The organism is Hymenobacter sp. BT559 (genome assembly GCF_017571525.1).
Taxonomy (GTDB): Bacteria; Bacteroidota; Bacteroidia; order Cytophagales; family Hymenobacteraceae; genus Hymenobacter; species Hymenobacter ginsengisoli.
Genome location: NZ_JAGETY010000016.1, coordinates 57,672 through 115,342 on the forward strand (window position 1 = coordinate 57,672; position 57,671 = coordinate 115,342).

Below are 57,671 nucleotides of genomic sequence, written 5' to 3' on the forward strand. Positions count from 1 at the left end.
GCTGGGCTAGGGAGCGGGAGAAAAGAAATGGCATGCGGTTGAATCGCTAAAGCGACAGAAAATGAGAGGCGTAGCAACTCAGTACGCGCAGCTGACCCAGCGGGTTTGTTTACCCTGAGTGCAACCAGGCCTCGGGGGTATCTTCAAGGCAAGCCATACGAACCCCCATGACGTTCCCAGGCGGGGTGAGCCGTTTCCCGTCCAGCGCCAGGCTCAGGCCGAGCCGGCCCCGAGCACCATCAGGTCAAAATCAGGAGCAGCTTCCGACATCAGTAGAAAATGTATTAGTGAAACAATGCTACCAGCCCACAAGCACTGAGCGATGTGGTAAGGGCGCCGGACCGCTACAGAAAAGAGCAAGAAGCTACTTAAAGTGAACTAATAGGTGGGAGCGACTGGCAACCATACATTGCGCAACAGCTGTTGTTTAGAATTTTCTAAACAAGCTTGGTGCCAGGCAAAAAGAAGCGCTACCTTTGCACTTAATTGGAATCCTTCCAAATAACATATGGTTCGTCTTCATCTTATAAGTTCGCTGCGTGTCAGCGGTTTTATCTTCCTGCTGCCTTTGCAAACGCTGGCCCAACAAGTAGCTGCACCCAGTAAGCTGCTGGAGGAAGTGCAGGTGGTGGGCCTGAAATCTAAAAATGGCCTGGGTACTTTAGGCGAAGTAAGTGGCGCAGTCCTCTACGCCGGCAAGAAGACGGAGGTGCTGGTCCTCGACTCCCTCGATGCCAACACGGCCCAGAACAACCCCCGCCAGATTCTGGGCCGCATTCCGGGCATGAACTTCTCCGAAACCGAAGGGTCCGGCTTTCCCGCGAATGGCGTGGGCCTGCGGGGCCTGAATCCGGTGCAGAGCGTGGAAATGAACGTGCGCCAGAATGGCTACAACATCACGGCCGACCTCTACGGCTACCCCGAAACCTACTACCTGCCCGCTATGGAAGCCGTGGAGCGCGTGGAGGTCACGCGCGGGGCGGCCTCGCTGCAATTCGGTCCGCAGTTCGGTGGGGTCATTAACTACGTCATGCGCCGTGGCCCGCAGGACAAGCCGCTGGAAGTCAACCTACGGCAAACCGTGGGGTCATTTGGCCTGACTAACTCCTTTGCCTCGGCGGGCGGACAGGTGGGCAAAGTCAACTATTACGCCTATGGGCAATACCGTAGCGTGAACGGCTGGCGACCCCACTCCGACCTGCGCCAGGGCACGGCCTTCGCCCGCGTGGAGTACCGGGCCAGTGATAAGCTGTTGCTGGCGGCCGACTACTCGCTGCTGCGCAACCGCCTGCACATGCCCGGCGGGCTGACCGATGCCCAGTTTGCGGCCGACTCGCGCCAGAGTACGCGCGCCCGCAACTGGCTCGAAAGCCCTTGGAACGTGGCTACGCTCACGGCCGAGTACCACCTCACGCCCCGCACGCTGCTGAGTCTGAAAACAGCGGGCAACCTGAGTAGCCGCTCGCTGGTGTGGCGCAACGAGGACGGCGGCGCGGCGGCCGTCGATTCCATCGACCGGGCTACCAGCCAGTACGTGGGCCGCGAGGTGCAGCGCGAGCACTTTCGCTCCCTCACCAACGAGCTGCGCCTGCGCCACGACTACCGCTTGCTGGGGCGTGACAATACCTTGGCGGCGGGCGTACGCTACTTCACCGGGACTATGCACCGGCAGGGCGGCGGGCCGGGCTCGACGGGGGCGGACTTCGACCTGAACCTGTACGGTGGCCCCTACGAATATGACTTACAATTCACGACCCAGAACGTGGCCCCGTTTGCCGAAACCGTGCTGCGCGTATCCGATAAGTTTGCGGTGACGCCCGGTTTTCGGCTGGAATACCTGCGCTCGACGGCTCACGGCTACCAGGAAGTTGACGGTACTACCCTAGTGGCCGGCGAAGCCCGTACCCGCACGTTTGCCCTGGCCGGTCTGGGGCTGCTCTACCGGCCTACGGCCAGCACCAGCCTGTATGCCAACTGGTCACAGGCCTACCGCCCCATCGACTACTCGGTCCTAACGCCGTTCGGAGTGACCTCTAAAATCGACCCGAACCTCCGGGACTCGAACGGCTATAACGCGGACCTGGGTTATCGCGGCACGGTGGGCGACTGGCTGAGCTTCGACGTGGGCGGCTTCTGGCTGCGCTACAACCAGCATATCGGGCTAATAACCCTGCCGGATGCGACGACCGGCGCACCCTACAGCCTGCGCACCAATGTGGCCGACAGCCGCCACCGCGGTTTGGAAAGCTACGTCGAGCTATTGCCCCTCAAACTGCTAGCCCTGTCCACCCGCCACCGCCTAAGCACCTTCAACTCGCTGGCCTATGTGAACGCCGAATACGTGAGCGGGGAGTTTGCCGGCAAGCAGGTCGAGTACGCTCCGCCCGTCATCGAGCGCGTGGGTGTAACCTACGGCCTCGGCCCGCTCAGCCTCACCGGACAGTTCAGCTACACGGCCCGCTCCTTTGGCGACGCGAATAATTCAGTAGCCCAGCCGGCCTTCACCCCCGAGCAGGCCAATGAATACGCCGTAGTGGGCGAGGTGCCCGCGTACCACGTGTGGGATATCGCCGCGAGCTATAACTGGCGGACTTTTGCCCTAAAAGCCGGGATTAACAACCTCACCGATAGTCGGTATTTTACCCGCCGCACGGATGAGTATCCCGGTCCCGGCATCCTGCCCGCAATCGGCCGGGCGTTTTACACCACCCTGGCTGCCAAATTCTAAGTACCCAGCTGTTGACCAGGCGCAGAAACGCCAAGAAGCGGTTTTTTTGGCAGCCGAGGAAAGTTACCGTAGCTACTATCGGTCGGAGCAGTCTACCAGAAGTGCTACTAGGCAAAGAACTGTAAATAGAGCAACAGGATGGCCGCCGCGCTCATGAGCACCAGGGTGATACCCCCGAGCAGATTGGAGGTGCGACCATTGGCGTAATCACCCATAACTGCTTTGTTATTGGCCAGGTGCAGCACCAGGGCAATCATGACCGGGGCCGTCAGGCCGTAGAGGATGGCCGTGTAAATCAGCGCCTGGATGGGGCTTACGCCGAGCGTGTCGAGTAAGACACCGGCCACCAGGGAAACGAAAATGGTGGTGTAAAACCCGGGGGCCTGTCCGAACTTGCGGTCCAGCCCGCCGCGCCAGTGAAACGTCTCGGCCATGGCGTAAGCCAGCGAGCCCGCCAGCACGGGGATAGCCAGCAGACCGGTCCCGAGTACGCCCACAGCGAACAGCAGATACGCCGATTCGCCCGCCAGAGGCTTCAGGGCGCTGGCCGCTTGCTCCACCGTATCAATCTGATGAATGCCGGCGGCATAGAGCACCACGCCCGTCGTGAGGATGATGAAAAACATGATGAGGTTCGAGCAGAACATGCCCACGTTCACGTCGGCCTGCATGGTGCGCAGCAGGCGTTTGTTGACCACCACGCGCCGGCCGTGGCCTTCCACGATGCTGCGGTGCTGCATGTCTTCGGCTTCCATGTTGGCCTGCCAGAAAAACAGGTAGGGTGAAATCGTCGTGCCGAGAATCGCCACCAGCATGCCCATAAAGTCTTTGGTGAAGTGCACTTCCGGAATAAGCGTGTGCCGGGCTACACTAGTCCAGTCCTGCTTCACGAGGAACGGGACGACCAGGTACACGAGCAGCACGGCGCAGAGCCACTTGAGCATAGCCGCCAGCTGCTGATAGGGGTAGTAGACAATGGCCAGCAGCAAGAGCCCGGTAAACAAGACGCTGAAGGCGAAGGTCGGGACTTGTGGTACCAGTAGGTGGGCCACGGCCCCCATGCCCTCCAGGTCGGCTCCAATGTTGAGCACGATGGCCGGAAAGGTGAGGGTAAGCAGCCCGTAGAGCACCCAGCGGGGGTAATGCTGGCGCAGCGTGCCGGCCAGGCCGCGCTGGGTGACTAGGCCAATGCGGGCGCACATCTCCTGCATGGCCGCCATGAGCGGAAACGTGAGCAGGGCGGTCCAAAGTGTGGCCAAGCCAAAGGCGGCACCGGCCTGCGAATACGTGGCGATGCCGGAGGGGTCATCGTCACTGGCCCCGGTGATGAGGCCGGGTCCCAGGTTTTGGAAGGTGCGGTGTTGCCAGAAGCGCCGGCCAGCGCGCCTGCGGGGAGTGGGGGAGGGTGAAGTCAACAGAGACTGGGGAAGCATAAGTAGAAAAGAATAGTTACTAAAAGCCCCGGCTTCCAGGGGTGGGAGTCGGGACTTTTGGTAAGCGGGAAGCGGGCGACTTATTTCGTGCCGTGCTCCTGGGCGTGGCTCTTGCGGGCGTTAATGCCGTGCTCTTGGGCATGGACTATATGGGCGGCCGCCGTATGGGCATGGTGGGTGAGTGGCCTTTTCATGGTTGCCCCCTTTCGTGGTGCTTGGCCGCTTCGGTATGGTGCTTGGCGGTTTCGGTGTGATGCTGCGCCGCGTGCTTGTGGCTCTCTGCTGCTTTCTTGGACATGGGTGGGAATAAGTAACGTGCACCAGGAGTAGTGCCGGTGGTCGGCTAGGACTCTCAGCGAGTACTGTTGAGATGGGAGCTAGTAAGAAAGCACGTAAACGTGCCAGTGTATGCTGCTAACCAAAATGGGACCAATAACAGCTGGTTAGGGTGACGGCGTAGAGCCGGCGCTGTGAGTCGCCCCCTTCGGATGCCTCCTCCCCTGCCCCAACCTACCTTGTAAATCGTGGCACTATCTTCGCTTTGTACAATTTGCGCCGCCTCCCGCACCCCGCGGGAAGCATCTTTCCCTCCTCCGTCAACCCCATGAAAATTCGTACTCCCTTTGCTTCTCTGCTCTTCACCAGCGCGCTCGCCTTTGCCGCCAGCGGCTGTAGCAAGAAATGCAGCGACGACAACCCGATGGCCCGCATCACCAACAATGGCACCCAACCGGCCGGGGTGCAGATCCAAACCTCCGGCGGAAACACGGTTAATATCAATAATGTGGCCGCCGGCACCTCGTCCGACTACGCCAGTTACGCGGCGGGCACCACCAAGTTTACCCTGCGGGTCAACAACATTGATTATGTCAAAACCATGGACGTGAGCAAATGCCATCAGTATACCATTGCCATTGACCGCACCAACGTCATCACGGTCACGGACACCGACCGCAACAACTAGCGCCCCCTGCCCCAGGGGCCGCGTCGTGCGCCGGAGTTCTGTCCACCGCAGCGGCGGCCTTGCTGTTACGTTCAACGCGTCCGCTTAGGCGTCTGCCCAAACCCTGCCGCTGAAAAGTAGGCTGCTCGCGGCTACCGCCACCCTGTTCTCCTGTGTGGCCGCTACCCTGCCGGCCTCGGCCAGCCGCACCAGGGGAGCGGGGGCAGCTATCTTCCCACCGACTAGCTGCCCGCCCGGCTCGGCGATAGTCCTGCCCAGGAGCTTTCAACAGCGAGTAGGGGCGGCGTGGTAATCGGGTGGGGTTCGCACCACAACGGTGGCTCCAGCCCCGGCGGAACACTTTCGGCCCCTGGGGAGGCTTCCTTCCTGCCTTTCGCAGACGGCGCTCACGTAGTCAACCCACGTCACCGCGGGCCCATGGGCATTTCGTTCCATATAGGCGAGCCCGGGCGGCGTCAGGGTCCCCACCTGCTTTGGCTCAAGTTCCCAAACCTGGTGCAACGGTACCGTTAGGAAATACGCGCCAGCCGCCGGGAAGCTATGCCCCTCGACAACGTCCCCGGGCCGCAGCTTGATGGTGGGCTGGCACCCGGGGGCAGTTGTCAGCACGACCCCCCTGCATACGTCATCTTCCACCTGCGTTACCACAAACAGGGCGCACTGCTGCGTGAGCTGGTCTTCGCAACTTTTGAGCGGGCGGGCCCAGTCCGGATATAGCGGCCGATGCCGAAAGGGGTAGATCCCTCCCCGTACGTACACGGGAGCATTCAGATTACTACACATGGCGCCGGGAATAATTTTCGCGCCCGTAAAGGTACGGCACCTGGGGAAGCAATTCGTACTAGGAGGGGTGTTGTCAAACAAATAGGGGAAAACCTCCGAGTCCGTAGCCAACTGGCGTGGTTACTCGTGATAAGGGGCAAAAGCGGCGTAAGAGCCTCGAAAACCCGATGGTCTTACACGCTCCTTAACGCCATTGAAAGAGGATAGCGAAAACGAACGTTAAGGCTATCGTATTGGTCACATGCCAGGTGAAATATTGTCAAACAGAGCGCTAAGGGGTCGCACAATAGTAGGAACGGAAAACAACGTTAGGGAAATTCGGCGAGCTGTTCCTGCCAGTTGGCGGGGTCGCGGAGTGGCCGGAGTTCGCCGGCGGCCACGTATTCAGGTAGGGTAAAGTCGTAGCGGCCCAGCATGTTGACGTGTTCGTGCAGCAGCGGCGAGAGGCGGGCCACATCGCTCAGTTCCGGGGCTCCTTCCTTAACCTGATGCTCTTCCAGGGCCTGTTGCAAATAGCGCGTGTTCCACAGAACCAGAGCATTGACGACCAGGCCGAGCGCCCCCAGTTGGTCTTCCATGCCCTCGCGGTAGCGTTGGCGCAGCTCGCCTTTCTTGCCGTGGAAGATGGCCCGGGCCACGGCGTGCCGGCCCTCGCCCCGGTTGAGTTGCACCAGGATGCGTCGGCGGTAAGCCTCGTCCTGCACGTAGGCCAGCAGGTATAGCGTTTTCTCGACTCGCCCCAGTTCGGCCACCGCCCGCCCCAGGCCCGAGAGCGCGCCCGCCCGCTGCAGGGTGCGCATGACGGCCGTGGCCTTGACCTTGCCCAGTTTAAGCGAGCCGGCCAGCCGCAGTAGGTCGTCCCAGTGGTCGTAAATCAGGCGGGCATTGACTACGTGGCGACCTAACTCGTTGAGGGGGCCGTAGTCATCCTCTTTTTCCAAGCGCCAGAAGCGCTGGTCCGCTAAGTCGGCCAGGCGGGGGCTGAAGCGGTAGCCCAGCAGCGAAAACAAGCCGAATACAACTTCACTGAAGCCGTGCGTGTCGGTCATGATTTCGCGCGGGTCCAGGCGGGTTTGCTGTTCCAAGAGCCCGGCCAGCACAAACAGCGAGTCGCGCAGGGTGCCGGGAATGACGATGCCGTGGAAGCCCGAGAACTGGTCGCTGATGAAATTGTAGTACGTAATGCCGCGCTCGGCCGCGTAGTATTTGCGGTTCCAGCCCGCGTGCAGCGTGCGCACGGGCACTACGAAGCGCATCCCGTCGGCCGAGGCTACCTCCCCACCGCCCCAAACCTGGGCCAGCGGCAGGCCGGCCTGCCCGTCGACGAGCCGGGCATTGGCGGCGGTGAGCGTTTCCACCCGCAGGTAGTTTTGCTGCACCCACGAGAGGCGCGCCAGCGTCAGGGCCGGCACCTCGGCCCGGGCGACGCTTTTCAGGCCGATGTTGCAGGCCTGGGCTAGTAGGACCGCGCAGAGACTGAGCGGCAGGTCAGCGGCGGGCTAGCCGTCCGAGAGGTGCGTAAAGGCCCCGGTAAAATCAGTAAACGCATCCACCTCCCGCAGCAGGGCCGCCAGCTCGACGGGGGGCAGGCGGACGCTCAGCAGCTGGCGTAGGCGCGTCAGGTCGGCCGATTCGGCTTGTGCGGCTAGCGGAGTGAGCACGATAGTGGCCTGCCCATCTTCTTGGAGTACCTGCAAGGCGGTGTTGTCGGCCAGGTTATCGCCCACCTGCTGATACGCGGTACGCAGCTGCTGGCGGAGGCGGTCCAGCTCCACGGCGGGGTCGGTCGAGCGGTCCAGCGCGCGGGCCACGGCCTCGCGGGAGGTCTCCCAGGCTTCGCCGCGTAGTAATTCGGCCCGCGGGTCGCCATAGCGTTCACCACCAGGCGCGAACACTTCCCGGCGGCGCAGGGCCTGGTGCAGCCGGTCGAGCACGCACAGCGTATAGGCCTGCGGATTTACTTCGCCTTTAACTGGAAACACCCGCCGCGCCCAGCTTTTGGGTACCACCGGGCGCGGGGCCGCGGCCCACTTGGGCCGGCCCCGGCCGCCGGCTTCCTGGGCTTTGAGAAAGCGCCAGGCCTCGAGCAGCGGCTTGGCTGAGGGCGTCCCCTCCAGCGAAATGCCGGCCAGCAGCGCGGGCAGAAAGCGCCGAACTGAGGCATAGCTGCCGCTGAGCACTTGCAAGGCGGGGTCGTCGTCGCGGGCCAGGTTTTGCACGACCTCGGCGGCGGCCCGCAACTGGGTTTCGCCTACCCTGTCAAGCACCTGCTGGCGCAGTGTGGCCGCAGGTACCGCCTCGTCCAGCAGGATGCACACGGCTTGGTGCAGCACCAGTGCCGCCTCGTCCAGGTCCTTGAGCGTGCGCAGTCGCTCGCGCCGACGACGGGTTTCCCCGCGCAGGGCCAGCGTGGTCAGCAGGTTGTCAAACAGGTCGAGCACGTCGTCGGTGGCCGTGCGCTCCAGGGTTTGCACGAACACGAGCAGGGTGGCGTGGCGGCGCTCCTCGCCCAGACGACTCAGCGGCTGGGCCCAGGCCAGCTGGGCGTGGCGGGCCAGCCGCGTCAACCGCGCTTCCGGTAAATCCTGCACGGGCACTGCGCTCACGCCCACCGCCCGAATCTGGTCCAGCCGCCGCAGGGCGGCCACCAGGGCCGGGCCCGACACGCGGGTGGGCGGGGTGCGCAACAGCTCCAACGGGGTCAGTCGCTCGCCAGGTGCGGCGACCAGCAACGCATCCAACAGGTCCCGCTGCACACCGCTGAGCCGCGCCTGCACCTGCCGATAAAGCGCCCGGCCGGTGCGCTCGCGCACCCGCGCAAGCAGGCGGGCCAGCAGCGAGACACCCGGCAATACCACGCGTTGGGCCACCAGATGCGCCGTGGCTAAATCGAAGAGTATACTCGGTCGCACAGTGCTCGTGCTCACCTGGGCGTAGAGCCAGCGGGTCAATCGAAAAGCCTGCCGGCCCTCGAAGACCCGGTAGTCCAGGTAGGCCACCAGCTGGGCCTGGTGGTCGTAAATCGTGTTGGGCCGGGTGTAGCGGAGGTGCCAGTCGTCGCTGGACACCTGCAACTGCTCTGCCAGGGTGCGTACCACCATGGCCGGCGCCTGCGTGGGCGCGGGCAGAAAGGTGCCCAGAAACCGCAGAGTGCAGAGCTGCACGGCGCAGCCGAGCCGGGTATGCGGCAGACGGTAGGTGGCCAGAAACGCGACATCCGCGGGACTCAGGTAAAAGAAGCGGGCGAGCTGCTCCGGGCTGGGGTCGGCGTGGTAGCGTCCGTAGCGGGCGGCTTGCTCGTCGCTGAGAAATTCGACCGGCATGAACGAGAGAAGGTTTTTTGGGATGTTCCTGCCTATATAATGAGGGCCCTTACTGGCCTCCTACCCGCCGCTTTTCCTCCTCCGCGCCATCCGCACGGCGGCTGGCAGCCAGTTGGTTGCTTCCCAAACGGTAGCTGAACGAAAGCGTCGCTACCCGCGAGTCCCGACTCTGGGTGAAATTATCCACGTAGTTATCATACGTCGAGGCAGCAATGTTCCGGTTGGTGTACAGCACATCAGTCACGTTAAACTTGAGGGTTCCCTGACCCTTTAGCAGGCTTTTTTGGGCCCCGATGGTCAAATCGCCGTTGGCACGGGACGTAATAAAGCCGTAGATTTCAGGCGACTGGTAGGTGGCACTCAGGTCAACGCTCCAGCCCTGGCCCAATGCCAGGGTGTGCGTACTGCTCAGGTTAATCGAGGGCTTAGCCCGGTTGAGGGTGGTACCAGCCAGGTCGCCCGTAAAACGACTGTAGTAGAAGACGGCGCTGTTGTATATCGACCACGCTTTACTAGGCGTGAGTGGCACCGTGAGCGTGAGGGCGGCGTAGTGCTGGGCCCCCAGATTGACGGGACGGGCCAATACAAAGCGGCTCGTGGCGGTGGCGGGCTGCACCACAATTAGGATGGGGTGTTGCGTGTTGCTGTAGCTGAGGCCAACGGTATATTTTTGCAGATAAGTGTGCGTCACTTCCGCGTTGTAGCTGGTTTGGGGAAGCAACGCTGAGTTGCCCGAGCGGTAGGTGGTCGCGTTGAGGTAGATGCGGAAGGGGTTAAGCTGGTCGTAGCCCGGACGGTCGAGGCGGCGGCTCAGGGCCACCGTCAGCTCGTGCCGGGGCGAAAACGTGTATTTGAGTGAGGCGCTGGGAAACAACTGAACATACTGGCGGTCAAAGCGCTGATTGCCCACTTCCTGCACCCCCTGGGCGCTTGTCTGCTCGGCCCGCAAGCCCGCCTGCCAGGTAGCCCGCGCCCCGGTTTGCTGCCAGTTCAGGTAAGCTGCCCGAATGTTCTCCGTGTAGCGAAACTGATTGGTTTGGGCCGTGTCCAAGGTCGTGAGACCATTGCTGGTCTGCTGAAATACGGCATCGTTAACGGACTGGACCTGGCTGATTTTCAATCCCCCGGACAGGCGCTGCTGGTGAGCCAGCGGTTGCACGTAGTCGAGCTGAGCAGTGAGCAGGCGGAGGTTGCCCGATTGGTCACTGCTCAGCAGGGTGGGAGCCACGCTGCCCGCATCGAGCAACGCCGCCAACCCTTGCTGCCGGCCGAGTCGGTACGTGGCATAGTTGGCGTCCGCGGTTAGGACCCGGCTATTACTCGAATCCGCGAAGGCGTGGCGTAAGTTCAAATTAGCAGTAAGATTGGGGGTGCTGGCGTTGCGGTAGGACGGGGAGGTCAAGGCGCGGCTGAGGCTGCCGCTGGCATCGAGCAGCGTCACAGCGTTGGTCCCCGCTCCATTGCTTTGGGCAAGTTGACCTGTGAGCGCGGCCCCCAGCGTGGTCCGGCGCGTGAAGGCGTAGTCTACCCCAGCCTTCCAGTTGTGGGCCTGGGTGCGGGTGGCGGTAAAATCCTCCTGGTCGCTACCACCGGTAGGCTGGCCTTGGTCGTAAAACACCCGATGGCTGGTCAGGCGTAGGTACGTGCTGCGGGCGGCGTAGGTGTAAGCCCCGTAGGCATTAATTTTTCCCCGTCGGTAATTGCCAGTGGCCCCAGTGGTAAACCGGCCGTACACCCCGCGCCCATAGCCCAGGTTCAAGCTGCTATTCGCCCCCTGGCGCTGGTCTTTTTTGAGATTGATGGCGATAACGCCGGCCGTACCCTGCGCGTCGTAGCTGGCCGGCGGGTTGGTAATCAGTTCGATGGTGGCCAGCTGCTCGGCCGGCAGCGTGCGCAGATAGTCGGCCAGTTCAGTACCCGTCATGGGTTGACGCTTGCCATCAATGATAACAAGCAGGCCCTGTCTGCCGCGCAGCGCCAGGTTGTCGCTGCCGTCCACGGTTACGCCCGGTGCCCGCGTAAGCACGTCGAGCGCCGTATTGCCCGCCGCCAGCGGGGAGTTTTCTACGTTCACGATGGTACGGTCGGCCTGATGCTCAAACAGTGGTTTTTGGCCCACTACTTTCACTTCTTGGAGTGCCGTAGCGGCACTGGTGCGCAGGCCCACCACGGGCAGAACCAGCCCCGTTGGGGGCAGCTCAAACGGGGCGCTCCAGTAACGCTCGTAGCCGACCTGTGCCACCGATACCAGGTAGCGACCCCCGGCGGGGGCACCCAACAAAAAGGTCCCTTTCGCGTCGCTAAACTCCGACTTGGTCACAGTAGAATCCGTGACCCGGTGCAGGGTGATGGTCGCAAACTCGACGGGTAGCCCGGCGGGGTCACGTACCGTGCCGGTGACGAGCGCCGTGCCCTGACCGAAGGCGGACAACGTGCCGCCCACCGCCCAGCTTAGCAGGAGGAAGCAGGCCATCCGTCGCCACTGGCGGCAGCGCCGGATAAGCGGAGGAGTAGCGGAGCAAGGGCTGAAAAGGGGGAGAGCAAGGCAACGGCGCACGGTGGGTTCTGGGCTGGTAAAACGATGCCGCAAAACTCCCGCTAGTTCTCTACCCCCATGCCCCAGTACATACAGTGGCCTGCCCCAATCTATGATTTGGGGCGGGTCAGTTCGCTGGGGGCCTGCCCCACCACCTTCTTAAATACCCGGTTAAACGTTGAGCGTGAGTTAAATCCGCTTTCCAACGCCACCCCTACCAGCGAGTAGTGCGCAAAGCGGGGGTCGGCGAGTAAGCGTTGCGCTTCCCGCACCCGGTAGGCATTCACGAAGTCGTTGAAGTTCTGCCCGCAGCCGGAATTGATGACCTTGGAAAGCAGGCCAGGCGTGATGCGCAGCCGCTTGGCCACTTCCGTCAGGGTCAGTTCGGGTTCCAGCCAAGGCTGCTGCTCGGCCATCAGCGTTAGCAGTTTGTCCCGCCAGGCCAGCAGTTCCGGGGTCAGTGCTACCGCTAGTAATTCGGCCTCGGGCGATGCTTGGCTGGCCGAGACGTCTGCCAGCGGGGCCGGGTTTGGTTCGGCGGCCGGCTCGGGAGAGGCGGGTAAGTCGGGCGCAGCGTCGAAGCGTAGCGGGGTGGTAGCCGCGGCGTAATTGGCTTGCAGCCCGACGGCAATCAGCCAGTAAACGAGCAGCCCGCGCAGGAAGAAGTAATTCCAGGAAGCCGCATCACTCAGGCCAACCTTCCAGTTCACCAGTGTAAAGAGTTGGCTCAGTACTAACGCCAGCACCTGCACCAATACCAGTTGCCGCAACCCGGCAAAGCGTAGGCGCTCGATATCCGAAAAGTTATCGTGGAGGTACCGGGTGTAGCGTCGGTAGTCGGCTAGCACCCGCCAGCAGTAAGCCGGCAGTAGCACGTACTGGGCATAGCCGAGGTAGTGGGCAACGGCTTCCGCCGCTACTAAGGCCGGCCCTTTGGTACCCGCCTGCACCGGGTGGAGCAGGCCCCGTATGCCCGGGAGCCACAGCAAGTCGTAGCCCAGCGCCCCGGCGAGCAGCCCGAATTGCAGCAGACCCGGCAGCAAATGCAGCCAGACCCGTGGCAATAGCCGGAATTCCTGGCTGGTCAGGCTCCGAAAATAGAGGTAGTAGGCGGGCCCCAGTAGCAGATTGAGTTGCCAGGGTATGTAAAACAGGACCGTCGTGTACCCGTCGTGGCTGTCGTACCAGCCGGCGTAGGCCAGCATCTGCTGCGCGATGCTCAGCGTCGGTACGGCCAACAGCACGGCCAGCAGCGCATCGGTCAGGGTACTGCGCCGCAGTGCGCGCAGCAACAACCAGCCCGTGGCAATGCTACCCGTTACCGCCGCCGGCAGCAACAACGAGCTATGAGCTCCAAAATTAAATAACATAGACACCTTATGTGACGGAATAAACTTACCTCCTACCCAAAGCCTTAAGTAGCCCCGGCGCTGCCACCGGTGGGGACACCCAGATGCGCGAGGTAGCGGTAAATGGTGGCGCGGCCGACGCCGAGTAGCTGGCCAATTTCGGCCACCGTCTTATCCTGCTGTAGGTACAGCGTCTTGGCGGCCTGGGCCTTGGACAGGGCTTCTTTCGACAAGCCTTTGGGCCGGCCGCCCTGCCGGCCCCGCGCCCGCGCGGCCGTGAGCCCGGCTTTCGTGCGCTCGCGGATGATGTCGCGCTCAAACTCGGCCAGCGAGGCAAACAGGTTAAACATGAGCCGGCCCTGGGCCGTGGTCGTATCCAAGTGGTCGTGCAGGCTTACGAAGTGGATGCCTTTCTCCTGGAAGCCCGTCACCAGCATTACCAGGTCTTTGAGCGAGCGGCCCAGCCGGTCGAGTTTCCAGACTACGAGCGTATCGCCAGCGCGTAGCCGGCTCAGCAGCAGTTGCAGCTGCGGCCGGTCCTTGGAGGAGGAGGCTTTCTCCTGGATGAGGTCCGTGCAGCCGGCCGCCTGCAGGGCGTCGACTTGTAAATGCAACTGCTGGTCCTGGGTGCTGACGCGGGCGTAACCGACTTTCATGGGCTTTTGTCTTATGAAGTCACGGCGACGAAGATACGCGAACGTAGTTTCGTGAGACCAGCGAATAAGACATTTTCCTGGGCCATTTCTCCAGCCTTCTTACTGGGGCCTGGCGTCGCGTGGAAACGGTCGTTTTTTAAGACGTCTCGCCCGCTGGTCTCGTCCGGAAATAAGTTGACCGTTTGACGATAGTCCGAGCCTGGGCTGACCAGTTCGGTGGTAGTCCTAAAAGTACTTCATTCTGGCGGTTCGGTAACCGGCGGTTTATAGTAGTTTTTCCCAGTGCCGTTCCAGTGGTCCCCAACTGCGGTGCGCCTCGTTCGGGCTTTGCATCGCGCAGCTTAGGTGGGGGCGTTTGTAGTTGTAGAGAAACACCGCTCGTTCGAGGTGTTGAGCGGCCTCATCGAGCGAGCGTACGGGATAATGACTCAAGTATTCTTGCTTCAAGATGCCGTTCACCCGTTCGGCCACCGGATTTTCCAATGGGTCGGAGTTTTCAGTCATGCTCACCTGCACGTGCCACGCTGCGAGGGGGGCCAGGTATTCCTGACTGCAATACTGGATGCCGCGGTCACTGTGGTGAATCAAATGGCGACCTGCTTTCTTGGTGAGTTGTTTTAGAGCCATTTCTAACGCCCGGCGGCAGTGGACGGTGGCCAGCGTCTCGGCCACGGCGAAGCCCATAATGCGGTGCGAGTAGGCATCGGTGAGCAGCGAGACGTACAGGCAACCGGCTTCGGTAAACCAGTACGTGATATCGGCCACCCAGACCTGATTGGGCCGCAGCGGGGTTAGGTTCTTAATCAGATTCGGGTACTTGCGGAACTGATGCCGGGAGAACGTGGTGATAGTCTTGCGCTTGCGTCGGCGAATGAGTAAGTTGTTGGCAGCTAGTATATCAAATAGCGCATCGCGGCCCAGCTTGATACCCTGGCTGACCAATGGTTCTTTCAGCAGATAGTAGAGCTTTTTGCCGCCCATACGGGGGTGGTCTTCCCGTACCTGGGCCACCAAGTCCAGCACGCGCTGGTCGCGCTCTTCGCTGGTGAGCTGCCGATGTTCGTGTTGGTAGTACGCCTGCCGGCTGAACCCAAATAGCCCGCTCATCCGCCGCAGGCAAAACCGCGGATGGCTTACTCGCAGGAGTTGGACTACTTGGTACCGGACTTTTTTTCGAGACTCACCCCGAGTTCCTGCTCGGCCACGCGGATAACGGTCTTGTAGTAAAGCACCTGCAGTTCGGCCTGTTCCAGCTCTTTTTCAAGCTGTTTGACGCGACCGGCCAGCGTGTCGGCCGTCTGGGCCACGCGCTCGACGAGCGTCGCTGCTGGTTTGGGGGCAGACTCTTCCATGGCCTGTGTACGGACCAACTCTTCCTGCTGCACACGTTCCAGCCACTGGGTGACTGTCTTGCGCGTCAGCACCTGATACTTGGCCATGGCCGACTCGATGGTGTGGCGGCCGAGGGTGATTTCCTCGACCATCTGGCGCATTTTCAACTCATGCACTTGGCTGCGAAATAAAAATAAGTGCTCCATCTGTAGGGGGTTGATGGTCAACTCATTTTAGGACAAGACAGCTATAAATTCAGGTGGACCCAAACCCGGCCGACCAGCTCTCCCTACCGTTGTTTTCAGTTCCTACTATTGTGCGACCCCGCTAACTATAAAATTCAGCTGACTGTGCACCCGAGTCGGAGGTTTTGCCCTATTTGTTTAACAACACCCAAAGTACACGAATAGCCGAAGCCCCGGTGGGGGCAGCAGTTTCGTTGGCGAAGACACTCCTGTTCCGCCAGTGGTTATTTTTGCAGGCAGTTTCCTTGTGCCCGTGCCGCTACGTTTCTTGCTGCGTCTGCTCATCCTGTTGCTAGGTATTTTTTACCTCGACACGGTGTGCCAAACCGATGCGGAAGATGCGCGTGCTTACTACGCCCGGGGGATTCAGGAATACGTAGCCGCCCCGGAGGCCGTCGCGGTGGTAGCTCCAACCGTCCGTCCTACGGCGCGGGCACGCGTCTGGGGTGGGGTCGAAATGTCCCGGCGCCGCACTCGTTGGCAGCGCCAGCGCGTCGCCCTGGCTACCCCCTGCCCGCGTCCGGCGCTGCCCCCCATTCAGCGCTGGCTGCGGTGGGGTGTGCTGCAAGTCTGAGCAAGCTCGGTTGCCCGAAAACCGGCGCGCGGAAGCCCCCGCCGGCCAGTGCCCCCACTTGTATAGCTACTCGGACGCCCCGCGTCCCACTCCCCCCATGAAATTTTTGGTTTTCCTGGCGCTGCTGCTTAGCAGCGCCGGCGCCGCCGTGGCCCAAAGCCAGCTGCGCGTATTGGTGCGCGATGCGCTCACGCATACCCCCCTGCCCGGCGTGACCGTGGCCATTCCGACACTCCACACCGGGGCCGCGACGGATGCTAGCGGCCTGGCGACTTTGCCCAGCGTGCCCAACGGCTCCCAGCAGGTCGTATTCTCCAGCCTGGGCTATGCCCCGCGTACCCTGTCGCTTACGCTACCTCAATTCACGACTGGACCCCTGCTGGTGGAGCTGACGGCCAGCGCGGCGGCCATCGAAGAGGTGGTGGTAACCGCCACCCGCACCAACTCCCGCCTTGAGGACCAGCCCGAGCGCATCGAGGTGTTGGGCGAGGAGGAGATGCGCGAGGAAGGCGGCATCAAGCCCGGCAACATCGCCTCGCTGCTCAACGACATTGCCGGTACCCAGGTGCAGCCCACTTCGCCCACCACCGGCAACGCGGACTTGCGCATCCAGGGCCTGCAAGGCCAGTATTCCCAGATTCTGCGCGATGGACTACCGCTCTACGGCGGCTTTGCCGGCAGTTTCGGCCTGCTGGCCGTACCCCCGCTGGACCTGCGCCAGGTGGAGTTGCTGAAGGGCTCGAACTCGACCCTGTATGGGGGCGGGGCCATTGCGGGCCTGGTGAATTTAGTGAGCAAAACTCCCACGCTCGGCACGCCGCAGTTCACGGCCACCCTTAACCAGACCACGCTGCGGGAAACCAACCTTAATGGCTTTGCGGCCCAGCGCGGGCAGCAATGGGGCTACTCCTTTTTCGGGGGTCTCACCCGCCAGCAGGACGTGGACGTGGACGGTGACGGCTTCGTGGACGTGCCCCGCGTGCACAGCCTCACGGTGCACCCGCGGCTGTTTTATTACCCAAATGCGCACAGCCAACTCGCCGTGGGCTACACCGGCACGTTTGACGAGCGGCGCGGCGGCGACCAGACCGTGCTGCGCGAAGGCCCCGACGCGGCCGGCGGGCACGTCTACTTCGTGACCAACACCAGCCAGCGCCACACCGTCGATGCCGTGTATACCAACGATAGCGTCGCGGCCGGCCGCTTAACCCTGAAAGGCGTTGTAACCCGGTTCAGCCGGGCCGTGCAGACCAACACGGTGGACTTTGGGGCCGACCAGACTACCTACTACACCGAGGCGAGCTACCTGCGCCCGCTCGGTCCGCAGCATACACTGGTTGTCGGTGGCAATGTCAACGGTGAGCGCCTAATCACCCCGGCGAGCAGCGCTACGCCTTTGTTGAGCCCTTATACCTACGGCACCGTGGGGGGATTCGTCCAGGATGACTGGCACCCCACTGCCCGGTTTAATGTGCAGGCCGGCTTTCGACTGGACCACCACAACCAGTACGGCACCTTCCCGCTGCCGCGCCTGGCGGTGCGCTACCAGCTAAGCGAGGCCTTCACGGCCCGCCTCAACGGCGGCCTGGGCTACCGCGTGCCGGTGCCCTACGTCAACAGCCTCGACGAGCGCGAGTACCCGCAGATTCAGCCCCTGCAAGGGCTGCGGGCCGAAACGTCGCAAGGGCTGAACGGCGACCTCAACTACCAGCACGTTATCCCCCACTTCGATGATGACGGAGCGCCGCTCATCCTGAGTCTGAACCAGTCCTTTTTCTATACCCGGCTGCAAGACCCCTTGGTGCTGCCTGACGGCACGGCCGGCAATGGCCTCTACCAGCCCGGCAGCGGCCCGCTGAGCTGGCAAAACGCCGCAGCCCCCGTCGTGACCAAAGGCCTGGAAACCTACCTGCGGGTGCGCGTAGACGAAACGGAGCTGTATCTGGGCTACGTGTACACCGACGCCCGCCGGCAGTACGACCCGGTAAATCCGCATGTCGAGCTAGCCGCCCGCCACAAGTTCGCGGCCGTGGGCACGGTGGAGGTCAGCGACAATTTTGGGGCGGGGCTCGAAGCCGCCTATACTGGCCAGCAGTACCGCTCGGACGGCACTACGACACCTGGCTACCCCATCTTCGCGGCCCTGCTGCGCTACCGGCTGGGGCCCTGGACGCTGGTGCTCAACGGGGAAAATCTGCTCGACTACCGCCAGACCCGGCACGAGCGCGTGGTACTGCCTCCTTACGGCAACCCCGTTTTTCGGGAATTGTGGGCTCCGGTCGAAGGCCGGGCTATTAACCTGTCGCTGAATTGGCGCTTCGGCGCCACGGGCTTTTAAGCGCCGCGTCGGGGACAAGTTGACGGTTCCGCCTCGTTTTCGTAGTAGCCTTTCTTTGCGGAATCTATGCAGCGCTTTGCCTACCTCACCCGCGCCGTCTGGCTGCTCTCGCTCATCAGCCTGTTTACCGACCTGGCCAGTGAGATGCTCTACCCGGTCATGCCGCTGTATTTGCAATCCATTGGCTTTTCGGTATTCTTCATCGGCCTGCTCGAAGGCGTGGCCGAAGCCGTGGCCGGCCTGAGCAAGGGGTATTTTGGCCAATGGTCCGACCGTCTCGGCCAGCGGGCACCCTTCGTGCAGGGGGGCTATGGGCTGAGCGCGCTGAGTAAGCCCCTGCTCGCCGTGCTGGCCACGCCCGCCTGGGTGTTGCTGGCCCGAACCCTTGACCGCCTGGGCAAAGGCCTGCGCACCGGGGCCCGGGACGCGTTGCTGGCCGACGAAACCACGCCCGCCGACCGGGGTAAGGTATTTGGCTTCCATCGGTCTATGGATACGCTCGGGGCCGTGTTTGGCCCGCTGGCCGCGCTGGCCTGGCTGGCGGCCCACCCGGGCCAGTTCCGGCCCCTGTTCCTGTGGGCATTTGTGCCCGGGGTGTTGGCCGTGGGCCTCACCTTCGCCCTGCGCGAGCGGCAAGCGATGCCTTCGGGCCGGCCGGTCATGCCGTTCTGGGCCTCGTTTGGCTACTGGCGGGTGGCCTCCCCGGCGTACCGGCGCGTGGTGGGCGCGCTGCTGGTATTCGCCCTCTTCAACTCCTCCGACGCCTTTCTGCTGCTGCTGGCCCGGCAGCGGGGCCTCTCGGCCACGGCCGTCATCGGCTGCTACATTCTCTACAACCTGACCTACGTGCTCAGCGCCTGGCCCCTGGGCCACCTAGCTGACCGACTGGGCCCGCGTCGCTTACTGGTGGCGGGCTTTCTGGCGTTCGCAGGCGTGTACGGGGGCCTGGCGCTGACCACCAACGCGTGGGCCATTGGTGGGCTGTTTGCCGTTTACGGGCTCTATGCCGCCGCCACCGAAGGCGTCGGCAAGTCATGGGTGAGCACCCTCTGCGCCAAAGCCGATGCGGGGGCGGCCCTGGGTACCCTCGGGGGCCTGAGCAGTTTAGCTGCCTTGGGTGCCAGTGCCGTCGCGGGTCTGCTGTGGCAGTGGCAGGGGTCAGTCCTGCCCTTTGGCTTGGCGGCTATTGTAGCCATTGGCACTGCCCTCTACCTGGCCCAACTTCGTTTAAGCACTTCCATCCCTGGTTAACCCATGTCCTCCCCCGAAGCTGCCCCCACCAATCGCGAGCGCGCCGAGCGCGGCCAGACCTCCACTTTGCTCGGCATCGGGGCCAATGTGGCCCTGGTACTCGGCAAGGGCACGGCTGGCGTGCTCGGCCATTCCTACGCCCTCATTGCCGAAGCCATCGAGTCAGGTACCGACATTTTCAGCTCCCTCATCGTGTGGCTGGGCCTGCGCACCGCTGCCCGCGAGCCCGACGAAAATCATCCCTACGGCCACGGCAAAGCGGAGCCCCTGGCCGCCATCATGGTAGCCGTGGCCTTGCTGGGGGCCGCAGCCTATATCGCTACTGAGGGTGTCATCCATATCATCACACCCCATCAGCTGCCCGCCCCCTTCACCCTGGCGGTGCTGGCCGTAGTCATTGCCATTAAGGAAACCCTCTACCGCCGGGTGAATAAAGTCGGCGAAGAAGTAGACAGCAATGCCGTGAAAGCCGACGCCTGGCACCACCGCGCCGACGTCATCACTTCCTGTACCGCCTTTGTAGGAATCAGCATTGCCCTTATTGGGGGCAAGGGGTGGGAGGCGGCCGACGACTGGGCCGCGCTGGTGGCCTGCTGTTTTATTGTCTACAATGCCTACCACATTTTCCGCCCGGCCTTCGGCGAAATTATGGACGAGGCCCCGGCCGGTACCTGGGCCGAAGACGTGCGCGCCCTGGCCGAAGCCGTGCCCGGGGTGGTGGCCACCGAAAAGTGCTTTGTGCGCAAGATGGGCTTCGAGTACTTCGCCGACCTGCATGTGATAGTAGACGGCCGCATCAGCGTGCGCGAAGGCCATGACATTGCCGGGGCCGTCAAAGCCGCCATCAAGCAGGCCAAGCCCGCCGTTTACAACGTGCTGGTCCACATCGAGCCTTCCGAGCAAGACCACTACTAGCAGGCGGTGCAAAGCCAGCGCGCCGCCGTGGAGCACCTTAAAAAGGGCGAACACGAGAAAGTCGCTCTTCACGGCTATACCGCCTACGGCTGTGCATCCCCCACCAAGAAGCATGTTAAGGAAGCCGCTCTGCACTGCTCGCAAGAGCACGGAGACCACGAGTGGCTGCACGCCCATGAGCGAGGCGGGGACCAATAGCTCCTTCTACCAAACCAAAAAGTCCGTCTATTGCATAATAGACGGGCTTTTTGGTTAATTCTTAACCTATGCCGGAGGCTATTTAGTAGCGGGATTGGAGTCTCAACGCCTCTAGCCAGGCTCTTTTTAGCTTTTTTCTCGTCAGAGCCAGTGGCAAATAATAGCTGCTGTACCTGCTTGCGGGCTTGCCGGCCCTCCGCACGTGTTGCCAAGATAGCCTGCTTGGCCTGCCGCACAAAAACAGCGTTGCAGTACTTGACCTTTCTAATAGTCTTGAGGAGCGTGTAAAAGCATCCTTTCTCTCTACTCTTACTACGCGTTTATGCCTTATAGAGCGATTTCTAGGTCAGGGTACAGGTTTTGTTCTGGCGTTCGCCTCACCCCCCGGCCCCCTCTCCAAAAAGGAGAGGGAGCCAGTCTGGCAAAAAGTCTACACTGACTAGGAATCCGCTCTAGGTAGCATTCAAGGCGCTTGGCTGCCAAGTCGGAGGTTTCGCGCAATTTGTTTAACAACACTCATAATTCAGAAACAAGGATTAGCGAAAGTGATACCGCAGCCCAATGCTGGCCAGAAGGGGCCAGTGGTCGATAAGCGGATTGTTGAACAGGTAGCCTTTCGTGCCCGTGGCAACCCACGAGAGGCGGTTGCCCAAGAAGAAATCGGCTTCGAGGCCGGCCTGTGGGCCATAAGTGAAGCGTTGGGGTTCGGCCGAGCCGGTAGCCAGCTCTCCGGTGTTTTTCTGGTTGGTCGACTCGTAGCCTGCACCTGCACCCACCAGCAGATGCACGTAGACTGCCTCCCCGAGGTGGAACAGTTGAGGTGAAAGAAGCACGCGGCCCAGGTAAACCGAGTATTCTCCGCGAGTAGTCAGGGTGCCGTGTTCGTACCCGCCGCTCAGGCGCAGGGCCAGGCGGTCGGTGAGCATGGGCGTATAGCTCAGCTCGTAATAGTTGCCGGTTTCCGAACGGCCGATGTGCGCGCCCCAGGATGCAATGTGTTTAACATGGCGCTGGGCCGAGGCCGGCATGATGCCGGCCTCGGCCAGTAGAAGCATTAGCAAAAGAAGCTTTTTCATACTAGCTAGCGCGGCCGGTTACGGTCCATTTTAATGAGCGCGTTGCGGCTGAGCGTCGAAGCATACACCGCTTCGGCGGCCTGGTGGGCCGGCCCAGCCTGCGAGGCCTCCATGAACAGGCGGTCGCCCTGCTCGCGCAACTGCATGGCCTTAATCATGTTGTCGTTCGAGGAATTTAGCGCGGCAATCCGCTCCCCCTCCGTCATGGCATAGCGTCCCGGGTTTTTCAAGGTGGCCTGCATCTCCACGCTCTGCGCGGTCATCTCATCGGCAATCTTGTAGTAGTTCACGGCCATCGCCAGCTTGCGCTTTGCCATCATCTCCTCAGCCGCAAACAGGGAAACCGTCGACTCCTCGCGCTTGGCCTGGTACTGGTCGCTGGTCATGTTGCCATTGGGGTCGGACGAGCTGGCCCCAAAGCGGGAGAACACGTCGTACATGGTGTTCACGTCCTGCACGGGGTTGGTCAGCTGCAGGGCCTGCCGCAGGCGTTGCGCTTTGGCATAGACGGGCATCATCTGGTTGGTTTGGGTGCGGCCGGACATGGAGAGGGCCCGCGCAAACAGCTCCTGCGGGTTGGAGAGACGCAAGTCCTGAATGTTTTGCACCTTGCGCAGGTCCGCCTGAATCTGACGCTGCAAGTCCAGGCCCTGCGACGTCAGGTCTTTTACCTGGCCGGTAATGTCTTTCGTGACGCCGGCAATTTGCCGGGCGTCCTTGACCACCTGGTAGTTTTTTACGGTTTCGGCCCACTCCCCCAGCTGCTTGGCAAACTGGCCTATGTGGACGCCCATGTGCAGCGGGTCATTGACCACCATCTGTGCCCGGGCTTTGCCGGCCGGGGCCAGCAGCAACGCGCCGGCCATCATGGCCGGAAAAAGAGTCTTTTTCATTGTCGTAGAATGGGTGAAAGGAAAGCATTAGCGTCCCGACGCCGTGGCCGGCCCCAACTGGCCGGCGGCCGCCGTGGTAATCAGCAGGGGGTAGCCATCGGGCAGCAGCACGTCCCGCAGCTTGGTGCGGCTTTTCGGGCGGCTGAGCACGCCCAGGGCCACGCGCCCACCCACGCCCACCACCGAGTTCGCCGCCGAGGCCGAGCGGTCGATGGCGGTGCTGATTTCCTGAGTGGACTGCTGCTGCAGGTCCTGGCCGGCCAGGCTGGCATCCTTGGCCACCCGCTTGACGGGGTCAATCATGATACCGGGCAGGTAGTTGTAGTCGTAGATGCTGGCTGCGACCCGGGTGGGCCCGAGGCGGTTTACTTCAAGCATGACGTGGTTGGTGCCCACGCTGGCAATGCCAGCGAAGACCGAGTTCTTAGGGAAGGTCACGCCCGACACCACGGCATCTTCCTGCAGCCGCAGCAGCACGACGGAACCCGTGCGCACCTTTTGCTCGCCGTTGATGACGCACTTGAAAAACACGTCGGGTGCCAGCTCGGCCTGGCTGCCCTGGGCCATCATCCGGGTGGAGCCAGCCACCTTGACGGTGTTAAAGCCGTCCATCCCCGGCGCGCTGGCGTGATTGGCCAGCGTCTGCGCGGCCGCTTTGGGGTCGCGAAAGCGCTTGCCCGTCATGCGCTCGTACACGGCCCGGGTTTCGGGCGGCGAACTGCCCAGCATGGCCAGTACGTCCGGGTCCGTCTCAAACGGTGTTCCGTCCGTGTCGGTCGCCGGCAGCAGGCCCGCCCGAAGGCCCCGCTCCGCCCGGGAGCTGGCCCGGCGGGCCGAGCTGCCCACCACCTGGCCGGGGCGCCGCCGGGGCACCACCAGCGTTTCCGAGCGATAGGAGCCCGTGGTTGGGTCCTGCAAGGTTGTTTCAATCGTGTCCACGTCGGCCGCGGCCAGCCGGGCTTCCTCCTGCCGGCGACGGGCAGCGAGGGTCGCCGCCGCGGCCCGCCGCTTCCGGCGCATGGCCTGGCCCATGGTATCGGCCACAAAGGCTTCCACTACCTCGTCGGTGTTGGGCCGGGCCAGGGCGTTCTGCGTCTCCTGCTCCTGCCGCCGCTGCTGCTCGATTCGCGCGGAGGGGGAAACCGCTTCGGCCGGCGCGGTGGGCGCGGCCTTGATTTCGGGCTCGATGTTTTCCGAAGCCGCCGCCACGACTTCCTTATGCTGCTGCGCGGCTTGGGTAGCCGAGCGCAACCAGAGAAAAAGCCCGCCGCCGACCAGCAGGACCAGCAGGCCGGTCAGGAGTATCCAGTTGTTGCGCAGTACCTCCAGCGGAGTTGCTTTGGGCTTGTCAGCAGCGGACCGCTCCGGCTTAAACCGCTCGTGCTCGTCGTGCTCGGACGAGGCCGTAGATGGGGGTTGTGCGTGTGGGTTGGCAGGTTCCATAGGGAGAACAGCGTTAGATGGTAGAAGCGCGATTGATGACCCGCGAAGGCACCGGCAGTACCAGCACCCGCGCCCCGTTAAGCTCGCGCAGCGTCACCTCCAGGTAGCCCCGGTCGGTGGCCGCGAAGAGCGGAATCGCATAGGTCAGGTAGCCGGTGGTGCGGCCCGAAACAACCTGGTTCGCCGCGCCGCCCGAGGGGGCCAGCGGACGGCGCGCCTCGTTCTTTTTCTTGGCCAGAAACTTCTTTTGGGCATTTTCGACCAACTGGAAGTCGGTGAAATCGACGTTATAATCAATTGCCGAGTGGTTGATGACTTTAAAGCGCAGGTAGGTAAAATCCTTGTCGTTGCGCACGTTGGCCAGCGAGAGCACCAGGTCGTTATCGACCACGGCCACCGCTTGGTGCTCCTCCCGGGACTTGCGGAGCGTGTTAAGCTTGCCCTCGACGGCGGCCTTCTTTTCCCGCTCCTTGTCCAGGGCCAGCTCATTTTCCGGGGCCGCCCCCGCGACTGCGCCGGTGCCGCTGCTCATACCCAGGGCGCCGTCTTTTTGAAAGTCGTAGAGCTGCAGCACGGGCCGGTTCACGTACACGAGCCGGCCCATCCAGTACTTGCTGCCAAAGCGGATGAGCAGGGGCGTCGGCGGCGCGGACTTGCGGCGGGCGCGCACAAACACGGCGTTGGCTTCAATCTTGACCAGGTAGTTGTTGGCCATGCCCACGTCGACCAGCGACACGGGGCCGCTAAAGACGAGATAGGTGGTGGAGCTATCCGATACGGCCACGTCAAGCAGCGTCGGCGTGGCATGGACTGCCGAGGAGGCCGGCTGCAACATGGCTGACGTGGGTTGAGCTAGTGTGGCCGAAGCCAGCAGCACCGGTAGGCTCAGGGTCAGCAGCAGTTTAGAAAACATAAGAATAGACGTTAGGAAGGGAGGGATTAAACCTATTTGCCCCGAGCCGGAGCCGCGGGCAGGGCTTGGTTGGGGGCCGATGAGGAAAGCGGCGTATCGCCCGCCGCGGGGGCCACGGGCCCGGTACTGCGCTGCGCATCCAGCAGGGCGCGCTGCCGTTCGGCTTCCTGGTCTTTCAAGGCTTGCAGCTCCTCCCGCGACACTTGCGGGTTGTAGGGGATGTAGTCGAAATTGGTAATCAGCAGGCCATAGGGGTTGGCATCCGAGCGGTTGGTTTCCACCAGGTTGAACTTGGCGGCCAGCGGCAGGGGCTCCTTTTGCTCGCCGCCAATGAAAATGCGCTGCTTGATGTACACCTGACCCGACCAGGGCCGGTGGTTCATGTCGATGCGCACGCTGTCCACCGTGACCACGTTGCGGGCAGCGTAGCGCTCGTAGTTCTGAAGCACCTGGCCGCGCGTGAACCCGTCGTAGATGCGCCGGCCCCCGCGCCCCTCAATCAGGGGCAGGGCGGCATCGAGGTTAGCCTTGTAGGTGTACTGGTCGTGCCCGAACATGGTCAGCATGAAGTTGCGCACCAGGTTACGGGCCTCATAGGGCGTATGCGTTTCGGTGGTGGGCGCGGAGAGCGCGGCCACCGAGCCGGTCTGGCCGACCACGTACACGCGCCGGCCGCTGTTCTCGTAGGCGCGGTACACCAGCAAGCCTGCCGCCAGGGACACGAGCAGCAGGGCAAAAACGCTCCCCATTGCGAGGTTGCGCATGGTGGAGAAAGAGACACTTAGGTTTTTGGCAGAATCCATTGGAAATGCGGGTTAAGTCAACAAGAGGTTGTTTAGGAGCCGGAGTTTCTTCCCCACTGCCCCTAGTTGGCGAGGGGCAAGGAGATTTGGAGGCCCCGGTAGGGGTAGGTCAGCAAGGCGGTGCTTGTGCTCCTGTCCGGGCTTGCGTAGGCATAGAGCACTCCCTGAACGGTGACGGGCTGCCCGGGCCGCATGGGCACTACTTCCCCGCCCCGGTCTATCTCACTGATGAAAAAGCCGCGCAGCGAATCCCGGACCGAGGGCAGCTGCAGCTTGGCCACGCCGGGCGTGCTCTTTCCAAAACCCATCGGTTTCCAGCGCAGCACCGCTGCAAAGGGAATTCGGTAGCCGGGCCCTACTTGGGGGTAGCCCGGCTTGGAGGAGCGCAGCCCGGCCGGCAGCGCTAGGATAACTGCGGCCGGGGTTTTACTGGTGACTGACACCAACTCCAAGTACCCTTCCTCCGGCAGCATTTGTGCTACCCCAGGTTGCACATTTACCGCCGACGCCGGTAACGTGACGGGCAGGGTGGTTGCCTCCTTCCAGGCGTTTGCTTTCGCTTGTTCGGCGGGACTTTCGGCGCTGGTTTGCAGCGCATCGACCATTTGAGTGGCGGCCTTTTCCTCTTTGGATTGGCAGGAAGCAGCCAGGGCTAGGGCCAGCAGGGCGAGGTAGCGCGGTGAGTTATTCATCGGAAAGGAGAGGAAGAATGGTTAGGCCGTCCACAGCCCGGAGGGCCGTTGCCGGTAAGAAGGGTTCAGGGCATCCGACATGGTGATGGAGGGCAAGCCAGCCGATGCCGAACTGCCTCCACCCGGAGACTGTGCGGGCCCGGCGGAGTTGTTACCCCCACCATTACCACCCCCACCGCCGGAGCTGCCCCCGCCAGTTTTGCTGCCGCTTCCCATAGCGCGGCCGATGGCGCCGGATACACCGTGCCCGCCCCCGGCCATGCCAGCGGAGACGCCGGCCCCGGCCGCCGCGGCGGAAGCGGCCATGCCCACCATGGAGCCCACGAAGCCCTGAGCGGCCGAGGAGCCTATAAATAGGCTCGTCAGGTAGGGCACCATGAGGTAGAGCATGATGAAGGCCACCGATACTATCAACTGGCGCGTATCCGACTCGGCGGCCACTGGGGCGGAGAACACCCCGCCGAAGGTTGTGCTGGAGGCCGTGTAGAAGGTATAAAGCAGGTCTAGCAGGGCGAATGAGAGGCCCCAGAGCTGTACGGCAATGAAGTTTTGCAGCCACTTAATTGCCAGCTGCCCAAAGGCCGGCACCACCGACAGGCACAGGGAGATGGGGCCGCAGACAAACAGAAAGCCCAGGATGAACTGCTGAATGAACTGCATGATTTGGCGAATCAGCAGTACTACCTCCCCGGTCACCAGCTGCATCAGAATATTGGTCAGGCTAAACGAGGTGATGGTTTTGAGCAGGTTGCTGATTTCGTCAACCCCTTGCTCGACCACCGTTTTCTGCGACAGCGTCTCCGAGGTGCTGATGGTTGCCCCCAGCGCCGAAGCGGCCGTCGAGCCGTCCGGCGTAGCGAACAGGCGGGTGAAGCCCGCAATACCCATGCTGAGTGTGTCAATCAGCTCCTTATAGAAAAAGAGCAGGAAGAATATCCAGACCGCCTTTATAATCGGTCCCCAGTCCATGGCCAGACCGTTGCCCGAGATAAAGCCCCGCCCGACAGTGTAGAGCAAGGCAATCAGCATAAACGTGGGGGTGATGAAGCGGCAGGCGTGCAGCACGATAGCCAGCGTCTGGTCGCAGGCGCTCAGAAACCCCGGGTCGGCCCCGTAGGCGACCATTAAGTAGAGGCCGCTCATTTGGCCAGAGCCCCCGTGCGGGCCTGTTTATCTTCGACAAACTGGTCCACCGCGTAGTCCAGGCGCTGCACGTTCACGTCTTCGTACACCGTGTTGCCCTCCTCGTCCAGCTTTAAGCGGCCGGCTTTGTCCAGCACGGGCTTGCGGTTGGTCTGCTGGTAGAACTTGACCAGCTTGTTGAGGTAGTTTCGCTCGATGGGCTTAGAGGTGAGAATGGCATCGAGCTGCGGGGAGGCTTCCACTCCGAATATCTTGCCCTTGCCGCCCTGCTTGATAAAGATTTCGCGCAGCGCGTCCGTGGAGCGCACCGAGCGTATCAGGTCCATCTCGTGCCCGGTCAGGCCGAGCGGGGCCTGCAACTGGGCGAGCGAGTCGGGGTTGACGTGGCGCAGGATAATCTTGGTAGCCGAGTTGTTGATGATGGCCGGCCCGATTTTGCTGTTGGTAATCTCGGTGATGCCCTGGGTGATGATGGTCACCGAGCCGTTGGTTTTCCGAATGGTGCGGTACATCGACTCGATGAATTCCGAGAGCACGCCCGAGAGCATGGTCCAGGCCTCGTCCAGGGCGATGTACTTAGTCGCATCCGGAAACTTGCGGAACAGGTCCAGACTCAGCTCGGTGATGAGCATGGCCACCACCGGGTACAGGTCGGGGTCGGCCTGCACCTTGGCCAGGTCGAAGCAGATGAGCCGGTATTCCGACAGGTCCACGTCGCGCTGGGCGTTGAGCACCCGCTCGTAGCGGCCGCCGGTGATATACTGACCCAGCACCAGGAAGAACTGGTGCATGTCGATGTACTTAAGATTCTTCTGGTACTGGCGCCGCGCCCCGTCCAGCGAGTCCGGCGCTACCCCGTCGTGGGGTTCCGCCACGACCTTTTGCATGTCGGCATCGAAGCGCTCCACGAAGCGGTAGAAGCTTTCCATGCCGGGAAACTCCTCGTCCAGCTGGCCGAGCTTGTTATCTTCATTGAGGTACGCGTAGTACTCAATCAAAAAGCGCGAAAGAATGGTCCGCTCCGACTTATCGAGCCCGGTATCCTTGCCACCCTTCCAGAGCGCGGCGAGCAGCGCCAGGTGGAAGTTGGTTTTCTCGTCATTATAGAGCCACTTGCCCGAAGCATCCCGTGGTACGATGAAGGGGTTGAACTCAATCGGCCGGGCGGGGTCGTACTCGAAGTAGGTGTGGTCGAAATCCTCGCCGTTGAGCGACTGCAGCACGTTGCGGTAGGTGCCGCCTACGTCCATGATGATTTGCCGCGCCCCTTTCTCAAAGCGCTGCACTATCAGGTTGCCGAAGGTGTAGCTTTTGCCCGAGCCGGAGGGGCCGATGACGATGGCGTTCTGGTTGTCCAGGGCCGTGTTGAACAGGTTCACCTGCACCAGGTTGCGGAAGCGGTCGGTGAGGTACTCCCCCACTGGGTCGGTTTTGTAGGTGGCCGTCCAGTGGGTGTAGCACGCCCCCCGGTCGGAAGAGCAGGTTAGCCAGCGGTCCGGCACCTGCCAGGCGTTACCTGGTAGCAGGCCAAAGAACACGGGCAGGGCCAGGTAGCTTTCCACCACGCTTTCCGTGCCGAACATGTACCGGAACGCCGCCGTGGCCTTCTCCACGTTTTCGCGCCGGCTGTTGTCGTTGGTGTCCCAGATCACGCACGAGAGGTGCAGGCCCACTATCTGCTTGTTCTCGGCCCGCACCTCGGCGGTGAACTCCTCGACTTCAGCCGCCCGCAGCGCATTGTCCTGCGTGGAGAGAAACGAAAGCGAGGCGTTCAGCTTGCGGTCGGTATCCAGGCTGCTGAGCTCGGCGCGGGTGTCCTGCACGAGCAGGGCTTGCGTCAGGATGTGGGGGCACTGCAGGATGTGGGTGAGCGGGTAGAGCATGGGCGCCGTAACCCCGTAGCTGTTCTTTACGGCCGCGTGGCCCTCGCTGCCCTGGCCCACCATCGAGAGGATGTTAACCTGGTGCTCCCCGACGCTGAGCGTGCCCAGGTCGTTGCCAATTTCGCGCTCCTGCCGGGTGGGCTGGCCGTCGAAGTTCAGGTTGAAGTACTGCAGATACAGCTGGTGAATCTCGCGGCTGCTCATGCGCTCAAAGGCCACGCCGCCCAGGTTTTTGAGGCCTTGGGTAAATTCCACGGCGCTGGCTTCGGCTACCTCCAGGGTGTGCACGAGCTGCGCGAAGGGGTTCTTAATGAGGGCTTCGCCGGCCCGGGCCACCAGGGCATTCACGGCGTTGGTCTTAGGGGCCTTGACCGCCACCGGCGCGAACGAGAGAAACAGGTAGGACTTCTGAAACAGCACCAGCCGCTCGAAGAAGTGCTTGTTCATCTTGCCCTCGAAGTAGGTCTGCTGCGCCTTGTCCTCGCGGTAGGGCCGGTCGTAGTAGATGTCCGTTTTCTGCACGATGGTGCCCACCGGGAGCGGGCGCAGCACGCCGATGAGCGCCGTCTGAAAGGCGTCGTAGTCTTCGACCATCCAGCTTTCCATTTCAGCGGGCTCAATCACGAAGCCCACGGCGACGCGGCCATCCTTGAAGACCACCTTGTTTTCTTCATAGGAATGCACCGGCATCACCGCGTTAAACGCGGTTGTCTTGGGGGTTTTTGCCATGAGCGGGAGGAGGGAGGAGCCCCACTGCCAGGCGGCGGGGCTGAATGAAGGTGTAGGAGAGCCACGCCATCAGGAAGCCGGGGGCCTGCGTCCGGGTGAGGTAACGCAGGCCCAGGAGGAGTCCGATTTCTGACAGGATGACCAGCAGGTAGACCAGGCGCGGAATCTTGACCGCCATGCCCAGAAAGCCGAGCAGCAGCACGGAGCCGATGAACAGGCCCACCAGCAGGCCCAGGTCCTGCAGGTTCATGCCCAGGACCTGGGCGGGCCGCTCGATGGATTTATAGGAGCGCATGGGAGCCGCTTATTTGGTTAAGCCGCCGCCCGCGCTGCCGCCCACGGCACTTACCAAATCGTCCTTGAAGAGCTGGAAGCCAAACCAGAGCAGCACCCCGCCCACGAGCCAGCCCAGGGAGCCCAGCGCGTCGGGGGAGCCCTGCACAAACTTCATGACCACCCGAATCAGGCCGATAATCAGGATGATGGCGAAAATGACCTGCACGATGCCAATCACCTTTTCCTTAACCTGCGTGAGCGCCGCTTCGGCACTTTGGGCCTGGGCCGAGACGGTGGAGAGGGCCAGCGCCGTCAGCAGCGCATAGCCGCGCTGCTCCCATTTGGCTGGTTGGTAGGCCTGGCCGGCTACCCGCAGGTTAGCCGCCAGATTGAGGGGTTTCTTGAGCATAAGAATGATGGAAAAGGGGTTTGGTAGTGGGGTGCTTATCTCCCGGAAAGCAGGGTGAGAAATGCGCAGAGAAGAGGGGAGTTGTCAAGGCCGGCAGCGGCCGTTAGCCAGGTGCGACCGCCTCAGTTATGAGGGCCGCCAGTGCTGCTTTCTGGCCGGCGGTGCCCGTGCGTAAAGCCGCCCGATTGCGCTTCTTTAGTTCCACCGCCGCCTGGCGGTTGGCCTCGTCGTTTTTGGTGCCCGTTGCTTCTGTCAGCGGGTTGGTGAAGAGGGTTTGCGGCACGGTGTCGTCATCGGGGGGCGCGCTGGCTGGAGCAGCGGTTTCCTCCCCTGCTGCCGGCTTCACCTCCGCGGCGGCAGCCGCTTGGAACCGGGCCGGGGCTGCTTCATCGGTGCCCAGCAGGTCCAGCACGTTAAGCCTGGCGCCCGGCGCGTAACGGGAGGAAAGCAGCGGCGCCGCCATCTCCTTTGCAATGTCGCCTTCCTCATCCGGTGAGCTGGCGGCGGTCGACGAGACTGCTGTTTCGGCCGCGGCAGAATCCGCTTCGTCGGGCTGCTCGCTGAGTGGCATCCAGCCTGCTGCTTCCAGTGCCTGCGCTTCCCCGACGCGGGCGGCTTCCTCCGCTTTTGCTTGTTGCTCCTTCGCCTCGATATCCTCGGCTATGAGCTGCGTCAAGGGACTGGCTGCCGCCACTCGCGGTGATAGCTTTGCCGTTTCCCGAATGGGAATAACAGAAGCCGGGCCGTAGTGAAAGGACCAAACCGATTTGTGGTTGCGCTTGGCCACGAGGTCTGCTTTCGGCCCTTTGTTCCTGGCACGCCTCCAGGCCAAGCCGGACAGCACTGCAAGTAGAAAAAGTGCGAAAGCAACGAGCAGGGCCATTTTCATATGAGCCCTGCTTACGGCTGCTGTTCTGAAAGAGTTCTGAAAAATTTCTAATAGTATTCTACAAAACCTCTGATAGGATTCTGCGTTAGCACCCCTCAACCGGATTCGGATTCGCTTACTCTCCGGAGTTTTCAACCGAGCCCGGGGTATAGTTGCGGGTTATGGGTTAAGGTATTTGCAGCGATTGGCTGCAATTCGTGTCTTTGTGAATTATCCTCCGTTTACAGTTCACTGAAGTACACTTCCAACCTACAAAAGCCACCACCCGCATGGTACCCTCTCCACACATCTCGGCCCCATTGGGCTTCCCTGACCTACAGCTTTCCGTTCCTTATGCCGATGTTTTACGCTACGCCCAGTTCCGATTATTAATGCTGGCCAAAGGGGAGCTGAAATCATTTTGCGACCAGCACGAGCTTCCCTACACCAGCATCGTTGGCCTGAAAAACAACTCCCTCAAACGCGAAGAGCCCCGCTTGCTGCAACGTCTGCTCCGCAGCCTGGCCGTCGCTACCGAGCTTATCAGGATTCCCCCCAACAGCGTAAGCCCACGCTTTCTGTTTGCCAACCAGGAGGCGCTGAACACTTTCAAAGCGCAGCTCAAATGCTTTGACAGCGGCACCCCTCCCCTCCCCGATGCCGGGCCTGCCGACGGCGCCCCGGCACCCCCAGCCCCGTAACCACGACCGGATAGTATTCCTGGTAGCGCAGCGGTTCCACCCTCCGCCTCGCTTTTCCCGCCCGGAGCTACTGGTCCATAATGACCACCAGTAAGCTTCCCGCGATGAATGCACCTACCCGAGAAAACGACCCCACCGAGCTTGACCGGTTCAAGCGTGACATTGACCTGGTCGACTATGCCGAGCGCCAGGGCTACCAGGTGAAGAAGGAAGGCAAGCGCGGCGATTGGCACCAGCTCGTCAAGGATGGGGAGGTACTCATCGTCACCCGCAAAGACGACCATCAGGTTTACCTGAACACCGGCGACGACCGCGACAAGGGCAGCGTCATTGATTTTGCGAAAACCCGGGGCGGCGACGGCCACGGGCTGAATTTGGGGCAGGTCCGGCAGCAGCTACGCGAGTACCTGAATGACGGACCTGCCCCAACGCGCAGCTATGCTCCACCAGTGGAACAGAGCCGGCTTAACGCGTTGCCCGTGGGCGACCCAGACCACGAGCGCCAGCAGCAGGAAGACCGCAAAACCCGGCTCATTGCCGAGGTGCTCGGCGTCAACAAGGAGTTGACCGACCGCACGTATCTGCACGGCCGGGGTATAACCGATAGCACGATTGAGAGCCCGGCATTCCAGGGCCGCATCTTCACCGCGCAGCAGAACGAGCATAAGAACACGGCCTTCCCGCTCTATAACGAGCAGGGCCTGGCCAGCATTGAGCAGAAGAACGAACACTACAAAAACCTGCTGCCGCTGCCTAAAAACGGCATTTGGGTATCGCACCCGACGCAGGGCAAGGATACACCCGTGGAGCGGGTGGTCGTGTCCGAGTCTGCTATTGACTCGCTCTCCCATTTTCAGCTTAAGCACGGGCAGGACCCTAAGAACACGCTTTACATTGCGACCAGCGGCACCCCCACCGAGGCGCAGGTAGCCTTGATTCAGCGGGTCATTGACAAGCAGGAGCCCAAAGAAATCGTGCTGGCCAATGACCGGGACGCCGGCGGGCGGCAGTTCAACATGAATTACATGAATGAGCTGCACCCGGCCCGGCCGCTGATTCCCGTAGCCGACCAGGAAGCCTACAAGGAAGCCAGCCGGCCGGTGGAGTGGCACGCCACCAGCGACAAGTACCACACCGCGCTTAAAGTGAGCTACCGCCACGACAGCACCGAGGCCGGCACTGCCCAGGTGCAGCAGCTCACCGACCGGGTCGCGAAGATGAACGGCACCGGCGAAGCCGGCCCCACCATTGAGCTGGAAGTAATGCGCAGCACCGGGCGGGAAACCGTACTTCGCTTGTCGGTGGCCAAGGCCGATACCGCGCAGCTCGAAGTCATCAGCCAGGAGCTTTACCGCCAGCGGGAGCAGCTGCGGCCCGAGCAGGAGCGCCGCCAGGAAGCCTTTATTCGCGTCGATTACCCGCAGGCCAAGGATTGGAACCGCGACCTGGAGCTAACGGCCCAGGGCCTGAATGCCGAGCAAATCCGCGCCCAGGCCGTGCTCGATGAGCAGCAGCGCGCCGCCGAGCGGGAGCAGCACCGGCAGCAGTACCAGCAGCGCCAGGCTGAGTACGCTCGTTCCGCTGCGATGGAGCGCGACGAACAGGAAACCCGCCGTCTGTACGACGAGGCCCAGAAACAGCGCGCGCGGGACAACACCCTGGAAGCGAAGCAGGAGCGTCAGGAGGACGACAAGCATTTTAATCAGGCGGTGATGGGCGCGGCCGGGGCCGACGCCGATAGTCCCAACGACGGGCGCCCATTCCGCTCCTACCGTAGTGAGCAGGAGGCGGCTGAGCACACCGCACAGTTTGTACATGCCAAAGATGCCGGCCTGGTGCTGCTGAAGGAGTACATCAACGACAACCCCCCTCCTACCGGCCGCAAGGTCGATGAAGCTGAGTTGGAGGAGCTGCGCGGCCGGGCCCGTTACGCCGAGCCCGCCACTACAATCAGCCTGCCCACCAGCCCATCCTCTGAAGAGAAAACGGCGACATGGAAGATTGACGAGGTAGCCGCTAACACCACCGGCCGCGCCGAGGCCTGGAAGGAAGTCCTGGATAATTCCGGCTACTCGATGCGGACGAGCGAAGTGCGGAGCACCGTCGATGAGCAGGGCATCCGCCGGGCGGAGTTCGATTTGAGGTATCAGAACGACCAGCCCGATATTGCCATCATTCACGCCATCGTGACCAACACCAACGCCCGCGCCGAGGCCGGGAATGAAATGTATGCGGGGGTGAGCGTAGCTGAAAGCGAGCCAGACCGTGCCGCTCGTCAGGCCGCCGCTGAGGCCGCCGCCATCCAGCCCCATAATCGGGACCGCAGCCAGGACGTGGCCGGCATGCCCGTCGAGGTGCAGGTGAGTTCCACGCCAGCGGCCGGGGCAGCCGAGGCGCAGCAGTCAGAACCCAGCTTCACCGCGGCGCGCATCTATGTAAACGTTATGCCCAACTCGGAAGGCCAAATCAATAGTCGCGACACCAGCCCGCAGCCCGCGAGTTACAGCCTTTACCAAATTCAGGTGGACGCGCAGAACCCGCACCGGGCCGTGCTGCTGCCTGCCCCGGGAGCTGACCCGCAGCTACTAAACGGCTACCATGCCGTTCTGCGGCCGGCGTATGAGCTGAGCGGCGCCCCGAAGCCCGGCGATGCTTACGTAGCCGTGAGCAGCCCCACGCAGCTCGAGCGCACCGAGCAAGGGTGGCGTATTACTCAGCGTGGCCAGGCTAGCTTCTCCCCCACTCCTACTCCGGAGCGGAGCCTCAGTCAGGAGCGCAGCACTGCGCCGAATCCTGCCGAAAAGGAAGCGGCCAGCGTCGGTGCCCAGGGCAGTGAGAAGCAGGTTATTATCAAGGTGGACGAGCCCGCCATCAGGGCGGGCGAACGGGGCCAGGCCGAGGCCGTGCAAGCGGCTATTACCAGCAGCGGAGCCAAAGCCGGCGACATTCAGAGCACCACCGACGCTAAAGGCATCCGTCACTCCGAAATGAAGGTATCGTACCGCACCGACCAGCCCGAGCTTGCCAGAATCAGCCAAACGCTCGATGCCGTGGCTAACCAGAAAGGCAGCCAGGTAATCGAGCACAGCAGCGACCGGGCTGAGCGGAAAGACATTAGCCGGGGCCAGGAGCTATCTCTGAAGCGGACCCGCACCGCAGAAATCACTCGGTAGACGAGCGCTTCGCGCCCGCCCACCGGGCCGGAAACGGCGTTCGCCATGCCATTTAATAAAAAGCCGCCTTGACTTCAGGGGCGGCTTTTTTGGTGGCCACCGGAGGCCGGACATCTTGTATCTCTTGCTGCCCCATTTTGGCGGTTTGCGCAACGGAGGGCTATTTATATAGAGTCAGTTCCAGCGCTGAAAGCGCCAATTAATAGGTTTTATAAGTTCTTTCTTGTGGGGTTGGGCGGTTGGGCGTGTCCCTTCGGGCCGGGCTATCCAGGGCTATCCAGGGCTACGGCTCCGCCTTCGGTCCTACGGACTAAACCCTTACTATATCTCACGCGACGCCCCAGCCAACAGTACCTGCACAGGCGGTAGAGTTAGTGCCCAAGTGCCACCAATAGGTGACCGGGCAACGGTAGGGGCAGTTGGGAAAAAAGTTGGCGCACATTAAAAAGTAGAGTGTAAACAATTGTATTAAATACGAATATTAATCGTATAAAATGCAACTATACAAAGCCGGTTTTCGTTTAATAAGAATAACAAATAAACGGAATAACAGCCCTTTAGCCATGAAAAAGACCAGCAATTCCTCCGCAAAGAAAGCCGCCACAGCGACTACCAACCGCCCCGATGTGTACCAGATTGTGACGGACCGGATTATCTCGGCGCTGGAAGGTGGTATTATTCCGTGGCGCAAGCCGTGGAACGCGGTTTATGGCCTTCCCCGCAACTACGCCACCGGCCGGGTATATAGCGGCATCAACTTGTTTTTGCTGCACTTCAGCGGTGCTTTGCCCTTTTTCATGACTTTCAAGCAGGCGCTAGCGCTGGGCGGCAACGTGCGCAAAGGTGCCAAGGGCCACCAGGTTGTTTACTACAACATCAGCAAGCGCGACAACCAGGAAACCGGCAAAGAGGAGAAAAAGCCCTTCTTGAAATATTACACCGTGTTTTCGGTGGAAGATATTGAAGGCATCGAGTTCAACTTACCCGAAGTACCCAAGCAGGAATTTACTCCCAGCGAGGTAGCTGAAGGCATTGTAGAGGCGTGGGATGGCAAGCCCGCTATTCAGCACTTGCACCAGCGCGCTTACTACTCCCCTTCGCTGGACTTTGTGAATATGCCCAAGCCGGAGACCTTCACCACATCGGAGGGCTACTACCAAACCCTATTCCACGAGCTAACCCACAGCACCGGCCACAAGTCTCGCCTTGACCGTGCTGACCTGACCGCCGGCGATGGTAAGCAGAGTACTAGCTACGCCCGCGAGGAGTTGACCGCTGAGATGGGCGCCTCGTTCCTGAGCGCCGCCGCTGGCATTGCCACCGAGCAAACCGAGGAAAACGCCGTGGCCTACATTCAAGGCTGGCTGGAGCGGCTGAAAAATGACAAGCAGCTAGTGGTAAAAGCCGCCAGCAAAGCCCAGGCCGCCACCCGGATGATTCTCGGCACCACTGAAGAGACCGAAGGCAATACCGAGGCGCAGTCCACGCCGGCCGTGGAATCAACGACGGCAGATGCGAATGTGGCCAGTGAGCCCGCCGCAGTCCTCGACGACATCGACCGCGAATTCAAGGCCGCTGAGTTGAGCTGGCTGCAGCTGGTGTAACCCGCCCGGCAGGGGTAGCAGCCCGCAAGCTGCTACCCCTGCCCTAAGCCAAGCACTAGCATTAGTCCTAACCCTAAACTCTCACTTTTTATAAGCTATGAAGCACGCCTTTTCAACCACCGCCACTTGCGCCGCTACTGAGAGCCAGCCAGTAGACGGCCAGTGCGGTTGGGACCGAATGTTACAGCATCCTTTCCTCACCGTTTGCCAGGTCGGCCGGCTACCCAGGGACATTATTTACCCGAGCCTGATGGAGCGCGGCGGCTTGCCCGACGTGGAAACCGTAGCGGAAAAGCTGAAAAATCTGGGGATTGTAGCTCCGAAAGGCTTTTACGAGCGGATTTACCTGGATGAAGCATTTGACGAGGGCAACGGATTCCAGCAGTGGTAGCCCCTCCCCTTTCTAAAGTCCTTGCCTTGAAAGCCTGCGAAGCCCCAACCATCCAGAGTCTCAGGTGGAACCAGTACCACAGCCAGGTAATTGACGCGATTGCCGACGTGGAGGTGTTGATGCAGCAGCTTGACCGAGGAATAAACAGCGAGGTGCTGACCGAGGAGGTAGCCCAGCGGCTCGGGATGGAGATTGACACGCCGGCCGCTTTTGAAGTGCTGCTGAAGCTGGTACAAGCCACCCGGCAGATTGCCCGTGAGGGCTTACGCCACACCTGCGAGGAACAAGGCAGGCATTTCTCCCTCGTCCACTAATCTCAGCGCGCAGCCCCTGACCACAAGCAGACCTTAGTCCCGCGACGTGCAGCAGGCCCACTTAATACCCGGTGGTAAGTACATTACCCGGCAGCACCTCCCGAAGAGAAGCCAGTGCCCGCGCTGAGGGACCAAGCTAGGATTCTGGGCGGCCAGTTTCAGGTTCGCTACCTGAAAACCGGCCAGTAGCACGAGGTAGCCCTGGCCGGCGTGCTTTTTAAACAGTAGTCCTCTCCCACCACGCTACTGAATAGCTACGGCTACTTGGTAGCGCTGTTACATTTGAGGAGTCTGCGCACCGCTAATTCTATAAGGCTGTTAGTTGCCCGGATGCCAGGATAGTCATTTGGCACGCCTTCCTTTACGATGAACTCCAAGCTCCTAATTTACTTTGAAAACGCCGCCGGCCGCCTGCTGGAGCATCCCGATGGCTACGTTCGGTTTGAGTACTTCCCGGGTAAGCGAAAATTAACGGACTTACAGGCTCTTCTTACGCATACCGGTCAGCTTCTGAAGCGCAACAATTGGAATAAGCTTCTTGGGGACCAGCGGTTGATGACGCCCTTTACTCCCGAAGAGAGTGCCTGGATTGTGGACTATTGGCTGGATAGGGCCCGGCAGCGTCCCGGGGGTATTTATGGCGCTGTCATATTGGCAAATGATGTGTTTGCTCGCCTGTCAATGACTCAGGTGATGACTGATGCCAAAGCGGCGGCCCTCACCTACCGCCTATTCGACAGCGAGGAGAAGGCCGTAGAATGGCTAAAGCAACTGGCATAAACGGCTGAGCTGAAAGCCCCGCCGCCTAGTCTGGTGCTAACAAGGCTCCTCGCTCCCGCCTTCCCGCTTGGACTAATCAAGGGGAGCAGTGGACTGCGCTTCTTTCCCCACCGCCCAACGAGTAAGGGCAGCCCCGGTTAGGAGCTGCCCTTGTTTAACGCTTTGGAAACCATCGCGCCGTATTGCAGGGATAAATGAAATGCCGGTACCCAAAGCGCCTAATTTGCTGCCCTACTTGGTGGCTGGTAGCTTGCCCTGCTTGCGAAGATGCGCTTCGTAGTGCCGGTGGGCTGCGTGCAGGTAGCCGATGATGTTGGTCGGCATATCCGGCCCTTTGGGAAGCTGCACGATAATCCTGCGAATCTCGGCCCAGACCGATTCTGAAATCCGGACTCCCTTCAACTCGCCAGCTGGCTCCGCTTCCACTGCTGCCGGCTTGCGGCCGCGAGGACGGCGCTCAACCGGTGCGGGAGCCACCGAAGGTGCAGCGGAAGCCGCTGTCGCCCCGGGATGCTCCACGGCGGGAGCGGGCGTTGGCTCAGCCGCAGACCGAACCGCCGGCGCCGGCTCGGGGGCTGGCGTTGACTCAGGCGCTACTAACGCAGCGGGGGCCGCCGCTGCCTCCCTTGAGGTGGGCGTAGCCGGGGTGGTCGGTTTTACTTCCGCCTCCAGTCTGGTTTGCTCCCCTCCCATTCCCGCCCGGGCTTCGGCCCGTAATGCTTCATCAACCGGGATGCGCTTGCGGGGGGCTTCGATTTTTGCCTTTACGAATGGAGACTTCGCCATTATTTGGTTTCAGTTTGGGAGGTGGTGGTATCGGTTGCTTCTTCCAGTTCAACGGCTGTCTCGGCTTTGCGCCTGGGCAGGTCCAGCTTCTCTATCAGCTCGTCGCATACCCGGCGGATTTCTTCCGAGCTGTCCTTGGTGCCCCCGGCATGGTTGCGGAAGGCAGGCGTCAGGAGGCTATGCAGCGTCGAGGCGCGGGTATAAGCCATGCGGTGGCTGAGATAGGACTGAAAGCGTGATAAGCCCAGCTCATCTATGTAGTCGTCCATCTCTTTCTCCTCCCGCCGCCCGGCAATCCGCTTGGTGGCGAGGCCGAAATATTGAAAATCAACCTCGGCCTTGTCAGCCGCTTTCTTGAGGGCTTCGAGAATGCCCATAAATTCAGCCGTAGAAGCCCGGTCCAGGTAATCTGATACCAGCGGCACAATCACTGCGTCGCAGCCCGTGAGCGCATTGAAAACGTCTTCCCCGTCGGCCCGGCCTGGAATGTCGATGATGATTAGGTCATAGTCGTTATCCGGGTTGTCGATGAAGTCAAAGATGCTTTTCAACGCCATCGGGAACACATCGTAGGGATAGGCGGCATTCGGGTCTGTTTCCTGCAGGATGGCCAGGCTAGGCTCGTCCAGCTGCTTCCGGGTTTTCACGATGCTCTGCTGGTAGTCACAATCGAGGATGGCGATTTTCAAGCCGTACTCGGTGGCTAAGGGAGCCGCCAGGACTAGGGCCAGAGTAGACTTGCCAGAGCCCCCTTTTTGGGTGGCAAAGCTGATGACTTTCGACATAGGGTAACTTGTTAAGGGGTGTTGGTGCGGATGTCTCCAGGTGGTCAGGCCGGCGATGGAGCAAATGTAATCGGAAATGTCGTGAAGTAGTAAAGTCGCGTTGTCGTAAAGTCGCTAAGTCGTAATGATGATAAGTTGCATAGTAGTAAAAGCAATAAGTAGTAAATACAACTTGTCGCAAAATACACTTGTCGTAAAGCAATAATGTGGTGAAATTGCCTCAACTCGCGGCTTTCAGTTTGTAGTAAAGTTGCATTGTCGTAAAGTAGTAAAATAGACAGTCTGACAAGATGGGTGTTAGTTGTAAAGTAGTAATGTAGTAAAGTCGTAAAAGGAATGGTGGGCAAATAGGTAGGTTGGTTTTTCGTGAATAATAGCAGTTGATGTTTGTTGTCGTAAAGTCGTAAAGTAATAGGGAAATGCATTCTATTTGCATGTAAGGCCTGATTGAAGAGATGGATTATACAATAGCAGTGGAGGCCAAGTGAAAGGGTGGAGCAGACAGGGGTAGGGCGGGTAGGCAGGTTAGATAGGAGTACCGGAGATAGGAAGACTGGCTGGATAGAAAATTAAAGCCAACCTAATTCACCCGACAATACGTATCGTGAGTTCTGAAAAAGCTCTGAAATAATTCTAAAACGCTTCTGAATAGTTCGTGTAGTTTGCTTAGCAAGAAGAGTAACACAATTAAGAGGCTAAGCCTCTGTAATCATGTTACTTACGATTCAGCAGAGCTGAAACTTGTAGGTTTTACTACATAACTCTCTGATTAGCAATGTTAGAATAACCTATAAGGCCTGCCCAAAGCTTAGTTTTTAGCCGATGCCCACGAACCCCGGAACGAAGAGTGTCAATGTCCCTGCCGCTACCCACCACTTGCTCAGTAAAGAGGCTAAACGGCTGCAGATAAGCCAGGCTGATTACACGGGAGCAGCTATTCGCTACTTCGCGGAGCGCGGGTTGCACCCAATGGAAGACGTGGCCCGCGAGGGCCAGCTCATTATGCAGCAGGTGAAAAAGCTAGGGGACCGCGTGTTCGGCTATCTGAGGGAAGAGGAGCGGAGCCTGCTGATGCCAATGCTGGCGGAAATGCTGCGCAGCCGCGTGACGTTGGAGCGGGTGCTGCGCCTAAATGAAATCCTGGTAAACAACCTGACACAGCACCTCAGCGGCTTGAGCGAAGCGCAGCTTAATGAGCAGCGGGAAGGCCTTAAAAAGCTTCGGGCGCAGAACGAAGATATGATAGACCGGCAGGTAAATGAAGCTTTAACCACGGTGCAAAAGCAGGGGCCGGGCCAACTAAATACCGAAGTAAAATCGGGCAAGACTGCCTCCGCTCTGAGCCAGTAATCGCCTATGTACGTCAAGCTAATCAATCCCGCTACGCACGGGAAAGCCGCCTATAATAACAGCGGGAGTAGCGCGCAAACGCTCAATTATCTGAAGCAGGAAGCCGGCCGGGATGGAGAGGAAGCCTCGTTTTTTGGGGCTGACCGAGATGGCCTCAGCGCCGCGGAGCTGAGGCAGGAGATTGATTCTAATGTAAAGGGATTGCGGGCTGACGACGCCAAATTCTACTCGCTGGTGATTAGCCCCAGCGAGTCGGAGCTGCTGCATATCGACAACGACGAGGACAAGCTAAAGGCCTACGCCAGGAAGGCAATGGAGCAGTACGCGGCCAACTTTCAGCTAAAGGACGGGCGGCAGCTCAGCAGCCAGGATTTGGTTTGGGGGGCTACCATTCACCAGCAGCGCAGCTACCGGGGCACCGACCCGGAGGTGAGCACCGGCAAGGCCAAAATAGGAGAGCAGCGCCCGGGCCTGCAGACCCACATTCACGTCATCGTGAGTGCCCGTGACGCAGCGCAGAAAATAACGCTTAACCCCGGAGGACGCCGCAACCGCTTTGACCTGATGAAGTGGCAGGCCGCCGCCGGCCAGCAGTTTGAGAAGCAGTTCGGCTACACGGCCCAGGCTCACGAAAAGCTGCGGCCGAAGCAGCGGGACGCCAGCCGTGATGCCGGCCGCGCAGCCAAGATTGAAGAGCGGGTCACTGCCCTCAACCTGCGGGTAACGAAGGAGGAGCGACTGGACCCGCAGCGGGTGCAGCAGATTGCCCAGGGCCGCGAGTACGACAAGACCTTTTACCGTTCCCTGGCCACCGTCGAGCGGCGCGCCCAGCAGGGACAACCCATTGACAACGCTTACCACCTGCTGAGCACGGGCCGGGAGCGTCCCGCGCCGCAGCGCGCCGCCAGCACCCTGCTACAAGCCGTGCAGCAAGCGGTGCGGTCGAATACCGGCCGTGAGGGAAAGACCGAGCACATCAGCGAGAAAACAGGACGCAACAGCGCCGAGCTGGATATTGAAATGTAGGGCACCCAGCCGCCTTCCAGAATCCTACCCAAACAAACTTCCTTTTCCGAACCTATGAGCAGTCCAGCACCCCGGCCCGCGGCCAGCATCCAAAACGCAGGATTCATAATGGTCCTGCTGCTGACCATCATCGGCGGCGACTATTACGTGCTCATGCACGGCCCCGAACTTGCCGAGGCCCGGCGCGTGCAGCTCGTCCAGGCAGCTGAAGCTCCGGCTGAAAGCCTGACCCCCAGGCAGCGGCTGTCCGCAACGACGGCGAGGATAGCGGAGCGGCAGCGCCAGGCCCGCATTGCCAAAGCCGCAGCAGCGGCCGGCCCGGTAATAGGGGAGGGAGCCGCGAGCGGCGCGGTAGGCCTCGCCCATTCCACCGACCAGGCGCTAGCCAAAACCAAAAGCGGGACCGATGCCTTAGCGCAAGCTGGGAGCAGCATTGGCAGCAAGCTGCTGGTAAAAGCGGCCAGGTTCTACGGGCCAGCGGGGGTGTACCTGCGGGCACTGCTGCTGCTGGCCGGGCTTGTGCTGGTATTCATTCAGAAAGCCCCTGAGGCGAAGCCGGGACAAGCCAAGCGCAAACCCATCGACCCAAAGGTCCTGCGCATCGTGGCGGCCTTTTGTGGGGTTTTATTCCTGGCGGCTGGCTACGCGCTGCTGAACATGCACCACTACACCCCGGGCTTCATTGAGTATGGCTACCCCGGCGCCGCCATTGCCGTGTTGGGCAGTGGGGGACTAGTGGGCCTGCTGTGGGCGACCACTAAAAAGCCGGCCTTTGGGCTGAGCACCGAGCGCCGGAAGGAGGAGAGGCCGGATGCCGTGTATTTCCCCACGGCGGATGGGGGCTGGATTACGATTGCCAATCCATTTCGGGGTACCATGGTACTCGGCGGCGCCGGCGCGGGTAAGACCTACTCGATAGGGGAGCCGCTGATTGAGCAGTTTGCCTACAAGAACTTCGCCGGCCTGGTGTACGACTTCAAGTTTCCGGTGCTGGCCGAGGCGATGCAGAAAGCCCTGGTGCTGGCCGAGCGCCGGAAGGAGCGCGAAAGCAAGCAGGCCGACAGCTATGCGGACAGCTTTCAGGGCAAGCTGCAAGCCAGGCTCACCGCTCTGCTCACCAAGCCCGCGCCGCAGCCCGAGGACGAGCCGCCCGTGCAGCTGCACATCATCAACTTCCGGGACCTGACGCGCAGTGAGCGGGTGAACCCGCTGCGGCCGGCTGATATGCCGGTGGTGGCCTTTGCCGAGGAGTACAGCAAGGCCATTATCAACAACCTGAACCCGTCCAGCATTCGCAAGATGGAGTTCTTTGATACCAGCTCGGTGGCCTACCTGACCGGTATCATCTGGTTTTACAAGAAGCACTACCCGCAGTACTGCACCATTCCCCACGTCGTGGCTACGGCGATGTACAAGGACTACACCCACGTGCTGAGCATGCTGGAAACCGACCTGGAGTGCGGTGACCAGGCCCGCAGCCTTATCTCGGCGGTCCAGACCAAAGCCGACAAGCAGGTGGGCGCGGTACTGGGCACCCTGCAGGTGAACCTGACCAAGATTAACAGCCCCGAGGTGGTGTGGGTGCTAACCCCGGACGAGGAAAACGGGGAGGGATTTTCGCTGGACCTGAACAACAGGAAAAGCCCCAAGCTGCTGTGCATCGGCAACGACCCGACGCTGAAGGACACGTTTTCGCCGGTCGTGAGCTGCGTGGTGACGGTGGCCCTGAAGCTGATGAACCAGCAGAATAAGCACCGCAGCTACGTGTTCCTCGACGAGGCCGCGACCCTCTACGTGCCGGGATTGGAGGTGATACCGGCCACGGCCCGCAGCAACAAGGTGGCGATGGTGTACATGACGCAGGATTTGAGCCAGATGACGGACGCCTACGGCAAAGAGAAGATGCAGGTCATGGTATCCAATCTCAACAACCAGTTCTTCGGCAAGGTGAACTCGCTGGAAACGGCCAAGTTCATTTCCGAGCTGGTGGGTCGGGAAGAAAAGAAAATAGAAAGCACGAGCGTCGGCACGAGTCAGGTGAGTGCCAGTCGGCGCAACAACTCCACCAACCTGAGCACCAGCTACCAGGAGCGCAGCCTGGTACGGGTGCAGGACGCCATCGGCCTGCAGCAGGGCGAATTTGTCGGGCAGACCGTGGAAACGGAGAACACTTTTTTTAAAGGCACCATTTCCAGGGCCGATGCCACTCAGGAGCAGTTCCCCCTCCATCAGATGGTGAGCTTTGGTGGCCCCCATGAGGACCCGGCCAGCGCCCTTTCCCGCACGGTGCAGGAGAACTTCCTGCGGGTGCGTCAGGAGGTAAAAGAAACCCTGGCCAAGCACGTAAACACCTTAGCAGGAGGAACAAAAAATGATGCCTGAAACGGCCTGAAAGTGATGTTTAAGGCCGTTTTTCCGTTATAGAAGTACCACAAGCCATTTCCTAAGAGCCATGAATAATACCTTCTTCGCGCCCGCTCCGGCCGGCCTTACTGCCGAGCAGCTAGCTGCCCGCCAGCAGCGGGAGCACGACAGCAACAACGCCATTGCCACGATGATGAGCAACGGCCCCGCGCCCAGCCCCGAGGCCCTGGCCCTGATGCAGCGCCACGTGGACGGGGAGCTAACCATCGAGCAGGTCATTGAGCTGACCGACGAGATGCTGAAGGCCCGCTACGCGGCAAAAGCGGCGGCCGGTACCCCACCGAAGGAAGGGCACTAATGGCGGTGCTCAATGACCAGTTCAGCGACGAGAACGGCGTTCGGCTGAACAAGCTCGGCATTACCAACACGCAGGATTTGGCGCAGGCCGAATCGGACTCCTCCATTCCGCGTCTGAAGCTGCTCAATCAGCAGGGCGGCATCCCGGGCGGGCAGTACGACCAGGCTCACCTGAAGCAGGTCCACGAGCGGCTGTTTGGCGGCGTGTACCAGTGGGCCGGGGAAACCCGGGCGGACCGCGAGTTTCAGGGACACAAGGACACCAGAGTCACCGGCTTCCGCGAAACCATGACGTACGCGCCCTACAAGGAAATACCTGAGCGACTGGATACCATCGGCGCGCAGCTCAACAAGGAGAACAACCTGAAAGGCCTGTCGCCCGACCAGTTTGCCGAGCGCGCCGCCTATTACCTCGACCAGTACAACCACACTCACGCGTTCCGGGACGGGAACGGCCGGACAATCCAGGCCACCTTTACACAGTTGGGCAAAGAGGCCGGCTACGACGTCGACTTTAACCGGGCCAGCCCCGAGATTCTGAACCGCAGCCGGGACCTGGCCATCGTGCGGCAGTATCCTCCGGCCGAAGCCGCGAAGAACCTACAGCCGCTGAAAGCGATGTTTCAGCAAATCATAACCCCGACCCCGGGGGCAGTAGGGGCGGGGCTGCGCGACCCCAGCCTGGCGGTTACGCCCACTCCGGAGCTAAGCCCGGCTATGAAGGCGATGGATGCGCGGCGGGAGCTGGAGGTTACCGGCTACCGGGCGGCCAGCATTGTGGCCAACATGCCCGGAGCCGGTAACCGGGAGCAGGGCATCAAGCTCGGGCAGCAAGTCAAAGCCGTGAACCTGGACCCCAAAGCCATTCAGGGAGCGGCCATTACCAATTTTCAGCAGGCCGCGGATAAGATTTTAAAGCACCCGGCTATGAAGGATACCCCGCTCGACTTAGCCGATGCCCAGCGCCTGAAAGTGGCTTCGGTGCAGGTGCTACAGCTGGCCGAAGGCAAGGAATTGATGACCCCACAAAGACAGAAGCAATCGATTACTGTAACGCCCAAAAGTCACGCGGAGGCTCAGCCTGTTTTTGCCACCGCTGCCCGCGAAGTGGCCAAGGTGTTAGAGGCCCATGGCCAGGGCCCAGCTGGTGCCCGCTTAAGGGAGGTCGCTAAAGACGTGGAGCGCAACCCGGTAATTGTCGGACCCAATGCCGAGAATGTCAAGAAGTCGCTCGACTTGGCCGAGAAATTGCCAGGCATTGGGAGCAACAAGTTTCTGGATGAATTGCGTAGCTCCTCCCGGGTTCTGGAAAAGGCCCCCACCCAGGAGCGCAGCAGTTCCAGCGCTGGCCGCAGCAGTGGCGGCATCGAACGCTAACCCTCGTACCTTACCAGCATGCAGGACGACGAATTAGCCTTTTTAGAGGACCAGCTTGCCGGCACGGAGCTACTGTCTTGCGAGACGTGCGGAGAGGATACGCTACACGCCCACGCGGAAGTGCTGGAGGTGTACCCCATGGCCACCAAATTGCTAATGCAGTGTACTTGCTGTCAAACCGAACGAACGTGGATTGATTGGATACCACCTAAGACGAAGGCCCGGAGTAATTAAGCCAACCCTTTTCGAGGTGTCTATCCTGTGAGCCCCGCTATAGCTAGCGGGGCTTTTCGGCTTTATTTATTTGTATTTAATACGAGTAAAAATTGTATTTAATGCAACTATTAAAAAGTGCAAATCGTTTCCTAATAAGAAGCATACATTCATTTAAAAGGTATAATGGAAAAGACCATCCCGCCGTGGCTACCCGCCCAGCCGAACCACTTTTATTCAGCCTGCACAGCTGCCAGATACTAGCTGGAAATGAGCAAGGCCAACCATTCTGCAAGCACTTGCCGACGCGCCTGTTTGTGCAGGTGCAGCCCGGGCAGCCTGACCGGACGTGCATTGTGGCCCTGTGCGGGAGCACCGGCAAGCGGTACGTGACTCACGCCTATGAGCACGGCCCTTTTCAATTAGAGGATGGGCAGCGTCTGCCTACCGTGGGTGCCCTTACCTGTATCGCCGGCTTGGCGAGCTACTGGACTGGGACTTCCTCTATGAGCAGACCCGAGCCTTGTATAGCCACACCGGGCAGCCCTCGCTCGACCCGGTCGTCTTCTTCAAGCTCGTGCTGGTGGGCCGCCTGGAAAATATTGCTAGTGACCGCCGCCTCGTCGAGCACTGTGCTTTACGCCTGGATATTCTCTATTTCCTGGGTTACGAAGTCGATGAGGACCTGCCCTGGCACTCGACCATTAGCCGCACCCGCCAACTCTACCCCGCCACGGTTTTTGAGCACCTCTTCGACCACGTCTTTGCCCAGTGCGTCGCCGCCGGCTTAGTAGCGGGCGATACCCAAGCCGTGGACTCGGCCCCGGTCAAAGCCAGTGCGTCGCTCGACAGCCTGTGTGAGAAGCAGGTCACGCCCACGCTGCACGTGGTCGGTCAGCCCAGTGAGGCGCCAGCCACCGAGAACCATAGCCAGACGGCACCCGCCCACCAGCTGCGCCGCGAGGCCGCCCGCCAAGCCAAGCGTCGCACCGAGGCAGGCAACTTGGGTGCGCGGCATGCCAAAGCCCAGCTGCTGAGTAATAAGACCCACTATAGCCCCACGGACCCCGAGGCCCGCATCTCCGTCAAGCCCGGTAAAGTACGGGCCCTGAACTACCTCTGCAGTTTGGCGGTGGACACGGCGGCGGGCGTGATCAGCCACATCCAAGCCGATTTCGCTGATAGCCGTGACAGCGCGCACTTGCCTACCCTGGTCCAAGGGCTACGTGCCAGGTTCAGGGCTAACGACTTAACGCTGCGTGAGCTAGTAGCCGACACGGGCTACTCCACGGGCTTCAACTACGCCTTCTTGGAGCAGTATCACGTCACGCCGTGGATTCCGGCTTTTGGGGCCTACAAACCGGAGGTAACAGGCTTCACCTATGACCCCACCCAGGATACGTACGGCTGCCCGGCGGGTAAGCTGCTGCGGTTTCGCGCTTACCGGGTCACGGAAGACGGCAATTGGTCGAAGCTGTACCGGGCGACCTACCAGGAGTGCCAGCAGTGTCCGTTGCGCGCGAACTGTGTGCCGGGGGCACAGTACAAACAACTGATTCGCTCGGCGTTTGATGCGGCCTACCGCCGGGCGTGGCACCGGCAGCGCACCCAAGCTGGGTAGCACATGCGCCGCGTCCGCCAGCGCACGGTCGAACCCGTCTTCAGCCGCCTTCTCTACCAGTACGGCCTGCGACGCGTCGGCACCAAGGGCCGGGCCGCCGCCCACAAGACCATGCTGCTCAGCGCCATTGCGTATAATCTGAAGAAGCTGCTCCGCCACCAGCCCAAACAGACCGCCAGCGTAGCTATCGCGCTCTGGCCACCGAGACAAGGGCGGTGCTATGCCTATTTAGCACTTAAATAATTAATTATAAGTTTCTGCCATTCAGATTGCTAACTAGGCGCGTGCCTAGCCTGAGTTCTGCAACAGCCACGAACGTTTAAAAAATGAACTGTGTTAAAAAGCAAGGGGTACAGCAACTTTTCTGGTAAAATCAGCTTGATAGGGTACGCCGGAGGTCACGATGGCATAGGCCTGCTTGAGCAGCTTGTTGCAGACGGCAATCAGGGCCAGCTTGCCATTTTTGCCTTTGGCCACCAGGCGGTCGTAGAGCGCTCGGCACGCGCCATTTGCCCGACGAGCGGACCAGCTGCACCTGAATAACTTGCTGCGAATCAGTGCGCCACCCATCTTGCTAATCCGCGCTTTGCCCCGCACACTCGTCCCAGAGCTGAACTCGCGTGGGCACAGACCAGCCTTGGCAATCAGTTGGCGGTGGTTTTGGAAGCTGGTGAAACCGCCGGCGAAGAGCAGTAAGTACGCCGCTGTCTTGCGGCCAATACCGGGAATGGAGCAGAGCAGGTGCATTTCGGATGGGTAGCGCGCTTCGATCGTCGTCAACAGCTTGGCTTCGAGTTGCTGCACCTGCTCTTCCAGGTGTAGCAGCGTCTGCCGCAGTTGCTCCAGTGCCGCCAGACTGACGACAGGCTGCGCTTGCAGGGCTTCCAACGCGTTATGCACCATGGTTTTCTGCCGGATAAGTAGCTCTACCACCTGTTCCACTTGGCGACATTCGACGAGGACCGTTTCCTCGGGTTGCCAACGCGGGGCAGCTTGCTGCTGCCCGTAGCGGAGCAGCCACTGCGCATCCTTACGGTCGGACTTACCCTTGCCCAAGTGCATTTGGATGAAGCGCTTAACGACAAGCGGATTAAGTACAGCCACTTGCGCGCCGACGGCGACCAAGTGGTAAGCTACGGCCAGGTAGTAGGGGCCAGTAGCTTCGAGCACGTAGAGGCTCGCCGCCCCGCCACAACGCACCAACTGCCGAAACCCAGCTGGGGTATTGGCCACTTCTAGGTGCTGCACGTGCGTCCCAACCTGGTGGCACACGGCTAAGGTGGCTTTGCTAACATCTACTCCGACAACTGGTTGAGTGATATTCATAGACCAAAGGGAAAAGGTGGAATACTTTTCTCGTGCCTTCTACCGCGTGCTTTTTCAATCCTAATACAGGCTCTGAAGGCCTAGCGGAACTGTCCAAAGTGGCCGTAGAACAGGAAGGGGATGCTCATTAATTACGGGCTCGGACGCCCACCGTGACAAGGAATCTTATTCCTTCCTGTCGCAACGAAAACCCAAGTTTAAACTTCCGCTCAAACATAGGATGTGACAAGCCTACATTGGCTATTGCACTTTCTCGAAGAGTAGATTACCGCATGTGAAAGGGTTGCCCTATTTACAACACCGTTTGGCTAAACGGATAGAAAGTCCGGCTACAGAGCTGGCACCTTGAATACCAGCCGCTAGTACCTTCCACAAAAAGAAGATATACCCGTTATTAGCGTAGTTTTAAGCCGTAGGGAGCTACAGGTTGTGCAAAAGCCACCGCTGCCCTCAGTGCCTGCCCCCAAAGCCAACGTCTGCTGCCATGAAACTCCTTGTTTTGCTGCTCGCCTCCGCTAGCGTACTGCTTCTTTTTCCGTTAACCTATGCCCTGGTTTACGCGAAGCCCGACAGCTCCTTTTGGCAGCACCGTCTGGTTATTGGCATCTGCTTTATGGTGATAGGCCGGTTTACGGTGCTGGCCTACCGGCGTTTTCGCAGCGGGCCTGCAGAAGCGTGCGTAGCCGGCAGGCCTCCTCTTGGTTGACTACCTATTCGAGGCGATCAAAAGCGTACTAGAAAAGCTCCTTTCCCTAAACTGCTTGCTGTTGCTTCGCAGCAGCTGCAGGTGGGCCGTTGCCGAGCGGAGCGAGTTTAGGAAACTCGTGGCCTTGGTTAAAAGTTTGGTACAAAAGTTAAGCAGGCTGGGTAACTTGCTTATCCCATGTCACTCGTTGGTTCCCCTCGTGTTCTGCCCGATACCGCTTCCACCGCTTGTTTTCAACGACGCGAGCCGACCGACGACCTGCGACCCTACGTGGCTTTTTACTGGCAGAGTCAGCCAACAACCGAGGTCCACAGTTGTGCCTTGCCCAACGCTACCGGCTTGCTCAGCTTCAACCTCGGGCCACAGTCCTGGTATTCGGCTCCTGCCTATGGGCAAGTCCAAGCCTTCGCGAGCAGCCAAGTGTTCGGCCACCTGACCCACCCCCGCTGGTGCAGGTATCCGGCCGGCACCGTCCTCTTCGGGGTCACCTTGCAACCTGGGGCCCTGGCCTTGTTGCTGGGGTGTGCCGCTCATGAACTTGCCAACTGGGCTACCAATGCCGCCGGGGAACCGTGCTTCGCTGCCTTAGAAGAGGCTCTGTTGCGCCCTGCCACGTTTGCGGCGCGGGTAGCCCTGGCGGAGCGTTACCTGCGAGCGCTGTTTCAGCGTCGCGCCCCGGATTACCGCTTCCCGCTGGTGCAAGCCGCCATCGCCTGCTTGACCCCGCACTCCTCTGCTCCCGCCGCCGTCACGCAGGTGGCCGAACATTTGAACGTCAGCCCCAAATCCCTGACCCGACACTTTCAGCACCTGGTGGGCGTCGGACCCAAACGCTGCGCCCAACTCATCCGCTTCAAGGCTGCGTTAACCGCGTACCGGCAATCCGCCCCGTCCTTCGATGCCGAAGCGGCGGGCTACGCCGACTTTACGCACTTTGCCCGCGCCAGCCACCGGCTCGTTGGCCGGTCCTTGGCCGAGTTGTAAGATTGTCCGTTTTGTCCACCGGTTATCCGGCCAGCACGGGGCAATTTTGCAGCAACTAAACCCGCTACCTTATGTCTCCTACTGGCCATCAACAGTTTTTAGCGCACGCGCTGCCCATTTTAGCCCGCACGTCCGGCGTGGTGGGCGTGGCGGTGGGGGGCTCCTGGTTGGAACAAGCCCTGGACGCCTACTCTGACCTGGACTTGGTACTGGCCCTGGACCCGACGCAGGCCGAAAACCTCATGGCCGAACGCCCCCGGGTAGCGGCTTCGCTGGGAAACCTGCTCGAATGCTTCACCGGGGAGCACGTGGGCGAACCGCGCCTGCTCATCTGCCTCTACGACGAGCCGCTGCTGCACGTGGACCTCAAGTTCGTGAGCTTGCCCGACTTGGCCAAGCGCGTAGAAGACCCGCAGGTGCTCTGGCAGCAAGGCACGCTGGTGAGCGACATACTGCGCGTCACCCCGGTCCAGCTCCCGCCGGCCCCGGATTTGCAGTGGCTGGAGGACCGATTCTGGATTTGGGTGCATTACGCCGCCACCAAGCTGGGGCGGGGCGAACTACTGGAGGTGGTCTCGTTCCTGGATTTTCTGCGCACGACGGTGCTAGGGCCGCTGCTCGCCCAGCAGCACGGCGCGCCGGTACGGGGCCTGCGCAAGTTGGAACAGACCCTGCCTGCTGCCGCGCTGGTGTCGCTCCAGTCCACTGTCGCCACGCTGGACCGTGCCAGCTGTGCCGGTGCCTTGCAGCAGGCCGTGGCCACCTACCAGCAACTGCGCGTGGAGATAAGCCCGCCGGCGTTCGTCGCTAAGACCCATGTCGAGGGGCGGGCGCTGGCCTATTTGGCCGAAGTAGCCACGGCTTAACTATTCAACCAAAGTCTCCTGAACTCGGCCTCTTTACTCGTGGCCTTCGGTGCCGACGTTGGGTTCTGCTTCAATCAGCCCTGCCCGCTTAACTTTTTTACCAAACTTTTAACCAAGGCCCCTTTGGTATGAAACCTACCCGCTCGACCACTATTTTCCCGTGGATGTGGTAGCCGGCCCGGTACTACTGATGAAGTCCCACATGATGAGGTAATCCCGCAGCATCCCGGTTGGCCAGTGGCCGGCCGGGATGTTTGGCAATCGGGCTTATCCGAAGGCTTTTTGTAGTAAGTGCAAATCTGTTTTGTATATTGTGCATAGTATGGCTATGGCTTTTCCCTTCCCAGCCGCCCACCTTACTGCCAGCCCGCCGACGCTGCAAGCCGCCAGAGCCAAGGTTGCCGCGGTAATTAGCCATCCGGCTTTTTCTGCTGAGCGCCGGCAGCGGGCCGAGCAGCTGATGGCTACTGCGTCGGACGCGAAGCAGCTCAACCAGTGGGCAGCGCTGGCCTTGATGGAAAGCGAGCAGTGGGAAGATGTAATACTGCTCCGCGAAGAATCCCAAGGAGGAACTCCGGCTTTTCCGGTCTATCCCTACTGATAGCCTCGACTGTACGTAATCTAAGCAAAACACCCGTTTCCACTTCTTACCCCCTGCATTATTGGAAAACCTACGAAGCATTCCCGGCGTCCAAGTAGTCCAGCCGCTCCGCTTTTTTGATTTATACCATCGGCCGGTCCAATGCGACTTGGTCGTGCACCCAGCACAGGGATGGGCCATTGCCACGGAGCCCCCGAAGGCCGGCTGCCGGGGCTTCCACGAAGGTGCGGAGAACCTGGCGGCCAAAATTTGCCTCGATTACGACATTGCCCCGGCTGCGCTGGTGCTACTTGCGCACTACGTTTACGCCGGGAAAGATTGTTATTTCCTGTACCGCTTCGTGCACGGCGACCATGACCTGTTTGGGGGTATCACCTTTATTGGGGGGTACCGGAAGCCCCTCGACCCGGCCCAGGTAGCCCGGCTTCGGCAGCAGCTCATGGCAGGAGGGAAGCCCGGACCCGAAATGATTGCCATTCAGAACCCTATCCAAGCCCTGCGCCGTAGCGCACGACTCTTCCTATGACCCGCCACCAGATTTCTATTCAAGCCCAGGCCGCCACGGTCACGGCCAGCTCCCTGGCCGAGCTGCTGCAGCAGACGGGTACCAAAATAATGCAGCTCACGGAGGGGCTTGATATCAACCATCGCACGGCCCAGCGCCGTATCAAGGAGCCCGAGACACTCACCATTAAGGAACTATTGGCCCTGGCCGCGCTGCTGCGAGTACCGGAGCAACAGCTTGTCGAGCTTATCCGCGACGAATACCACCATCGGCCGGCACAGCCCGAGGTAGAAAGTAAGGTGGCACTGGCAGAAAAGAAAATACTGGTCACTAAAGCCGCAGGGCAAAAGCCGAGAAAAAAGTGATGCAACAATAAGCCAAAAAGGTCCCTTAGCAGTGCGCTAAGGGACCTTTTTGCATTGGGGAACGGGGTTCTCGTTACAACGGAATACTGTTGGCGAATTCGTTTTTAAGCTGTTGCTGGAGGTAGTAACCGCTCGAAAGCGGCCTGACGCGTCTAGGCTAAAGGCACCTCGTTTAACCAAGTATCCTTTTGAACAAGAACCCCGTGTAGGGCGTCATGCGGCAGTGAAAGCCGTTAACCTCAATTAAAAGTTAAGCACAAAAACAACTATTAACGAACCTATAATGAGAGCCTAGGTTAGGTATAAATGCCCATAGCTTTGTCGAGCTACGTAGCGACCTCAAGGATGGTTTGCAGGTTGACTAGGCTGATAGAAATCAAGCAGTCTCACCTTTGAACATGGGTAAAAAGAAAGCCGAGACCGACTATCGGCCCCGGCTAGCGAACTTAGTACAAACAACTAGCAGGTACGGTACTCTCCTAGTGCTTGACCTGAATATGTTGAGAGTAGGCGTCTTTACCCTGGCCCACGCGTAGGTTGTAGAGCCCCTCGGGCAGCTCGTCTATCTTAAACACGGCCTTGCCGTGGTCGCCATGAATGGTCTTGACTTTCTTACCGTAGGTGTCGTAGAGGTCGGCGTCGAAATCAGCAGTAGACTTGGTCGACGCGACTGTTAGCTGGGAGCTAGCCGGGTTAGGATACACGGCATAGCTGCTGGCGCAGGGGTCCACGGTGACGTAGAGCGTATTGGTAACTGTGCCGCAGGTGTTGCTGGCTGTCACATTAACGTAACCCGAGCCGGGTCCGCTGAACAGGACCTGGAACGTGCCCACGCGAGGCAGCACGGGCTTGCTGCGGGCTACCCCACCCGAGCGCACGGTGTAGTTTACATCCGGACCGTAGTTGGTAATAGTATATGTTTCGCTGTAATCAGTGCAAGCTACTTCAGTAGGCCCATCAAAGGAAGGGCTGTCGGGTGTACCTGTTTTCACGGACTTCGTGAGCGTCAAGGGGCAGTTGCCGCCGATTTGTAGTGTAATGGTGCCACTGCCGTCGCCCACGTTGCTGGTACTGAAGCTGGGGCCGCTGCCGCTGCTAACGGTAAAGGCGCTGGCCGGTGAGGCTGTCCAGATGTAGGTGACGTCGGGTCCCTGTACGGGCGTATTGTAGGTGCCGGTGCCACAGAGCGTGGTCGGGCCGGTGATGACGAGGTCGGCGGGGTTTAGACACTCGGTGGAGCAGTAATTGCTGGCTAGTTGCTTGCCTTCCATCTGGTCGAAAATAAATTCGCCGTTGCGTGCCGTAAAAGTGAGGTGCGGCACGTTGAAGTCATTATTACTAAACAGATTCGTTTGCTCCTGGGCTAGGAAGCCATTAGTGCGGGAATTGCTGAAGGAAGAAATTCCTTTGATGTATTTAGCTGACAAAGCGGGTAGAGTAAAGTCGTTGACGTCAAGGGCACTAGGAATAGGAATAAAGGAAAAGGTGGGCACCGCCGTATACTGCGCCACGAATGAATGGCCGTAGGCTGAGCCTGCCAAAAAACCACCATTACTTCCGATGGCATTGCCAATTGGCTCGGTGCCACCCGCTGTACCATCTAAAGGGAGCAGGCCGGACGGGCAGTTAAAGTTGTCTCGCACAACGTCTGCCCGGAGGGTCACAAGCCCGAAAAAAGCTTGTGTTTGTTCGACTAGATGAATTCCCGACACTCGGTTAGCTTGGCCATTGGCCGGAATAGCGTTTACGACTACCTCGCCACTCAACCCATTGCTGCCCGCGAAGATGAACGGGAGATTGAACAGATTAAAATAGCCCGACACCCGAATAAGCTCAGTATAGGGAGCAAATAGCCCGACGCCGCATTGTGAGCCTTGGCTGACGGCTACTATTTTGTAAGGAGCCGCATAATTGACCATTGCCCGGTAGGGTCCTTCAATAAAGGAATTGCCCGTATAGTCGATGGTGTTGTAAGGAAAACCACCCGGTCCCGTTTGGGGTGTGAGCGTAGTTTGGTAGAGCAGAAGCTGTTTAGTAGCCGGCTGGTCGAGCAGAGCGTTAGCTTCTTTTAGCGTAGCATCGATGTCGCCGCTGGTGTACGTGCCAAAACTCAGTTGGGCCTGCCGTATCAGGGCCGAGAGCCCCAGCGGGATGTTGGCCCCGCGCTGCGGGCTGTCTTGCAGCACTAGGAGCCGGGTATTGGTGCTGCCGGGGGCAGACTTTTCCATCTCGGCCAGCTTGTAGCGGGCAATGAGACCACCCATGCTCATGCCCATCACCACATTCTGCTCGGTCGAGGCTGGGTCTTTATTTTTATTTACGTAGTCCAGCACGGCCTTGAACAGGCCGGCATTGAGCAAAATATCATCGGTACCGTTGGCGTAGTCGATGAATACGATGTCGTAGTCACCTACGCTTTCGAGGGCGTTGCGCAGGTCAAATCCGGTAGTGCCACGTGATGTGGCTATTTCTTTCAAAAAGTCATCAATAGAATAATTTTTCGCCGTATGCGGTGCGATGTAGCTTCTATCATATCCCTCCGCCACAATGAACGGCTTCACCAGCGTTGTATGCATAGCTCCGGTCGTAGGGTCAGTGCCATAATGGAAGTAGGCGGTACCCGCAGCCTGGCCGGGCTGTGGTCCAAAATACATTGAGGGAACGGAAGCAGTGCGCAGTGCATTCGTAGCAGGAGTAGCCACAAACAAGTCGAACTGGCTGAAATAGTCCTGAGAAAGCACGGCGGGCGGGGCACCTTGCTGTTGTGTGAAGCGAACCTTAATGCGCTTGGTGCCGCTGGTGGAATAGGCCGCGCTAATGGGCTGGTCCCAGGTAGCGGCGACGTAGCCCCGGCCGTCGCCAAAATCGACGGCAAGTAGCGGCTGGCTAGCGTAGTTGCCGAGTTGCACATACAAGCTGGCCGGAAACACTAGGGCTACATTGCCGGTGGCGGAAAACTCGCGGGTGGGCGCTACCGCAAATACCGAACGTAGACTATAGGGGCTGGCCGGGCGGCCCGCTACATCGTATACCTGCTGACTTTGTAGCGTCAGCAGGTTTTGGCTGAACGCATCGGGGCGCACAGTAGCATACGTTATAAGCTGAGCCATGACGGGAATGGTACCAGCCCCAGCGGTGGTCTCTGCCGCCGCTACCGTGCTGTTGTAGCTCGGGAGCGTAGCCATCATATTTGGGCCGTAGATACTGGCGGTATAGGCCGTGGCGTAAAGGGCGCGAAACACGGCGGGCGTGGTGCGGGTGCTGTCAGCCAGGGTTCCATTGAAGGCGGATAGGGGCAACCAGGGCGTGGCGTAGGCATCGAGCCGGCCGGTGGGCACCTGACTTTTGTCGAGGTGGGCAAAGAGGTAGTCGAGCTTGAAGCGCAGCGAGTCTGCTTGTTGGGCCCGCAGGCACACTGGGCCGAGCAGGCCTAGCAGCAGCAAAAAGTAAAGTTTTTTCATGTGGAAAAAAGGAAAAAGAGGAGGGTTAGAGTTTGTAGTCAAAGCGTCCCTGAGTGACTTTGATGGTGTCACAGCCGGGCTGAAAAAGCTTGAAATTGAACGTGCCTGAAACAATTCCTTGCGCGAGGTCGAGCCGAGAAATAGTTAACTGGCCATCCATCTTCAAACCTGGCGCATTGTAATATTCGTAGCAGGAGCCTTTTATCCCAGTGCTATAGTAGACACCGATAGTTTTTCCATCTATTGGATAGGTGCCTGTCTT

At 60.4% G+C, this 57,671-nt stretch carries 48 protein-coding genes (2 of these 48 cut by a window edge); 24 read left to right on the top strand and 24 right to left on the bottom strand.

The genetic code is table 11. The annotated features are described in order from the left end of the window. Window positions 1-34, bottom strand: partial view of an alpha/beta hydrolase gene (locus tag J4D99_RS18685; protein ID WP_208133260.1) — the 5' end (the start) only. Its footprint begins 1,121 nt before the window's first position; only the first 34 of its 1,155 coding nucleotides appear in the window; the start codon lies at window positions 32-34; its stop codon lies beyond the left edge, outside the window. 474 nt (window positions 35-508) lie between these two features. Between J4D99_RS18685 and J4D99_RS18690 the strand changes: the two genes are divergently transcribed. Further along, window positions 509-2,728, top strand: a complete 2,220-nt coding sequence (locus J4D99_RS18690; protein ID WP_208133261.1) for a TonB-dependent receptor family protein — start codon at window positions 509-511, stop codon at window positions 2,726-2,728. A 107-nt stretch (window positions 2,729-2,835) separates the two neighbouring features. Here J4D99_RS18690 and J4D99_RS18695 read toward each other — a convergent pair whose 3' ends face one another. Further along, window positions 2,836-4,161, bottom strand: coding sequence for an NRAMP family divalent metal transporter (locus J4D99_RS18695; RefSeq protein WP_208133262.1), 1,326 nt, complete (start codon window positions 4,159-4,161; stop codon window positions 2,836-2,838). 604 nt (window positions 4,162-4,765) lie between these two features. Between J4D99_RS18695 and J4D99_RS18700 the strand changes: the two genes are divergently transcribed. Beyond that, the gene (locus tag J4D99_RS18700; protein WP_208133263.1) at window positions 4,766-5,125 is read left to right on the top strand and encodes a hypothetical protein; all 360 of its coding nucleotides are present in this window, start codon (window positions 4,766-4,768) and stop codon (window positions 5,123-5,125) included. 1,091 nt (window positions 5,126-6,216) lie between these two features. Here J4D99_RS18700 and J4D99_RS18705 read toward each other — a convergent pair. The 7 genes from J4D99_RS18705 to J4D99_RS18735 form a co-directional block, all read right to left on the bottom strand. Then, complete coding sequence (locus tag J4D99_RS18705; RefSeq protein ID WP_208133315.1) at window positions 6,217-7,395, bottom strand: Tn3 family transposase; 1,179 nt, start codon at window positions 7,393-7,395, stop codon at window positions 6,217-6,219. Between the two features lie 12 nt (window positions 7,396-7,407). After that, window positions 7,408-9,231, bottom strand: a complete 1,824-nt coding sequence (locus J4D99_RS18710; RefSeq protein WP_208133264.1) for a DUF4158 domain-containing protein — start codon at window positions 9,229-9,231, stop codon at window positions 7,408-7,410. Window positions 9,232-9,280: 49 nt separating this feature from the next. Further along, on the bottom strand, window positions 9,281-11,704 hold the full coding sequence (locus J4D99_RS18715; protein ID WP_208133265.1) for a TonB-dependent receptor domain-containing protein: 2,424 nt from the start codon (window positions 11,702-11,704) through the stop codon (window positions 9,281-9,283). Between the two features lie 173 nt (window positions 11,705-11,877). After that, on the bottom strand, window positions 11,878-13,137 hold the full coding sequence (locus J4D99_RS18720; RefSeq protein ID WP_208133266.1) for a helix-turn-helix transcriptional regulator: 1,260 nt from the start codon (window positions 13,135-13,137) through the stop codon (window positions 11,878-11,880). Window positions 13,138-13,181: 44 nt separating this feature from the next. Continuing rightward, the gene (locus J4D99_RS18725; protein ID WP_208133267.1) at window positions 13,182-13,772 is read right to left on the bottom strand and encodes a recombinase family protein; all 591 of its coding nucleotides are present in this window, start codon (window positions 13,770-13,772) and stop codon (window positions 13,182-13,184) included. 264 nt (window positions 13,773-14,036) lie between these two features. Then, on the bottom strand, window positions 14,037-14,915 hold the full coding sequence (locus J4D99_RS18730; RefSeq protein ID WP_208133316.1) for an IS3 family transposase: 879 nt from the start codon (window positions 14,913-14,915) through the stop codon (window positions 14,037-14,039). Window positions 14,916-14,923: 8 nt separating this feature from the next. Next, a complete protein-coding gene (locus tag J4D99_RS18735; protein WP_236018738.1) occupies window positions 14,924-15,310 on the bottom strand; it encodes a hypothetical protein in 387 nt (128 codons plus the stop codon). A gap of 292 nt (window positions 15,311-15,602) precedes the next feature. On the opposite strand from J4D99_RS18735, the gene J4D99_RS18740 reads away from it, so the two are divergent. From J4D99_RS18740 to J4D99_RS18755, 4 genes are all read left to right on the top strand, one after another. Then, window positions 15,603-15,923 (top strand): hypothetical protein, encoded by a 321-nt coding sequence (locus tag J4D99_RS18740; protein ID WP_208133268.1) that lies wholly within the window; start codon window positions 15,603-15,605, stop codon window positions 15,921-15,923. 97 nt (window positions 15,924-16,020) lie between these two features. Further along, window positions 16,021-18,261, top strand: coding sequence for a TonB-dependent receptor (locus tag J4D99_RS18745; RefSeq protein ID WP_208133269.1), 2,241 nt, complete (start codon window positions 16,021-16,023; stop codon window positions 18,259-18,261). Window positions 18,262-18,327: 66 nt separating this feature from the next. Then, the gene (locus tag J4D99_RS18750; protein ID WP_208133270.1) at window positions 18,328-19,512 is read left to right on the top strand and encodes an MFS transporter; all 1,185 of its coding nucleotides are present in this window, start codon (window positions 18,328-18,330) and stop codon (window positions 19,510-19,512) included. A 3-nt stretch (window positions 19,513-19,515) separates the two neighbouring features. Continuing rightward, entirely contained in the window at window positions 19,516-20,427 is a 912-nt protein-coding gene (locus tag J4D99_RS18755; protein ID WP_208133271.1) for a cation diffusion facilitator family transporter, read from the top strand. A gap of 734 nt (window positions 20,428-21,161) precedes the next feature. Here J4D99_RS18755 and J4D99_RS18760 read toward each other — a convergent pair. The 11 genes from J4D99_RS18760 to J4D99_RS18810 form a co-directional block, all read right to left on the bottom strand. Next, on the bottom strand, window positions 21,162-21,701 hold the full coding sequence (locus J4D99_RS18760; RefSeq protein ID WP_208133272.1) for a hypothetical protein: 540 nt from the start codon (window positions 21,699-21,701) through the stop codon (window positions 21,162-21,164). Between the two features lie 5 nt (window positions 21,702-21,706). Further along, window positions 21,707-22,594 (bottom strand): hypothetical protein, encoded by an 888-nt coding sequence (locus J4D99_RS18765; RefSeq protein ID WP_208133273.1) that lies wholly within the window; start codon window positions 22,592-22,594, stop codon window positions 21,707-21,709. Between the two features lie 27 nt (window positions 22,595-22,621). Continuing rightward, entirely contained in the window at window positions 22,622-24,037 is a 1,416-nt protein-coding gene (gene traM / locus J4D99_RS18770; protein WP_208133274.1) for a conjugative transposon protein TraM, read from the bottom strand. A 13-nt stretch (window positions 24,038-24,050) separates the two neighbouring features. Next, window positions 24,051-24,950 carry a DUF4138 domain-containing protein gene (locus J4D99_RS18775; RefSeq protein WP_208133275.1) on the bottom strand — a complete coding sequence of 300 codons (900 nt, stop codon included), beginning with the start codon at window positions 24,948-24,950 and terminating at the stop codon, window positions 24,051-24,053. A gap of 32 nt (window positions 24,951-24,982) precedes the next feature. Continuing rightward, the gene (locus J4D99_RS18780) at window positions 24,983-25,714 is read right to left on the bottom strand and encodes a conjugal transfer protein TraK (RefSeq protein ID WP_208133276.1); all 732 of its coding nucleotides are present in this window, start codon (window positions 25,712-25,714) and stop codon (window positions 24,983-24,985) included. 101 nt (window positions 25,715-25,815) lie between these two features. After that, on the bottom strand, window positions 25,816-26,445 hold the full coding sequence (locus tag J4D99_RS18785) for a hypothetical protein (RefSeq protein WP_208133277.1): 630 nt from the start codon (window positions 26,443-26,445) through the stop codon (window positions 25,816-25,818). Window positions 26,446-26,466: 21 nt separating this feature from the next. Then, window positions 26,467-27,588 carry a hypothetical protein gene (locus J4D99_RS18790; RefSeq protein WP_208133278.1) on the bottom strand — a complete coding sequence of 374 codons (1,122 nt, stop codon included), beginning with the start codon at window positions 27,586-27,588 and terminating at the stop codon, window positions 26,467-26,469. Beyond that, entirely contained in the window at window positions 27,585-30,200 is a 2,616-nt protein-coding gene (locus J4D99_RS18795; protein ID WP_208133279.1) for a VirB4 family type IV secretion system protein, read from the bottom strand. The genes J4D99_RS18790 and J4D99_RS18795 overlap by 4 nt, the downstream gene beginning before the upstream one ends. Next, window positions 30,169-30,495 carry a hypothetical protein gene (locus J4D99_RS18800; RefSeq protein ID WP_208133280.1) on the bottom strand — a complete coding sequence of 109 codons (327 nt, stop codon included), beginning with the start codon at window positions 30,493-30,495 and terminating at the stop codon, window positions 30,169-30,171. The genes J4D99_RS18795 and J4D99_RS18800 overlap by 32 nt, the downstream gene beginning before the upstream one ends. A 9-nt stretch (window positions 30,496-30,504) precedes the next feature. Further along, window positions 30,505-30,885, bottom strand: coding sequence for a hypothetical protein (locus tag J4D99_RS18805; RefSeq protein WP_208133281.1), 381 nt, complete (start codon window positions 30,883-30,885; stop codon window positions 30,505-30,507). Between the two features lie 103 nt (window positions 30,886-30,988). Next, the gene (locus tag J4D99_RS18810) at window positions 30,989-31,768 is read right to left on the bottom strand and encodes a hypothetical protein (protein ID WP_208133282.1); all 780 of its coding nucleotides are present in this window, start codon (window positions 31,766-31,768) and stop codon (window positions 30,989-30,991) included. A 275-nt stretch (window positions 31,769-32,043) separates the two neighbouring features. On the opposite strand from J4D99_RS18810, the gene J4D99_RS18815 reads away from it, so the two are divergent. The 6 genes from J4D99_RS18815 to J4D99_RS18840 all read left to right on the top strand — a co-directional run bounded on the left by J4D99_RS18815 (window position 32,044) and on the right by J4D99_RS18840 (window position 38,716). Continuing rightward, window positions 32,044-32,454: a hypothetical protein gene (locus J4D99_RS18815; protein WP_208133283.1), complete on the top strand. Its 411-nt coding sequence runs from the start codon at window positions 32,044-32,046 to the stop codon at window positions 32,452-32,454. 104 nt (window positions 32,455-32,558) lie between these two features. Then, complete coding sequence (locus J4D99_RS18820) at window positions 32,559-35,627, top strand: toprim domain-containing protein (RefSeq protein ID WP_208133284.1); 3,069 nt, start codon at window positions 32,559-32,561, stop codon at window positions 35,625-35,627. 563 nt (window positions 35,628-36,190) lie between these two features. Continuing rightward, complete coding sequence (locus J4D99_RS18825; protein WP_208133285.1) at window positions 36,191-37,231, top strand: ArdC family protein; 1,041 nt, start codon at window positions 36,191-36,193, stop codon at window positions 37,229-37,231. 97 nt (window positions 37,232-37,328) lie between these two features. Beyond that, on the top strand, window positions 37,329-37,622 hold the full coding sequence (locus tag J4D99_RS18830) for a hypothetical protein (RefSeq protein ID WP_208133286.1): 294 nt from the start codon (window positions 37,329-37,331) through the stop codon (window positions 37,620-37,622). A 26-nt stretch (window positions 37,623-37,648) separates the two neighbouring features. Further along, window positions 37,649-37,936 (top strand): hypothetical protein, encoded by a 288-nt coding sequence (locus tag J4D99_RS18835; protein WP_208133287.1) that lies wholly within the window; start codon window positions 37,649-37,651, stop codon window positions 37,934-37,936. Between the two features lie 366 nt (window positions 37,937-38,302). Further along, window positions 38,303-38,716, top strand: coding sequence for a hypothetical protein (locus J4D99_RS18840; RefSeq protein WP_208133288.1), 414 nt, complete (start codon window positions 38,303-38,305; stop codon window positions 38,714-38,716). Window positions 38,717-39,501: 785 nt separating this feature from the next. Here J4D99_RS18840 and J4D99_RS18845 read toward each other — a convergent pair. Then, entirely contained in the window at window positions 39,502-40,287 is a 786-nt protein-coding gene (locus J4D99_RS18845; RefSeq protein WP_208133289.1) for a ParA family protein, read from the bottom strand. An 822-nt stretch (window positions 40,288-41,109) separates the two neighbouring features. Between J4D99_RS18845 and J4D99_RS18850 the strand changes: the two genes are divergently transcribed. The 7 genes from J4D99_RS18850 (at window position 41,110) to J4D99_RS18880 (ending at window position 48,838) form a co-directional block, all read left to right on the top strand. Continuing rightward, window positions 41,110-41,637: a BfmA/BtgA family mobilization protein gene (locus J4D99_RS18850; protein ID WP_220235756.1), complete on the top strand. Its 528-nt coding sequence runs from the start codon at window positions 41,110-41,112 to the stop codon at window positions 41,635-41,637. 6 nt (window positions 41,638-41,643) lie between these two features. Further along, on the top strand, window positions 41,644-42,663 hold the full coding sequence (locus J4D99_RS18855) for a DUF5712 family protein (RefSeq protein ID WP_208133291.1): 1,020 nt from the start codon (window positions 41,644-41,646) through the stop codon (window positions 42,661-42,663). Window positions 42,664-42,717: 54 nt separating this feature from the next. Further along, the gene (locus J4D99_RS18860) at window positions 42,718-45,045 is read left to right on the top strand and encodes a type IV secretory system conjugative DNA transfer family protein (protein WP_208133292.1); all 2,328 of its coding nucleotides are present in this window, start codon (window positions 42,718-42,720) and stop codon (window positions 45,043-45,045) included. Between the two features lie 70 nt (window positions 45,046-45,115). Continuing rightward, the gene (locus tag J4D99_RS18865; RefSeq protein ID WP_208133293.1) at window positions 45,116-45,385 is read left to right on the top strand and encodes an antitoxin VbhA family protein; all 270 of its coding nucleotides are present in this window, start codon (window positions 45,116-45,118) and stop codon (window positions 45,383-45,385) included. Next, on the top strand, window positions 45,385-46,761 hold the full coding sequence (locus J4D99_RS18870) for a Fic/DOC family protein (RefSeq protein ID WP_208133294.1): 1,377 nt from the start codon (window positions 45,385-45,387) through the stop codon (window positions 46,759-46,761). Before J4D99_RS18865 ends, J4D99_RS18870 begins: the two co-directional genes overlap by 1 nt. 676 nt (window positions 46,762-47,437) lie before the next feature. Beyond that, window positions 47,438-48,595, top strand: a complete 1,158-nt coding sequence (locus J4D99_RS18875) for a transposase (protein WP_486327055.1) — start codon at window positions 47,438-47,440, stop codon at window positions 48,593-48,595. Between the two features lie 3 nt (window positions 48,596-48,598). Then, entirely contained in the window at window positions 48,599-48,838 is a 240-nt protein-coding gene (locus J4D99_RS18880) for a transposase (protein ID WP_208133296.1), read from the top strand. 93 nt (window positions 48,839-48,931) lie between these two features. Here J4D99_RS18880 and J4D99_RS18885 read toward each other — a convergent pair whose 3' ends face one another. Then, complete coding sequence (locus J4D99_RS18885; protein WP_208133297.1) at window positions 48,932-49,921, bottom strand: IS110 family RNA-guided transposase; 990 nt, start codon at window positions 49,919-49,921, stop codon at window positions 48,932-48,934. 883 nt (window positions 49,922-50,804) lie between these two features. On the opposite strand from J4D99_RS18885, the gene J4D99_RS22335 reads away from it, so the two are divergent. The 5 genes from J4D99_RS22335 to J4D99_RS18910 all read left to right on the top strand — a co-directional run bounded on the left by J4D99_RS22335 (window position 50,805) and on the right by J4D99_RS18910 (window position 53,948). Continuing rightward, entirely contained in the window at window positions 50,805-51,611 is an 807-nt protein-coding gene (locus tag J4D99_RS22335) for a DUF6597 domain-containing transcriptional factor (protein WP_503104896.1), read from the top strand. Window positions 51,612-51,682: 71 nt separating this feature from the next. Further along, window positions 51,683-52,477: an oxalate:formate antiporter gene (locus J4D99_RS18895; protein WP_208133299.1), complete on the top strand. Its 795-nt coding sequence runs from the start codon at window positions 51,683-51,685 to the stop codon at window positions 52,475-52,477. Between the two features lie 328 nt (window positions 52,478-52,805). Further along, entirely contained in the window at window positions 52,806-53,078 is a 273-nt protein-coding gene (locus J4D99_RS18900) for a hypothetical protein (RefSeq protein WP_208133300.1), read from the top strand. Window positions 53,079-53,232: 154 nt separating this feature from the next. Beyond that, window positions 53,233-53,604, top strand: coding sequence for a hypothetical protein (locus J4D99_RS18905; RefSeq protein WP_208133301.1), 372 nt, complete (start codon window positions 53,233-53,235; stop codon window positions 53,602-53,604). After that, entirely contained in the window at window positions 53,601-53,948 is a 348-nt protein-coding gene (locus tag J4D99_RS18910) for a hypothetical protein (protein WP_208133302.1), read from the top strand. The genes J4D99_RS18905 and J4D99_RS18910 overlap by 4 nt, the downstream gene beginning before the upstream one ends. A gap of 479 nt (window positions 53,949-54,427) precedes the next feature. Here the strand turns inward: J4D99_RS18910 and J4D99_RS18915 are convergent, their stop codons facing one another. Both J4D99_RS18915 and J4D99_RS18920 read right to left on the bottom strand, forming a co-directional pair. After that, complete coding sequence (locus tag J4D99_RS18915) at window positions 54,428-57,409, bottom strand: T9SS type A sorting domain-containing protein (protein ID WP_208133303.1); 2,982 nt, start codon at window positions 57,407-57,409, stop codon at window positions 54,428-54,430. A 25-nt stretch (window positions 57,410-57,434) separates the two neighbouring features. Further along, window positions 57,435-57,671, bottom strand: partial view of a Riean_0653 family protein gene (locus tag J4D99_RS18920; RefSeq protein WP_208133304.1) — the final stretch only. 306 nt of this gene lie beyond the right edge of the window; the window shows 237 of its 543 coding nt (coding positions 307-543); the start codon falls outside the window, past its right edge; its stop codon occupies window positions 57,435-57,437.

Coding starts and splice junctions, on each gene's coding strand:
- J4D99_RS18840 (WP_208133288.1), top strand. CDS start 38,303: ATGAACTCCAAGCTCCTAATTTACTTTGAAAACGCCGCCGGCCGCCTG.
- J4D99_RS18825 (WP_208133285.1), top strand. CDS start 36,191: ATGAAAAAGACCAGCAATTCCTCCGCAAAGAAAGCCGCCACAGCGACT.
- J4D99_RS18880 (WP_208133296.1), top strand. CDS start 48,599: ATGCGCCGCGTCCGCCAGCGCACGGTCGAACCCGTCTTCAGCCGCCTT.
- J4D99_RS18800 (WP_208133280.1), bottom strand. CDS start 30,495: ATGCGCTCCTATAAATCCATCGAGCGGCCCGCCCAGGTCCTGGGCATG.
- J4D99_RS18700 (WP_208133263.1), top strand. CDS start 4,766: ATGAAAATTCGTACTCCCTTTGCTTCTCTGCTCTTCACCAGCGCGCTC.
- J4D99_RS18850 (WP_220235756.1), top strand. CDS start 41,110: ATGCCCACGAACCCCGGAACGAAGAGTGTCAATGTCCCTGCCGCTACC.
- J4D99_RS18815 (WP_208133283.1), top strand. CDS start 32,044: ATGGTACCCTCTCCACACATCTCGGCCCCATTGGGCTTCCCTGACCTA.
- J4D99_RS18915 (WP_208133303.1), bottom strand. CDS start 57,409: ATGAAAAAACTTTACTTTTTGCTGCTGCTAGGCCTGCTCGGCCCAGTG.
- J4D99_RS18790 (WP_208133278.1), bottom strand. CDS start 27,588: ATGAGCGGCCTCTACTTAATGGTCGCCTACGGGGCCGACCCGGGGTTT.
- J4D99_RS18780 (WP_208133276.1), bottom strand. CDS start 25,714: ATGCGCAACCTCGCAATGGGGAGCGTTTTTGCCCTGCTGCTCGTGTCC.
- J4D99_RS18910 (WP_208133302.1), top strand. CDS start 53,601: ATGACCCGCCACCAGATTTCTATTCAAGCCCAGGCCGCCACGGTCACG.
- J4D99_RS18715 (WP_208133265.1), bottom strand. CDS start 11,704: ATGGCCTGCTTCCTCCTGCTAAGCTGGGCGGTGGGCGGCACGTTGTCC.
- J4D99_RS18695 (WP_208133262.1), bottom strand. CDS start 4,161: ATGCTTCCCCAGTCTCTGTTGACTTCACCCTCCCCCACTCCCCGCAGG.
- J4D99_RS18855 (WP_208133291.1), top strand. CDS start 41,644: ATGTACGTCAAGCTAATCAATCCCGCTACGCACGGGAAAGCCGCCTAT.
- J4D99_RS18750 (WP_208133270.1), top strand. CDS start 18,328: ATGCAGCGCTTTGCCTACCTCACCCGCGCCGTCTGGCTGCTCTCGCTC.
- traM (WP_208133274.1), bottom strand. CDS start 24,037: ATGGAACCTGCCAACCCACACGCACAACCCCCATCTACGGCCTCGTCC.
- J4D99_RS18895 (WP_208133299.1), top strand. CDS start 51,683: ATGTCTCCTACTGGCCATCAACAGTTTTTAGCGCACGCGCTGCCCATT.
- J4D99_RS18735 (WP_236018738.1), bottom strand. CDS start 15,310: ATGGAGCACTTATTTTTATTTCGCAGCCAAGTGCATGAGTTGAAAATG.
- J4D99_RS18860 (WP_208133292.1), top strand. CDS start 42,718: ATGAGCAGTCCAGCACCCCGGCCCGCGGCCAGCATCCAAAACGCAGGA.
- J4D99_RS18810 (WP_208133282.1), bottom strand. CDS start 31,768: ATGGCCCTGCTCGTTGCTTTCGCACTTTTTCTACTTGCAGTGCTGTCC.
- J4D99_RS18690 (WP_208133261.1), top strand. CDS start 509: ATGGTTCGTCTTCATCTTATAAGTTCGCTGCGTGTCAGCGGTTTTATC.
- J4D99_RS18725 (WP_208133267.1), bottom strand. CDS start 13,772: ATGAAAGTCGGTTACGCCCGCGTCAGCACCCAGGACCAGCAGTTGCAT.
- J4D99_RS18900 (WP_208133300.1), top strand. CDS start 52,806: ATGGCTTTTCCCTTCCCAGCCGCCCACCTTACTGCCAGCCCGCCGACG.
- J4D99_RS18775 (WP_208133275.1), bottom strand. CDS start 24,950: ATGTTTTCTAAACTGCTGCTGACCCTGAGCCTACCGGTGCTGCTGGCT.
- J4D99_RS18760 (WP_208133272.1), bottom strand. CDS start 21,701: ATGAAAAAGCTTCTTTTGCTAATGCTTCTACTGGCCGAGGCCGGCATC.
- J4D99_RS18885 (WP_208133297.1), bottom strand. CDS start 49,921: ATGAATATCACTCAACCAGTTGTCGGAGTAGATGTTAGCAAAGCCACC.
- J4D99_RS22335 (WP_503104896.1), top strand. CDS start 50,805: ATGTCACTCGTTGGTTCCCCTCGTGTTCTGCCCGATACCGCTTCCACC.
- J4D99_RS18865 (WP_208133293.1), top strand. CDS start 45,116: ATGAATAATACCTTCTTCGCGCCCGCTCCGGCCGGCCTTACTGCCGAG.
- J4D99_RS18795 (WP_208133279.1), bottom strand. CDS start 30,200: ATGGCAAAAACCCCCAAGACAACCGCGTTTAACGCGGTGATGCCGGTG.
- J4D99_RS18720 (WP_208133266.1), bottom strand. CDS start 13,137: ATGTTATTTAATTTTGGAGCTCATAGCTCGTTGTTGCTGCCGGCGGCG.
- J4D99_RS18870 (WP_208133294.1), top strand. CDS start 45,385: ATGGCGGTGCTCAATGACCAGTTCAGCGACGAGAACGGCGTTCGGCTG.
- J4D99_RS18710 (WP_208133264.1), bottom strand. CDS start 9,231: ATGCCGGTCGAATTTCTCAGCGACGAGCAAGCCGCCCGCTACGGACGC.
- J4D99_RS18805 (WP_208133281.1), bottom strand. CDS start 30,885: ATGCTCAAGAAACCCCTCAATCTGGCGGCTAACCTGCGGGTAGCCGGC.
- J4D99_RS18785 (WP_208133277.1), bottom strand. CDS start 26,445: ATGAATAACTCACCGCGCTACCTCGCCCTGCTGGCCCTAGCCCTGGCT.
- J4D99_RS18755 (WP_208133271.1), top strand. CDS start 19,516: ATGTCCTCCCCCGAAGCTGCCCCCACCAATCGCGAGCGCGCCGAGCGC.
- J4D99_RS18820 (WP_208133284.1), top strand. CDS start 32,559: ATGAATGCACCTACCCGAGAAAACGACCCCACCGAGCTTGACCGGTTC.
- J4D99_RS18765 (WP_208133273.1), bottom strand. CDS start 22,594: ATGAAAAAGACTCTTTTTCCGGCCATGATGGCCGGCGCGTTGCTGCTG.
- J4D99_RS18830 (WP_208133286.1), top strand. CDS start 37,329: ATGAAGCACGCCTTTTCAACCACCGCCACTTGCGCCGCTACTGAGAGC.
- J4D99_RS18845 (WP_208133289.1), bottom strand. CDS start 40,287: ATGTCGAAAGTCATCAGCTTTGCCACCCAAAAAGGGGGCTCTGGCAAG.
- J4D99_RS18745 (WP_208133269.1), top strand. CDS start 16,021: ATGAAATTTTTGGTTTTCCTGGCGCTGCTGCTTAGCAGCGCCGGCGCC.